Annotated in this window: 54 protein-coding genes, 1 other RNA gene and 2 pseudogenes (1 of these 57 running past the window's edge); 21 read left to right on the top strand and 36 right to left on the bottom strand. The window is 63.3% G+C overall.

Going from position 1 to position 55,183, the window contains the following annotated elements; all coding sequences use genetic code 11:
- Positions 1-528: 528 nt before the first annotated feature.
- Together tmpB and tmpA are read right to left on the bottom strand one after the other, a co-directional pair.
- Entirely contained in the window at positions 529-1,113 is a 585-nt protein-coding gene (gene tmpB / locus ACWTU9_RS17210; protein WP_455859312.1) for a (R)-1-hydroxy-2-trimethylaminoethylphosphonate oxygenase, read from the bottom strand.
- The gene (gene tmpA / locus ACWTU9_RS17205) at positions 1,110-2,261 is read right to left on the bottom strand and encodes a 2-trimethylaminoethylphosphonate dioxygenase (RefSeq protein ID WP_455859311.1); all 1,152 of its coding nucleotides are present in this window, start codon (positions 2,259-2,261) and stop codon (positions 1,110-1,112) included. The genes tmpB and tmpA overlap by 4 nt, the downstream gene beginning before the upstream one ends.
- 114 nt (positions 2,262-2,375) lie before the next feature.
- On the opposite strand from tmpA, the gene ACWTU9_RS17200 reads away from it, so the two are divergent.
- Both ACWTU9_RS17200 and ACWTU9_RS17195 read left to right on the top strand, forming a co-directional pair.
- Positions 2,376-3,272, top strand: a complete 897-nt coding sequence (locus ACWTU9_RS17200) for a LysR family transcriptional regulator (protein WP_455859310.1) — start codon at positions 2,376-2,378, stop codon at positions 3,270-3,272.
- 179 nt (positions 3,273-3,451) lie between these two features.
- Positions 3,452-5,254 carry an NAD(P)-binding domain-containing protein gene (locus ACWTU9_RS17195; RefSeq protein WP_455859309.1) on the top strand — a complete coding sequence of 601 codons (1,803 nt, stop codon included), beginning with the start codon at positions 3,452-3,454 and terminating at the stop codon, positions 5,252-5,254.
- Here ACWTU9_RS17195 and ACWTU9_RS17190 read toward each other — a convergent pair.
- From ACWTU9_RS17190 to ACWTU9_RS17180, 3 genes and pseudogenes are all read right to left on the bottom strand, one after another.
- Positions 5,251-5,789, bottom strand: a pseudogene (locus ACWTU9_RS17190) (GNAT family N-acetyltransferase). The gene ACWTU9_RS17195 and the pseudogene ACWTU9_RS17190 overlap by 4 nt on opposite strands.
- A 21-nt stretch (positions 5,790-5,810) precedes the next feature.
- Entirely contained in the window at positions 5,811-6,119 is a 309-nt protein-coding gene (locus tag ACWTU9_RS17185; protein WP_455859308.1) for a hypothetical protein, read from the bottom strand.
- Between the two features lie 4 nt (positions 6,120-6,123).
- Complete coding sequence (locus tag ACWTU9_RS17180; protein WP_455859307.1) at positions 6,124-6,690, bottom strand: helix-turn-helix domain-containing protein; 567 nt, start codon at positions 6,688-6,690, stop codon at positions 6,124-6,126.
- A 153-nt stretch (positions 6,691-6,843) separates the two neighbouring features.
- Between ACWTU9_RS17180 and ACWTU9_RS17175 the strand changes: the two genes are divergently transcribed.
- Complete coding sequence (locus ACWTU9_RS17175; protein ID WP_455859306.1) at positions 6,844-8,676, top strand: ATP-binding protein; 1,833 nt, start codon at positions 6,844-6,846, stop codon at positions 8,674-8,676.
- Positions 8,677-8,914: 238 nt separating this feature from the next.
- Here the strand turns inward: ACWTU9_RS17175 and ACWTU9_RS17170 are convergent, their stop codons facing one another.
- Positions 8,915-9,706 (bottom strand): GGDEF domain-containing protein, encoded by a 792-nt coding sequence (locus ACWTU9_RS17170; RefSeq protein ID WP_112560450.1) that lies wholly within the window; start codon positions 9,704-9,706, stop codon positions 8,915-8,917.
- Between the two features lie 131 nt (positions 9,707-9,837).
- Entirely contained in the window at positions 9,838-10,803 is a 966-nt protein-coding gene (gene miaA, locus ACWTU9_RS17165) for a tRNA (adenosine(37)-N6)-dimethylallyltransferase MiaA (protein ID WP_455859333.1), read from the bottom strand.
- Here miaA and serB point away from each other — a divergent pair.
- Both serB and ACWTU9_RS17155 read left to right on the top strand, forming a co-directional pair.
- Positions 10,793-11,680: a phosphoserine phosphatase SerB gene (gene serB, locus ACWTU9_RS17160; RefSeq protein WP_455859305.1), complete on the top strand. Its 888-nt coding sequence runs from the start codon at positions 10,793-10,795 to the stop codon at positions 11,678-11,680. The genes miaA and serB overlap by 11 nt on opposite strands.
- Positions 11,677-12,249 carry a GNAT family N-acetyltransferase gene (locus tag ACWTU9_RS17155; protein ID WP_454589650.1) on the top strand — a complete coding sequence of 191 codons (573 nt, stop codon included), beginning with the start codon at positions 11,677-11,679 and terminating at the stop codon, positions 12,247-12,249. Before serB ends, ACWTU9_RS17155 begins: the two co-directional genes overlap by 4 nt.
- A gap of 45 nt (positions 12,250-12,294) precedes the next feature.
- On the opposite strand, the gene ACWTU9_RS17150 is transcribed toward ACWTU9_RS17155, so the two are convergent.
- From ACWTU9_RS17150 to ACWTU9_RS17120, 7 genes are all read right to left on the bottom strand, one after another.
- Positions 12,295-13,812: a DegQ family serine endoprotease gene (locus tag ACWTU9_RS17150; RefSeq protein WP_455859304.1), complete on the bottom strand. Its 1,518-nt coding sequence runs from the start codon at positions 13,810-13,812 to the stop codon at positions 12,295-12,297.
- Between the two features lie 143 nt (positions 13,813-13,955).
- On the bottom strand, positions 13,956-14,141 hold the full coding sequence (locus ACWTU9_RS17145; RefSeq protein WP_454578076.1) for a DUF2065 domain-containing protein: 186 nt from the start codon (positions 14,139-14,141) through the stop codon (positions 13,956-13,958).
- A gap of 4 nt (positions 14,142-14,145) precedes the next feature.
- Positions 14,146-15,102, bottom strand: a complete 957-nt coding sequence (gene hflC, locus ACWTU9_RS17140) for a protease modulator HflC (protein ID WP_454578077.1) — start codon at positions 15,100-15,102, stop codon at positions 14,146-14,148.
- Positions 15,102-16,220, bottom strand: coding sequence for an FtsH protease activity modulator HflK (gene hflK, locus ACWTU9_RS17135; protein ID WP_455859303.1), 1,119 nt, complete (start codon positions 16,218-16,220; stop codon positions 15,102-15,104). Before hflK ends, hflC begins: the two co-directional genes overlap by 1 nt.
- Before the next feature lie 157 nt (positions 16,221-16,377).
- The gene (locus ACWTU9_RS17130; RefSeq protein ID WP_455859302.1) at positions 16,378-16,953 is read right to left on the bottom strand and encodes a dimethylsulfonioproprionate lyase family protein; all 576 of its coding nucleotides are present in this window, start codon (positions 16,951-16,953) and stop codon (positions 16,378-16,380) included.
- 32 nt (positions 16,954-16,985) lie between these two features.
- Entirely contained in the window at positions 16,986-17,516 is a 531-nt protein-coding gene (locus ACWTU9_RS17125) for a dihydrofolate reductase (RefSeq protein ID WP_455859301.1), read from the bottom strand.
- Positions 17,516-18,526: a DUF4424 domain-containing protein gene (locus ACWTU9_RS17120; protein ID WP_455859300.1), complete on the bottom strand. Its 1,011-nt coding sequence runs from the start codon at positions 18,524-18,526 to the stop codon at positions 17,516-17,518. Before ACWTU9_RS17120 ends, ACWTU9_RS17125 begins: the two co-directional genes overlap by 1 nt.
- Positions 18,527-18,697: 171 nt before the next feature.
- On the opposite strand from ACWTU9_RS17120, the gene cobF reads away from it, so the two are divergent.
- The gene (gene cobF, locus ACWTU9_RS17115) at positions 18,698-19,459 is read left to right on the top strand and encodes a precorrin-6A synthase (deacetylating) (protein ID WP_455859299.1); all 762 of its coding nucleotides are present in this window, start codon (positions 18,698-18,700) and stop codon (positions 19,457-19,459) included.
- A gap of 63 nt (positions 19,460-19,522) precedes the next feature.
- Here the strand turns inward: cobF and ACWTU9_RS17110 are convergent, their stop codons facing one another.
- The 4 genes from ACWTU9_RS17110 to modA form a co-directional block, all read right to left on the bottom strand.
- Positions 19,523-19,864, bottom strand: coding sequence for a winged helix-turn-helix domain-containing protein (locus ACWTU9_RS17110; RefSeq protein WP_454578083.1), 342 nt, complete (start codon positions 19,862-19,864; stop codon positions 19,523-19,525).
- Between the two features lie 69 nt (positions 19,865-19,933).
- Positions 19,934-21,046 carry a molybdenum ABC transporter ATP-binding protein gene (modC, locus tag ACWTU9_RS17105; RefSeq protein ID WP_455859298.1) on the bottom strand — a complete coding sequence of 371 codons (1,113 nt, stop codon included), beginning with the start codon at positions 21,044-21,046 and terminating at the stop codon, positions 19,934-19,936.
- Positions 21,043-21,747: a molybdate ABC transporter permease subunit gene (modB, locus tag ACWTU9_RS17100; RefSeq protein ID WP_455859297.1), complete on the bottom strand. Its 705-nt coding sequence runs from the start codon at positions 21,745-21,747 to the stop codon at positions 21,043-21,045. The genes modC and modB overlap by 4 nt, the downstream gene beginning before the upstream one ends.
- A 24-nt stretch (positions 21,748-21,771) precedes the next feature.
- Positions 21,772-22,566, bottom strand: coding sequence for a molybdate ABC transporter substrate-binding protein (gene modA, locus ACWTU9_RS17095; RefSeq protein WP_455859296.1), 795 nt, complete (start codon positions 22,564-22,566; stop codon positions 21,772-21,774).
- Positions 22,567-22,743: 177 nt separating this feature from the next.
- On the opposite strand from modA, the gene ACWTU9_RS17090 reads away from it, so the two are divergent.
- Positions 22,744-22,902 (top strand): TOBE domain-containing protein, encoded by a 159-nt coding sequence (locus ACWTU9_RS17090; RefSeq protein WP_455859332.1) that lies wholly within the window; start codon positions 22,744-22,746, stop codon positions 22,900-22,902.
- A 17-nt stretch (positions 22,903-22,919) separates the two neighbouring features.
- On the opposite strand, the gene ACWTU9_RS17085 is transcribed toward ACWTU9_RS17090, so the two are convergent.
- On the bottom strand, positions 22,920-23,714 hold the full coding sequence (locus ACWTU9_RS17085; protein ID WP_455859295.1) for a thymidylate synthase: 795 nt from the start codon (positions 23,712-23,714) through the stop codon (positions 22,920-22,922).
- A gap of 141 nt (positions 23,715-23,855) precedes the next feature.
- Positions 23,856-24,167 carry a DUF2853 family protein gene (locus ACWTU9_RS17080; RefSeq protein WP_455859294.1) on the bottom strand — a complete coding sequence of 104 codons (312 nt, stop codon included), beginning with the start codon at positions 24,165-24,167 and terminating at the stop codon, positions 23,856-23,858.
- A 166-nt stretch (positions 24,168-24,333) separates the two neighbouring features.
- Here ACWTU9_RS17080 and ssrA point away from each other — a divergent pair.
- Positions 24,334-24,693, top strand: a transfer-messenger RNA (tmRNA) gene (gene ssrA / locus ACWTU9_RS17075).
- A gap of 18 nt (positions 24,694-24,711) precedes the next feature.
- Positions 24,712-24,861, top strand: a complete 150-nt coding sequence (locus ACWTU9_RS17070; protein WP_455859293.1) for a hypothetical protein — start codon at positions 24,712-24,714, stop codon at positions 24,859-24,861.
- Positions 24,862-24,901: 40 nt separating this feature from the next.
- On the opposite strand, the gene ACWTU9_RS17065 is transcribed toward ACWTU9_RS17070, so the two are convergent.
- Positions 24,902-26,107, bottom strand: coding sequence for a multidrug effflux MFS transporter (locus ACWTU9_RS17065; protein ID WP_455859292.1), 1,206 nt, complete (start codon positions 26,105-26,107; stop codon positions 24,902-24,904).
- A 171-nt stretch (positions 26,108-26,278) separates the two neighbouring features.
- Between ACWTU9_RS17065 and ACWTU9_RS17060 the strand changes: the two genes are divergently transcribed.
- The 4 genes from ACWTU9_RS17060 (at position 26,279) to ACWTU9_RS17045 (ending at position 28,209) form a co-directional block, all read left to right on the top strand.
- Positions 26,279-26,956, top strand: coding sequence for a TetR/AcrR family transcriptional regulator (locus tag ACWTU9_RS17060; RefSeq protein WP_455859291.1), 678 nt, complete (start codon positions 26,279-26,281; stop codon positions 26,954-26,956).
- A 262-nt stretch (positions 26,957-27,218) separates the two neighbouring features.
- Positions 27,219-27,761 (top strand): SspB family protein, encoded by a 543-nt coding sequence (locus tag ACWTU9_RS17055; RefSeq protein WP_454589666.1) that lies wholly within the window; start codon positions 27,219-27,221, stop codon positions 27,759-27,761.
- 18 nt (positions 27,762-27,779) lie between these two features.
- Positions 27,780-27,974 carry a DUF4169 family protein gene (locus tag ACWTU9_RS17050; RefSeq protein ID WP_455859290.1) on the top strand — a complete coding sequence of 65 codons (195 nt, stop codon included), beginning with the start codon at positions 27,780-27,782 and terminating at the stop codon, positions 27,972-27,974.
- Positions 27,975-27,987: 13 nt separating this feature from the next.
- Entirely contained in the window at positions 27,988-28,209 is a 222-nt protein-coding gene (locus tag ACWTU9_RS17045) for a ribbon-helix-helix domain-containing protein (protein WP_455859289.1), read from the top strand.
- 7 nt (positions 28,210-28,216) lie between these two features.
- On the opposite strand, the gene ACWTU9_RS17040 is transcribed toward ACWTU9_RS17045, so the two are convergent.
- From ACWTU9_RS17040 to ACWTU9_RS17025, 4 genes are read right to left on the bottom strand one after another with little or no spacing between them, the layout of a single operon-like run.
- Positions 28,217-32,188 carry an AsmA family protein gene (locus ACWTU9_RS17040; RefSeq protein ID WP_455859288.1) on the bottom strand — a complete coding sequence of 1,324 codons (3,972 nt, stop codon included), beginning with the start codon at positions 32,186-32,188 and terminating at the stop codon, positions 28,217-28,219.
- A gap of 45 nt (positions 32,189-32,233) precedes the next feature.
- Complete coding sequence (locus tag ACWTU9_RS17035) at positions 32,234-32,368, bottom strand: hypothetical protein (protein ID WP_455859287.1); 135 nt, start codon at positions 32,366-32,368, stop codon at positions 32,234-32,236.
- A 48-nt stretch (positions 32,369-32,416) separates the two neighbouring features.
- On the bottom strand, positions 32,417-32,917 hold the full coding sequence (locus ACWTU9_RS17030) for a hypothetical protein (protein WP_455859286.1): 501 nt from the start codon (positions 32,915-32,917) through the stop codon (positions 32,417-32,419).
- Between the two features lie 20 nt (positions 32,918-32,937).
- Positions 32,938-34,347 carry an FAD-binding oxidoreductase gene (locus ACWTU9_RS17025; RefSeq protein WP_455859285.1) on the bottom strand — a complete coding sequence of 470 codons (1,410 nt, stop codon included), beginning with the start codon at positions 34,345-34,347 and terminating at the stop codon, positions 32,938-32,940.
- 225 nt (positions 34,348-34,572) lie between these two features.
- On the opposite strand from ACWTU9_RS17025, the gene ACWTU9_RS17020 reads away from it, so the two are divergent.
- From ACWTU9_RS17020 to ACWTU9_RS17005, 4 genes are all read left to right on the top strand, one after another.
- Complete coding sequence (locus ACWTU9_RS17020; RefSeq protein WP_455859284.1) at positions 34,573-35,058, top strand: thioesterase family protein; 486 nt, start codon at positions 34,573-34,575, stop codon at positions 35,056-35,058.
- A gap of 144 nt (positions 35,059-35,202) precedes the next feature.
- Positions 35,203-35,400, top strand: a complete 198-nt coding sequence (locus ACWTU9_RS17015) for a hypothetical protein (protein WP_056582983.1) — start codon at positions 35,203-35,205, stop codon at positions 35,398-35,400.
- 278 nt (positions 35,401-35,678) lie between these two features.
- Positions 35,679-36,845 carry a histidine kinase dimerization/phosphoacceptor domain -containing protein gene (locus ACWTU9_RS17010; protein ID WP_455859283.1) on the top strand — a complete coding sequence of 389 codons (1,167 nt, stop codon included), beginning with the start codon at positions 35,679-35,681 and terminating at the stop codon, positions 36,843-36,845.
- Positions 36,842-37,291, top strand: a complete 450-nt coding sequence (locus ACWTU9_RS17005; protein WP_455859282.1) for a response regulator — start codon at positions 36,842-36,844, stop codon at positions 37,289-37,291. The genes ACWTU9_RS17010 and ACWTU9_RS17005 overlap by 4 nt, the downstream gene beginning before the upstream one ends.
- 3 nt (positions 37,292-37,294) lie before the next feature.
- On the opposite strand, the gene ACWTU9_RS17000 is transcribed toward ACWTU9_RS17005, so the two are convergent.
- The 3 genes and pseudogenes from ACWTU9_RS17000 to ACWTU9_RS16990 all read right to left on the bottom strand — a co-directional run bounded on the left by ACWTU9_RS17000 (position 37,295) and on the right by ACWTU9_RS16990 (position 41,070).
- Positions 37,295-38,200 carry a dienelactone hydrolase family protein gene (locus ACWTU9_RS17000; protein WP_455859281.1) on the bottom strand — a complete coding sequence of 302 codons (906 nt, stop codon included), beginning with the start codon at positions 38,198-38,200 and terminating at the stop codon, positions 37,295-37,297.
- Between the two features lie 132 nt (positions 38,201-38,332).
- Complete coding sequence (locus tag ACWTU9_RS16995; RefSeq protein ID WP_455859334.1) at positions 38,333-38,542, bottom strand: hypothetical protein; 210 nt, start codon at positions 38,540-38,542, stop codon at positions 38,333-38,335.
- A 223-nt stretch (positions 38,543-38,765) separates the two neighbouring features.
- Positions 38,766-41,070 (bottom strand): annotated as a pseudogene (locus ACWTU9_RS16990) (glucose/quinate/shikimate family membrane-bound PQQ-dependent dehydrogenase).
- A 294-nt stretch (positions 41,071-41,364) separates the two neighbouring features.
- Between ACWTU9_RS16990 and ACWTU9_RS16985 the strand changes: the two are divergent.
- Positions 41,365-44,067, top strand: a complete 2,703-nt coding sequence (locus tag ACWTU9_RS16985) for an ATP-dependent helicase (protein ID WP_455859280.1) — start codon at positions 41,365-41,367, stop codon at positions 44,065-44,067.
- Between the two features lie 21 nt (positions 44,068-44,088).
- On the opposite strand, the gene ACWTU9_RS16980 is transcribed toward ACWTU9_RS16985, so the two are convergent.
- From ACWTU9_RS16980 to ACWTU9_RS16960, 5 genes are all read right to left on the bottom strand, one after another.
- Positions 44,089-45,138 carry an ABC transporter permease gene (locus tag ACWTU9_RS16980; protein WP_455859279.1) on the bottom strand — a complete coding sequence of 350 codons (1,050 nt, stop codon included), beginning with the start codon at positions 45,136-45,138 and terminating at the stop codon, positions 44,089-44,091.
- Positions 45,135-45,932, bottom strand: a complete 798-nt coding sequence (locus ACWTU9_RS16975; RefSeq protein ID WP_455859278.1) for an ATP-binding cassette domain-containing protein — start codon at positions 45,930-45,932, stop codon at positions 45,135-45,137. Before ACWTU9_RS16975 ends, ACWTU9_RS16980 begins: the two co-directional genes overlap by 4 nt.
- 85 nt (positions 45,933-46,017) lie before the next feature.
- The gene (locus ACWTU9_RS16970; RefSeq protein WP_455859277.1) at positions 46,018-47,025 is read right to left on the bottom strand and encodes a substrate-binding domain-containing protein; all 1,008 of its coding nucleotides are present in this window, start codon (positions 47,023-47,025) and stop codon (positions 46,018-46,020) included.
- A 100-nt stretch (positions 47,026-47,125) separates the two neighbouring features.
- A complete protein-coding gene (locus tag ACWTU9_RS16965) occupies positions 47,126-48,034 on the bottom strand; it encodes a sugar phosphate isomerase/epimerase family protein (RefSeq protein WP_455859276.1) in 909 nt (302 codons plus the stop codon).
- The gene (locus ACWTU9_RS16960) at positions 48,031-49,062 is read right to left on the bottom strand and encodes a Gfo/Idh/MocA family protein (RefSeq protein WP_455859275.1); all 1,032 of its coding nucleotides are present in this window, start codon (positions 49,060-49,062) and stop codon (positions 48,031-48,033) included. Before ACWTU9_RS16960 ends, ACWTU9_RS16965 begins: the two co-directional genes overlap by 4 nt.
- Before the next feature lie 195 nt (positions 49,063-49,257).
- Between ACWTU9_RS16960 and ACWTU9_RS16955 the strand changes: the two genes are divergently transcribed.
- Complete coding sequence (locus ACWTU9_RS16955) at positions 49,258-50,283, top strand: LacI family DNA-binding transcriptional regulator (RefSeq protein WP_455859274.1); 1,026 nt, start codon at positions 49,258-49,260, stop codon at positions 50,281-50,283.
- An 85-nt stretch (positions 50,284-50,368) separates the two neighbouring features.
- On the opposite strand, the gene ACWTU9_RS16950 is transcribed toward ACWTU9_RS16955, so the two are convergent.
- Together ACWTU9_RS16950 and ACWTU9_RS16945 are read right to left on the bottom strand one after the other, a co-directional pair.
- Positions 50,369-50,683, bottom strand: coding sequence for a ferritin family protein (locus ACWTU9_RS16950; protein ID WP_454589687.1), 315 nt, complete (start codon positions 50,681-50,683; stop codon positions 50,369-50,371).
- Positions 50,684-50,754: 71 nt separating this feature from the next.
- A complete protein-coding gene (locus tag ACWTU9_RS16945; RefSeq protein WP_455859331.1) occupies positions 50,755-51,510 on the bottom strand; it encodes a bestrophin-like domain in 756 nt (251 codons plus the stop codon).
- 171 nt (positions 51,511-51,681) lie between these two features.
- On the opposite strand from ACWTU9_RS16945, the gene ACWTU9_RS16940 reads away from it, so the two are divergent.
- Positions 51,682-53,157, top strand: a complete 1,476-nt coding sequence (locus ACWTU9_RS16940; protein WP_455859273.1) for an esterase-like activity of phytase family protein — start codon at positions 51,682-51,684, stop codon at positions 53,155-53,157.
- 76 nt (positions 53,158-53,233) lie between these two features.
- Here the strand turns inward: ACWTU9_RS16940 and ACWTU9_RS16935 are convergent, their stop codons facing one another.
- On the bottom strand, positions 53,234-54,028 hold the full coding sequence (locus tag ACWTU9_RS16935; protein ID WP_454589689.1) for a L,D-transpeptidase: 795 nt from the start codon (positions 54,026-54,028) through the stop codon (positions 53,234-53,236).
- Between the two features lie 188 nt (positions 54,029-54,216).
- Here ACWTU9_RS16935 and ACWTU9_RS16930 point away from each other — a divergent pair, with 188 nt between their 5' ends.
- Positions 54,217-55,183: the 5' portion of an MATE family efflux transporter gene (locus tag ACWTU9_RS16930; RefSeq protein ID WP_455859272.1), read on the top strand. Its footprint extends 494 nt past the window's final position; 967 of the gene's 1,461 nt are visible here — the first part of the coding sequence; it begins with the start codon at positions 54,217-54,219; its stop codon lies beyond the right edge, outside the window.

Here is a 55,183-nt window from a genome sequence, read left to right as displayed (position 1 = left end):
CGAGCCAGACCTCAGCCACACGTTGCAGCAACATGTCAATACAACGAAAGATTTTTTCCATACCTAAACTTGTACATCGGATGATCATGACATCCTGTTCACAAGCTTGGAATTACTCCTGTCGTCAAGACCAGGATGGCCACCCCGAAAACAGGCAAGAGCACCATCGTGCCTGATGGAGGCTGTTGTCCACGAACGCCTCACTAAGTGCCGGTAACGATGCCGATGGCCCCGTGTTCCATCCTGAGTGGTCTTTTGGACCTGCATAGGCTGCCATCAGACTTTGGTCCCCTGGCCTCTGCCGTCCATCAGCCCAACAACGGTGGGACCGAAGCCCCAGAGGGGAACGCAGCCGCAAGAGTTCGTTTGGCTTGTGGTGTCTGCATCGGCACACCGTTGGCGATAGCCAATGGAGTGCGAGTGCTTCGCTCACGCAGGCGCTTGCGGCAAGTCTCCGGCCGGCATGCGGTGACCGTATCCTCGCCATCGAAGCGGAAGCACATGGCCGTTGCCTCTCGAGTGTGGATTTCACGTGCGATTGGCGAAGTCTCGAACAACGCGCTGGAGCAGCGGCACGTAATCGCGAAACGTCCGCGTCTTCATGTCGGCGATCTTGCCGGCTTCATCCCAGATGCGCACGCGAACCGCTTCCTCGTGGAAGGGGTTCTTGCGGAACTCGGCCACCTCCTCGGCGTTCATCGGCCCGCCCTGCAGCGACAGCGTGTGGACCGAGGCCTGCGAGAGCTTGCCGAAATAGGTCGGGTCGGTCGCGCAGAGATAGCGCTTGGCGGCGACATGCAGCCGCACGCATTCGACGATGACCGGCGGGAAGAACGGCGCCAGCACCTCGCCGCCGGCCTCGTCATGATGCTTGTCCTCGACATCGTCGGGCGAATACGTACCGAACTCGCTGGTGTAGTGGCCGATGTCGTGCAGCAGCGCCGCCGCCACCAGCACGTCGGGCGCGCCGTCCTGTTCGGCAAACCAGGCGCCCTGCAGCATATGCTGCGACATGGTGACGGGTTCGCCGAGATAGGATTCGGCACCCCGCCGCTCGAAAATGTCGGCGATGAACTCGACGATGGTGTCCGCGTTCAAATCCTGGCCACTCATTCCGCAGCCTCCTTGAAGCCGTGTTCGATCGCCGCCAGCGTCGACAGCAGGCCATCCTTGTCGGCGTAGCATCCTTGCAGCCAGCGCTTGCCGGTGCCCGAAAACGCCTTGCGGGCATGCATGACCCGGGTGTTGTCGACGATGAAGGCCTGCCCTGCCTCCAGCTTGAAGGTCACTTCGAAGGACGGATCCTCGATCAGTTCGGCGAACCGGCGATAGGCGGCGTAATAGGCTTCCATGTCGGCGAACGGCACATCGACGGTCGGTGCCAGCGAGCGGTTGTTGAAGCGGATGCAGATGAGTTCGCCATCGGGCCCAAGCTCGATCATCGGCCGCTTGGCCTGCAGCCGCACACCGGAAGAGCCAGCATATTCGAAACGCGCGGGATAAGTGCTCAAGAGACGGAAGCCCTCGGGATTCTCAGCCTGCAAGACGGCTGCCACCGCAAAGCCGTCGACGACGCTGGATTCGCCACCCTCCACCGTGTTTTCGATGCAGGACAGGATCTGCAGCGTCGGCACCGGATCGCGATAGGGATTGTCGGTGTGCGCCTGCAGGCCGAGATTGGTGTAGGCGAGATTGTTGGGGTTGACCTCGGCGCGCACCTCGAACCAGCGGCCGTAATTGGTCTCCCTGATATAGCCGAACAGATCGGAGACCTTGCACAGCGCCCCGGATTCGGCCGGCAGATCGTCCATCACCGCGAAGCCATAGGTCTTCACCGCCGACAGCCATTGCCGCAGGACGGCGCGATCGCGGCTGGCGGCGATGTAGCCGGCGCGCGGCACCGAATTCTGCATCGAGGCCTTGGTCCAGCGCACCGTGGCCTCGCCGGTCCAGCCGGGCTGGCGAGCGGCATCGCGATCATAGGCATTGGCGCTCAGCCACGCCGCGGGAAAGCTGACGGTTTTCTGTTCAGGCACGAAGGTGATTTCGAGGGCATCGCCCCTGATCGCGGCAGCGCCGATCCGCGTTTGCACTGGAATATCGAGAATGGTGATCAGCCGCTGGCCGTTGCCGGCGCTGCGCGTCTTGTCGTCCAGTGCATTGTCACGCAGCCACATGGCGTGGAAGCGGGTGCGCGTCCCGTCCTTCCAGCCAAGCTCGATTGTTCTGCCTTCGTCGCCGATCAGCGCGTGGGTGAGCATGAAGATCCGTTCCTATCCGCTGTACCCCAGTTCCGTGGGGCTTCGGTTGCATGTTGGCGGGATAAGAGGCATAACTCAAATTATCGTTTTTCGGCCTATGGGCATAAATTTCTAATGCCTCAAACAACCCTGCCCTTGCCCCCGCTCGACTGGCTGCGCAGCTTCGAGGCCGCCGCGCGGCTGTCGAATTTCACCGCCGCGGCGGCCGAACTCGGATTGACCCAGGCGGCCGTCAGCCAGCACATACGCTCGCTCGAAGAGCGGCTGAAGCAGAAGCTGTTCATCCGCCTGGCGCGCGGCGTCGAATTGACGCCGGAGGGTGCTGCCTATCTGCCGCATTTGCAATCGGCCTTTGCGACGATCGCCAACAGCACGCGGGAACTGTTCGAGCCCAGGACCGTCCAGAGTGTGACGATCCGCTCGCCGATCTCGTTTGCCGTATTGATGATCGCGCCGAAGCTGCCGCAAATGGCCAGCGACCTGCCCTTCGTCCAGCTGCAGATCGAGACCATCCATACCCCGGCCGATTATGGCGAGCGCTCCGCTGGGCTCGACATCCGCTTCGGCAGCGGCTCCGGTTCCTTCACTGGGCGGCAGGCCGACCGCCTCACCCGCGAAACCTTGACGCCGATGGCGGCTCCCGAGCTTGCCAAAGTCTCGGATTGGACCGGATTGCCAAGGCTTACGGTCGTCGGCGCGAGGGAAATGTGGGGCGAATGGTTCGCCGTCGCACGGATGAAACCGACGATCGGGCCGGTGCACAAATTCGACAGTTTCGTCACCGCGCTGGAGGCGGCAAAGCACGGCGCCGGAATGGTGCTCGGCTCGCGCCCGCTGGCCGATGCGGCGCTGCGCGACGGATCGCTCGTCACCCTTTCCGGCTTCGCGCTGTCGAGCGGCGCCGGCCACTACCTGACGGCCCCTTCCGGCGCCCATCTCAGCCGGGCCGAGGAAGCCGTCCGCCACTGGTTCGCAACCGTGTTCGGCCAGCGCACGGCTGAGCGCCCGTAGCATTTGAGCAGGGCGCGGTCCGCACGGCGATTTCCCGATAAGCCGCTGAAAACGCGCCAAACTATTGGACGACGTGACGCGGTGCATGATTTGCCGCGATACTGCGCAAGGCCGGACGTCAAGCTTCGGCAGGGTTCCGCTCGCTACAGGCGGCCAGGAAAAATCGCGGAGGAAATTCAATGCTCGACAAGGCCCCGAACAAGAAGCTTTCCGACCTGCTCGACAAATTTGGCGCAGCCCTGACCGCAGGCGATATCGACAAGGCCGTCGCCTGCTTCCAGGAGGACTGTTTTTGGCGCGACCTCGTCAGCTTCACCTGGAACGTCAAGACGATGGAAGGGCGCGACCAGGTTCGCGATATGCTGGTGAGCCAGCTGGCCAAGACCAAACCGTCGAACTGGGCGATCGCCAAGGGCGAGGACGCCACGGAAAACGACGGCGTGCTCGACGGCTGGATCAGCTTCGAGACGGCGGTGGCCCGCGGTTTCGGTCACATCAGGCTGAAGGACGGCAAGATCTGGACGCTGCTCACCACCATGGTCGAGTTGAAGGGCCATGAGGAGCCGGCCGGCTTCGACCGCCCGCTCGGCGCCAAGCACGGCCACGGCAAAAATCGCCCGACCTGGAAGGAAGAGCGCGAGCAGGAAGCCGCCGAGCTCGGCTTCAAGACGCAGCCCTATACGCTCATCATCGGCGGCGGCCAGGGCGGCATCGCGCTCGGCGCGCGGCTGCGGCAACTCGGCGTACCGACCATCATCGTCGAGAAGAATGAGCGCGCCGGCGACAGCTGGCGCAAACGCTACAAGTCGCTCTGCCTGCACGACCCGGTCTGGTACGACCATCTGCCCTATATCGACTTCCCCAGGAACTGGCCGGTCTTCGCGCCCAAGGACAAGATCGGCGATTGGCTGGAAATGTACGCCAAGGTGATGGAGCTGAATTACTGGTCCTCGACCGAGGCCAAAAGCGCCGTCTATGACGACAAGAACAAGGAATGGACCGTTGTCGTGCGCCGCGATGGCAAGGACATCACGCTGAAACCGAAGCAGCTGGTGCTGGCCACGGGCCAGTCCGGCAAAGCCAACCTGCCAAATTTCAAGGGCATGGAAAGCTTCAAGGGCGACCAGCATCACTCCTCGAAACATCCCGGCCCCGACGCCTATGTCGGCAAGAAGGCTGTTATCATCGGCTCGAACAACTCAGCCCACGACATCGCCGCCGCCCTTTGGGAAGCGGGCGCCGACGTCACCATGGTGCAGCGCTCGACTACGCATATCGTCAAGTCGGACACGCTGATGGAGATCGGGCTGGGCTCCCTCTATTCGGAAAAGGCGGTCGAGAACGGCATGACCACCGCCAAGGCCGACCTCGTCTTCGCCTCCCTGCCCTACAAGATCCTGCACGAATTCCAGATCCCGGCCTATGCCGAGATGAAGAAGCGCGACGCCAATTTCTACAAGGGTCTGGAGAAGGCCGGCTTCATGCTGGACTGGGGCGATGATGGCTCCGGCCTGTTCATGAAGTATCTGAGGCGCGGCTCAGGCTACTATATCGATGTCGGCGCCTCCGACCTGATCATCGACGGCTCGATCAAATTGAAGAGCGGCGTCGAGGTGAAGGAGATCAAGGCGCATTCCGTTCTGCTCTCCGACGGATCCGAACTTCCGGCCGATCTCATCGTCTATGCCACCGGCTACGGCTCGATGAACGGCTGGGCGGCCGATTTGATCTCAAGAGAGGTCGCGGACAAGGTCGGCAAGTGCTGGGGCCTCGGCTCGAACACCACCAAGGATCCCGGGCCATGGGAAGGCGAGCTGCGCAATATGTGGAAGCCGACGCAGCAGGAGGCGCTGTGGTTCCATGGCGGCAATTTGCACCAGTCGCGCCATTATTCGCAGTTCCTCTCGCTGCAGCTGAAGGCGCGCATGGAGGGCATCGCAGCGCCGGTCTATGGGCTGCAGCAGGTTCATCACAAGGGTTAGGCGGGACCACTGGCGGACTGGCCGATGCGCTTCCAGTAGATGAGCGTGCCGGTCAGCCCACCATGCGGCTTCAAGGCAAAGTCCAGTATTTCGCCGGTGAGCGTGAAGCCGAGCTTTTCGTAGAGGCCGGAAGCGCCCTCCTCCGCCGCGGTATCCAGCACCAGCAGCGTGCGGTCTTTCTCGATGGCGAGGGCTTCCGCAGCGCGCATCAGCCGGCTCGCTATCCCCTTGCCACGTTGCTCGAGCCGGGTCATCAGCTTGGCGATCTCGGCCCGGTGCGGCTGGTTATCAGGGAAATCGAGCAGCAACGTCACGGTGCCTACGAGAACATCGCCGTGCCACGCGCCCAGCACCGCTCTTTCGCCTCTCTCCGCAGCCATCAGCGACTTGTCCCAGAAGGCTGCCGCCGCTTGCCTGGACAACGGATGCATGAAGCTGACGGATCCGCCGGCCGCGACCGTCTCGATCAATATGTCAGCCAACGCGCCAGCGTTGCGGCGTCACGGGTCAGAATTTTGATTTCAATGGAACTCATGCGTGCTTGTCTCTCGTGGCGTCAATCCAGACGAACTACGCGACGCCGCTTTCTCGCGGCCTTGATCGCGGCGATGCGATCGCTGTCTTTCGGCTGCAGATGGAGCCCACGCTCGAGGATTTCGAGCGTGTATTCCTCATAGGTCAGGCCGAGCTGCTCGGCCTTGTCCATGCGCATCAGCATCACGTCGCGGCTCGGCGCCTTCCAAGCCTTGGCGTGCGCTGCCTGCCAGGCCAGGAAGATGTAGGGGTCGCCCTTGCCCCATGGCGGCCCTTTGTAATCATCGAGCGGCGGTCCGCCATTGTCGGAGCGCTTGGGACGTCTTGCCACGGCTTCAGCCCCTGACCAGCGCAACCAGATAGTCGGCGGGCTGCGACCCCACGGCGTGGAACGTGCAGTCCGACGGCGCGCCGAGCGCCAGGCAGTCGCCGGGCTCGAGACTGTGCACGACATCGCCCTCGATAAACTCAAGCCGCCCGGAGATCAGCCACATCTGCTGCTTGATGAAGGCATATGAGGCCGCCGGGAAGCTCACCCTGGCGCCGGCCGGCAGTTGCACCCGGATCAGTTCGAGCGGCATGTCGGAGGCCGGCGACAGATGCCGCCGGACATAGCCCGTGCCGGGGTCGCGCCATACGGGCTGCTCGATTTCGCGCAGCAGGCCACCGCCTTGCTGCTCGGCGCGGGCAATCAGCGTCGACAATGTCATGCCGAAGGCGGCGGCGATGCGTACCAGAAGAGCCGCCGTCGGGCTGGTCATGCCCCGCTCGATGGTGCTGAGCATGGCTTTGGAGACGCCTGAGCGATCGGCGAGATCGGCCAGCGACCAGTCCCGCAAGGTTCTTTCGGAGTGGATTCGTCGGCCGATGGTGGCGGAAATATCATTCGCTATATCAGTCATTCGTCCGATATATCGAAAATCCGTAGTTGGGGAAAGAGGCTGGTCGGTTGAATTTTCGCTGATGGGTTAACGCCTGCTACACCATCCCGCCACACGCCACCTTAACCCCATTTGCGTAGGGTCGACACTCCACGGAAATGGGGATCGGACCGTATGTTTGTCGAGCGCGAAGCCTCCGTTGGAGAACCGACCTCGCAGGAGCGTCGCCGCGCCGAGCAGAACGACAAGCGCATCCTGGGCAATGTCGTGCAGTGCGACGGCGCGCGCGCCACCATCAGCGCCTACGCAGACGATCTCGAAGGCGCGGTCACCGGCCTGTGGACGGTCGGCAAGATGATCTCCATCAACCTCGGGACATCGCGCACCGTTGGCCTCGTCTATGAGATCGGCAAATCGGATCGCGCCTGGAGCAATGAGGGACAGAACCCGATCGAGGTCAGCGTCGAACTGATCGGCGAGGTGCGTGACGGCGCCGAGCCCGGCGACAAACCGGTTTTCGACCGCGGCATCACCACCTATCCGCATATCGGCGCCATTGCCCACCGCATCCGCAGCCGCGACCTGCAGGCGGTCTACGACCTTGCCGGGCGTCATTCGATCACCATCGGCACGCTGTCGCAGGACGAGGCGATCGACGCCAACATCGCCATCGACGACACGCTGGCGCGCCACTTCGCCATTGTCGGCACAACCGGCGTCGGCAAATCCACCGCCGTCTCGCTGCTGTTGCGCAAGTCGATCGCAGCCCGACCCGACCTGCGTATCCTCATCCTCGATCCGCACAATGAATTCGCGGCCTCGCTCCCCGAATTCTGCGTCCGGGTCGATTCCAAGACGCTCGATCTGCCGTTCTGGATGTTCAGGCTCGAGGAATTCGCCGAAGTGCTGTTTCGCGGCCGCGAGACGGTGCCGGAAGAAGTCGATGTGCTGCGCGATCTGATCCCAGCCGCCAAGAACCTCTACCGCAATCCGAATTCCGGCGCCTATATCAAGCGTGGCAGCGATGCACTGACCGCCGACACGCCGGTACCCTACCGCATGGTCGATCTCATCAAGCAGATCGACGAGCGCATGGGCCTCTTGGAAAGCAAGAACGACCGTCCGACACTGAAATCGCTGAAGACGCGCATCGAATCGGCCGCATCGGACCCGCGCTATCGCTTCATGTTCAATTCGCGGCTGATCGAGGACACGATTCACGAGACGATCGGCAACATTTTCCGCGTGCCGCATCACGGCCGCCCGGTGACCTGCTTCGAGATGGCCGGCATGCCGTCCGAGGTGGTCAACTCCGTCTGTTCGGTGCTGGCCCGCCTGGCCTTCGACCTTGCCCTGTGGAGCGAGGGCAGGCTGAAACTGCTTTTCCTGTGCGAAGAAGCGCATCGCTACATGCCGGCCGATGCGCGGCTCGGCTTTGCACCGACAAGGCATGCCTTGTCGCGCATCGCCAAGGAAGGCCGCAAATATGGCTGCTATCTCGGTGTCGTCACCCAGCGTCCGGGCGAGCTCGATCCGACCATCCTGTCGCAGTGCTCGACCTTCTTCGCCATGCGGTTGGCCAGCGAGCAGGACCAGGCAATCATCCGCTCGGCGATCGCCGATTCTTCGGCCTCGACGCTGGCCTTCCTGTCCTCCATGGGCCAGCGCGAAGCCATTGCCTTCGGTGAAGGCGTGGCGACGACCATGCGACTGAAATTCGAAAAACTGTCGGAGAACCTGATTCCCGGCACCGCCAAGCGAGAGCAGGACGAGTTCGCGCAGGACGGCAACGACGTCGATCTCGCGGCTATCGTCGAGCGGCTGCGCAACGTGCCGAAGCCGCAGCAGCAGATGGCCTTCGCCGAGGTGGTGGATACCGGCCGCCAGGCCGGCGATCCCGATTACCGCAAGCCGGCCACCGCCCAGCGCCTCCAGCCGGACGACGATTTCGACCTGCGCTACGGCCTCAAGCCCACAACCTTCGGCATGCGCCCGCAGAACGAATAGTCTGCTCCATCAGGTCCAGCTGAAAGCTCGTTGGCAAAGCAACAACGAGCCGCGCCGACCTTTTCGAGATTTCGGCCTCGTAGGCCCCCTTGGGTAAATCCCGAAAGGGAATTCATCAGGCCGGATTGAATGGCGTGGCTATCGAGAAGCCGGAGCGGAGCGGACATTCAGTCCGTGAGCACCGGAAGTCGAGAAAGCCGCGTCAGGCAACCGGCCTCATGAATTCTTCTTCGGGATTTTAGGCGCAGACGCGATTGCGGCCTTGCCTCTTCGCCTCATAGAGCTGGCGGTCGGCGCGGCGGTAAAATTCCTCAGCCGTTTCCTTGCGGTCCCATACTGCAAGTCCGACGCTGGTGGTGATCTTGAGGCGGACATTGCCCGACAGCACCGACATGTTGGCAATCGCCTTGCGGATGCGTTCGGCGAATTTCCCCAGCAACTCTGCATCCATGTTTGGCGTGACCACGGCGAACTCCTCGCCGCCGAGCCGCGCCACCACGTCGTGATAGCGCGTCATGCCTTTGAGGCAATTGGCGACCGCCCGAAGCACCTCGTCGCCGACATCGTGGCCATGCGTGTCGTTGACCTGCTTGAAGTGATCGAGGTCGAGGATCATCAGCCCGACAGGCTTTTCGATGCGGCGGAATTCCTCGAGATATTCCTTCAGCGCATCGTCGAAATAGCGCCGGTTCTGCATGCCAGTGAGACCGTCGGTCAGCGCCGCATGCTGCAATGTTTCCGAACGGGCGCTGAGTGAAACCGTCATCGCCCGCAGCTTGCCCTCTTCCGTCGCCTGTCTGCGGATCAGCGGGTAGATGAAGAACACGCCGAAGAACAGCGCCGTCGCCAGAAGCACCCCGGTGATGAACAGCAGCCTGTTGAGGTACACGATCCTCTCGATGCGGGAAGCGGTATCCATGTCGGCGGCGATGCCCTGCAAAAGACCATAGGCATGAAGCGTCACCAGGCCTGCAGCGAGGATCACGAAAATAAAAACGAAAAATGCGGATTCCGCCTTGTGGAAACGCATCTGCTCCCCGTTGGAAAAGTGCCCGTCGGCTTTATGGCACGCGGGCGCCTTACGGAGGGTTAACCCAGACAACCGGAGCGGGAATGTTCATTCCGGATTCTGTTTCTTTGATTGTATTAGCAGCAGGAAAATCAAATCACGGTTTTCAGGTCGTCACCAGGCTGCAATCTCAGCCATTCTGGGCCAAGCTGATGGCGAAACCACGTCGTTTGCCGTTTGGAATATTGCCGCGTCGCTGCCTTGCAGCGCTCGATGGCCTGGGGAAAGCTGATGTCATCAGCCATCGCGGCCGAGAGTTCGCGGACGCCGATCGCCTTCATCGCGGGCAAATCAGGATCGAGGCCAAGCGCCACAAGCCGTTTGACCTCATCAAGAGCGCCAAGATCGAGCATCCGGTCGAACCGGCTCTCAATCCGCTCGACAAGCGCCGCGCGGTCCGGCTCGATAACGAAGAAACGCGCGCTGTCGCGGTCGATCAGCGGCCGGCCGCGCGCCGCTTGCCATTCGAGAATGGAGCGGCCGGATGCGTCAAGCACCTCCAGCGCCCGCACGATGCGTTGGCCGTCGGTCGGCTTCAGCTGCATGGCGACCGCGGAATCCTCGTGCATCAGGAGGCGATGCAGCTTGGCCGCGCCTTGCTCCTTCAACTCGTAGCGCCAGCGGTCGCGCACCTGCTGCGGAATGTCGGGCATTTCCGAAATGCCCTCGGCAAGCGCGCGAAAATAGAGCCCGGTGCCGCCGACGAAAATCACGGGATGTTCGAAGGGAGGTCCATCGGGCCGCCGGGCTAGCGTACCGTCATCGATCAGCTTGATCACGTCGCGCAGCCAGGCGCCGGTGGAATAGGCTGTGGAGGGATGCACGTGACCGTAGAGAAAATGCGGCGCGCGGGCGAGTTCGGCGGCAGCCGGCCGCGCCGTCAGCACATCCAGCACCGAATAGCCCTGCATGGAATCGGTGTTGACGATGATGCCGCCCTCGCGCTCGGCGAGATCGAGCGCCAGCGCCGACTTGCCGCTGGCGGTTGGCCCGGCTATCAGGATCGCGTTCTTCACGCGGCCTTCGCCCGCCTGCCTGGAATTTTCGATGCCGCTGATTGCCACGCTTGTGTCACACCCCGTCAGCCGCTCCGTGTCGGCCTCGCTTGCGAATATGGCCTCACGGTCGGTCGGCGCAAGCGCTGTTCGCTGGCTGGGCGACGGCGTCGCCTGCGATCTGGTGCTGGCCGAAGGGGCTGAAGCCGCTGAGATGATTGCCGCCTTACGCTCCGTGCTTGGCTCCGAACCCGTCGACGTGATCGTCCAGCAGGCTGGAACACGCCGCAAGACAATCCTGCTTGCCGACATGGATTCGACCATGATCGACCAGGAATGCATCGACGAACTGGCCGACGAGATCGGCGTCAAGGATCGCGTTGCCGCCATCACGGCGCGCTCGATGAATGGCGAGATCGCCTTCGAGCCGGCCTTACGGGAACGCGTGGCGCTGCTGAAAGGCCTCGAGACCGCCGTTGTCGACCGCATCATCGCAAACCGCCTGACACTGGCATCGGGCGGTCGCGCTCTGGTGCAGACGATGCGGGCCAATGGCGCCTGGACGGCACTCGTCTCCGGCGGCTTCGACGTCTTCACCAGCCGCATCGCGGACATGCTCGGTTTCCAGGAAAACCGCGCCAACCGATTGATCGAGGAGAATGAGCGCTTTGCCGGCCTGGTCGCCGAGCCGATCCTCGGCCGCGCCGCCAAGGCTGATACCCTGAACGAGATCTCGGCCCGTCTCGGCCTGACTCCAGCCGACGCCATTGCCGTCGGTGACGGCGCCAATGATCTCGACATGATCCGGCTTGCCGGCACCGGTGTCGCGCTCCACGCCAAGCCCACCGTCGCCGCGCAAGCCAAGGTCCGGATCGACCATGGTGACCTCACGGCCCTGCTTTATCTCCAAGGTTATCGCCAGGAAGAGTTTGCCGGATGAAACCGATGCACACCGAACGCCTGATCCTGCGCAACTGGGAGGACCGCGACCGCGAGCTTTTTCACCGCATCAATTCGGACGAGCGCGTGATGGAGTTTTTTCCGTTCCGTCGCGACCGAGCGGAGACGGATGCCAAGATGGATGAGTTCCGCGGCTGGATTGCCGAGGACGGCTTTGGCTTTGCCGCCGCGGAAATCGCCGCGACGGGCGAATGCATAGGATTTGTCGGCCTCCTCGAAACCGATCACGTGCCGTCCATGCCTAGCGACACAGTGGAGATCGGTTGGCGTCTGGCGCCCGAATTCTGGGGCAAGGGCTATGTCACCGAGGCGGCCGAGGCATGGCTCGCCTTTGGCTTCGAAACGCTCGACCGCGACGAAATCGTCTCCTTCGCCGTCGCCGGCAACCGCCGCTCGACGGCCGTCATGGAGCGCCTCGGCATGAGCCCGGACCCGGCCCGCGATTTCGACCACCCTTCGATCCCCGGCAGCCATCCGCACCTGAAGCGACATGTCCTCTACGCCCTGTCGCGCAAGGACTGGCAGGCAAGAAAAAGGGCGGCTCGCTAGCCGCCCTTTTTCTTGAAACACAATCGCTTAGGGTGTTTTCCGGACTCAATCCATCCGGATCGTGACGAACCGCAATTCGCCGGTCTTGGACGCCAGCATCAGAAGCGCGTTCTTGCGGCCCTGCTCCTTCAGCGCGCCGATCCGGTCCATCACGTCCTTCGGGGTCGCGACCGATTCCTGGGCGATCTCGGTGATGACCTCGCCGGCCTGAATGCCGCGCTCGGCCGCAGCCGACTCCTTGGTGACGTCGGTGATGACGACGCCCGAGACATCGGCAGCGATGCCGAACTTGGTCCGCGTTTCGTCATTGAGCTCGCCGACAGTCATGCCGAGCACCGAAGCCGTCGAAACCGCGGGCGCCTTGTCGCCGCCCTTGTCCTCGTCGGTAGTGCCGTCTTCGCCGCTGGCGAGCTTCTCGCCGTCTTCGAGCCGGCCAAGCGTCACCTTCACCGTCTGCTCGACGCCCTTGCGCACGATGATCACGTCGACCGCCTTGCCGACCGGGCTTTCCGCCACGACACGCGGCAGGTCGCGCATTTCATGAATGTCCTTGCCGTCGAACTTGATGATGACATCGCCGGCGAGAATTGTGCCGTTGTCGACCGGTCCGCCCTTGATGACGCCGGCCACCAGCGCACCCTTGGCGGTCGCCATGCCGAGGCTCTCGGCGATGTCGTCGGTCACCGGCTGGATGCGCACGCCGAGCCAGCCGCGGCGGGTTTCGCCGAACTGGCGCAGCTGGTCGACGACGCCCGAAGCGATCTGCGAGGGAATGGAGAAACCGATGCCGATCGAGCCACCGGACGGCGAGATGATCGCGGTGTTGATGCCGATGACCTCGCCCAGGCTGTTGAACAGCGGACCGCCGGAATTGCCCCGGTTGATCGCGGCGTCGGTCTGGATGAAGTCGTCATAGGGGCCGGAATTGATGTCGCGGTTGCGGGCCGAGACGATGCCGACCGTGACCGTGCCGCCGAGGCCGAACGGATTGCCGATCGCCATCACCCAGTCGCCGACGCGCATCTTGTTGGAATCGCCGAACTTCACCGCCGTCAGCTTGTGGCCCTTCGGGTCGACCTTGAGCACCGCGACGTCGGTCTTGGTGTCGGTGCCGACCAATGTCGCCTTGAGCGTCACGCCGTCGGAGAAATTCACCTCGATGTCGTCGGCATCGGCAATCACGTGGTTGTTGGTGACGACAATGCCTTGCTCGGCATCGACCACGAAGCCGGAGCCCAGCGACTGCACCTTTTGCGCGCCGCCATCCTTGTCGCCGCCGCGGTTCTTGAAGAAATCGTCGAAGAAATCCTGGAACGGCGACCCCTCGGGCAGTTGCGGCATCGGCACCGCGCCCGGACCTTCCGTGCCCTTCACGGTCTGCGAGGTCGAGATGTTGACCACCGCGCCCAAAAGGCCCTCGGCGAGGTCGGCGACCGAAGCCGGTCCGTCGGCGGCAACCGTCGGCGTCACGAAAGCCGGTACGGCAAGCGCACCGACCAGAAGTGCCGCAGCACCTGCGATGAACGTCCGTCGCGCCGCGCGCAGAAGGGTGTTGGATGTCATCGAGAGCCTCCCGGAATTGCTGAAAAGAAAAAGCGCTTCGGCAAAACGCCGCGTCGCGTCATGTTGGCAAGAAATACGGCACGTTTGCGGCTATGGCCACATCAGGAGGATAAATCCTCCGTTACACCTGATATCAGCGGTCCTCAGCCACGCACCAGCCAGACAATGCCGACGCCGATGGCAATCGCCGCCAGCCCGACGATGCGCAGCGCATTTTCCGGCGTCGACAGCACTTCGCCGGCAAGGCGCTTGGCGAGGCCGGGAAAGCCGCCATAGACCAGGCCCTCGACAACGAGGACCAGGCCTATGGCCGCAAGGAAATCCTGCACCGCCCTACTGGGCGGGTGCAGGTTGTGCCGCCGGCGCGGCAGGTGCCGTCGCTGGAGCCGCAGGGGTCGCCGGCTTTGCGTCCGTGCCGTCGGGGTTGCGGAAGAAGCGGAAGAACTCCGAGTTCGGCGACAGCACCATCGTCGTCCCGGAGTTGTCCAGCGCCGTGCCATAGGCATTCATCGATCGGTAGAAGTCGAAGAAGGCCGGATCGCGTTTGTAGGCATCGGCGAAGGTGGCGCTGCGCTGGGCCTCGCCCTCACCGCGCAGGATTTCCGATTCCTTGCGCGCTTCGGCGACGATTTCCACCACTTCGCGGTCGGCGCGTGCGGTGATGCGCTGCGCGGCCTCTTTGCCGCGCGCTCTCAGCCGTTCGGCCTCGGCCAGGCGTTCGGCCTTCATGCGGTCGAAGGTCTGCTGCGAAACCTCAGCCGTCAGGTCGGTCCGGCGGATGCGCACATCCTCGATCTGCAGACCGAGCGACGTCGCGTCCGGCCGAAGCTGATCGCGCACTTCCCGCATCATCACGGCCCGCTCTTCCGAGAGCGCCGCTTCGAAGTCGCGCAGACCGTAGACACGGCGCAGCGCTGCATCCAGACGCGTCCTCAGTCGGGCTTCTGCCAGTGTGATCTGACCGGACACGGCGGAGCGGAACACGCGCGGATCCGAGATACGGTAAGCGATGAAGGCGTCGACCTCATAGAACTTGCCGCCCGAAACCTGGACGCGGATGTTGTCGAGATCGAAACGCAGCACCCTGTTTTCGATCAATTGCACGCTGTCGGCGTCGAAGAAGGCGAAAGGCGCCTTGAAATAGATTCCGGGTTCATTCTTGACATCGACGATCTCACCGAACCGCAGCACGAGCGCCTGCTGGCGCGCGTTGACCACGAAGACCGAGGAGTAGAGCAGGAACAGAAGCACGACCGCGATGACGGCGAGGATGGGAAGACGATTGGCCATCACTGTGCTCCTCCGGTCGTGGCGCCAAGGGGCGCCGGCGCCTTCGGCTGCAGTGCCGGCAGCGGCAAATAGGGCACGACCCCTTGCCCATTGCCCTGTTCGACGATGACCTTGCTGGAGTCTTTCAGGACCTTCTCCATCGTTTCCAGATAGAGGCGCTTGCGCGTCACATCGGGGGCCTTGGCATATTCGTCATAGACCGAGATGAAGCGCTGCGCCTCGCCTTCGGCCTCCTGCACGACGCGGTTCTTGTAGGCCGCCGCGTCTTCACGGACCTGTGCGGCCTCGCCGCGCGCCTGGCCGAGTTTCTGGTTGGAATACTGGTTGGCTTGCTCGACGAACTTGTCCTCGTCCTGTTCGGCGCGCTGCACTTCGTCGAACGCGTCCGCCACTTCGCGCGGCGGCGCCGCGTCCTCGATCGAAACCGCGTTGACGTTCAGGCCGGCCTTGTAGCCGTCCAGCGTCGTCTGGATGATTTCACGCACCGACGCGGCGATACCTTGGCGATCGTCGCGGAAAATGTCCTGGGCCGGTCGCCGGCCGACAGCTTCACGCATGGCGCTTTCAGCGACCTGCTGCAGCATGCCTTCGGGATCGGAGACATCGAACAGATAGGCCTTCGGATCGGAGACCTGGTAGGCCACCGAGAACTGGACGTTGACGATATTCTGGTCGCCGGTAAGCATCAGCCCGGAAGTGTTGCCACTCGTCGCGCCGCCACCACCGATATCGACGAGCTGCTCGGCGATGTTGGCCGTCTCGACGGTTTCGACCGGCCACCAGTGGAAATGCAGACCCGGCTGCGACAGCTCCGCCTTCGGCCTGCCGAAGCGCAACTCGACCGCAACTTCGTCCGGTTGCACGGTGTAGACCGCCTTGAACGCCCACAGCACGATCAGCGCCGCAGCGATCAGCGCAAAGACGGCCGGGCTGGCGCCGCTGCCACCGGGCAGCGCGCGCCGCAGCCGGTCCTGGCCGCGGCGGATGATGTCTTCGAGATCGGGAGGTGACCCTTGCGGGCCGCTAGGTCCCTTTGGTCCCTGCCCCCAGGGCCCCTGATTGCCGCCGCCGCCGCCCCATGGGCCGCCGCCGCCACCGCTCTTGTCGTTCCAGGGCATGAATGTCCTTTCGCTTGGAATTCCCTCAGCGCCGGCCTTGCGGCGCAAAATCCAGTTGTTCTTCTATAGGGACGCCGCGATGCGCTTTCAACGCGATCCGACGCTGCACCGTCCGATTTGGACCGCTGCAAGCGGCAAATTCCAATAAGTCGCCCTATCAATGCGGCGTATTGTCGAGGGGAAGGCACCAAATGGCGAAAAGCGGCTTGGCATCCGCGCGCATGGCATGAACGATGTCAGGTGGATTGTAGACGACCCCGCCGACCCCGGGTTCATGCCACGCCTCGGCATTCTGCCGCCATTTGCCCTGCGACAGGACAAGGTAAAGCTCTTCCGGCGGATGCCGATGATCTGGATAGGTCGTGTGCGGCGCCATGACCGAGACTCCGATCTCGATTGCACCGCTCGGGACGAAACCGCCCGGACCGACAATGAAGGAATCGGCATAATTCTCGGCCAGGACCGCGGACTTGCGGCGCTCGCTTTGATTGTTCCAGCTGAGATGCGGCTCAATCTCGCGCAGCGCGGCGGCGAGCTTGCCAAGATTGCCGCCGATCTTTTCAAGCTCGGCAAAGCATTCCGCAAGGTGACGACAAGCCGGCTGACGCTGGGGCCGCTCACCGCCCCTCTGCGGCGCATCAACCGCCGTGTTACCGAAAATCCGCCCATGGGCGGCTTCACGCGCAGGGTCATTTCCCATGCGCAAGCGCATTTCTGTGCCGAGCAAATCCATGAAAGTGCCGAGCGGCTGATGCTTGTTGGCCGTCACGGGGATACCTGTGTCATTGGCCGGCGGCGCTCGTAAACCGTATAGCGCGTTGCGTGGCTGTCCTTTTCACCAGCCGGAAAATCCTGCGAATGCACAATTCGCCAGCTGGCTGGATCGATCGGCGGGAAATGCGCATCGCCGTCGACCTTGGCCAGCACATGGGTGACATGCAGGCGGTCGGCGAGCGGCAGCGCCTGGGCATAGATCTCGCCGCCGCCGATGACGCAGATTTCGTCGACCCCGCTCATGCAACGCCCGCGCACCGTGGCCAGCAGGATCGCGGCTTCCAGCGAATTTGCTGTTTCAACGCTATCGGCGCGCCAGGCCTTGTCGCGCGTCACCACGATGTTCAGCCTGCCCGGCAGCGGCCTGCCGATGCCTTCATAGGTCTTGCGACCCATGATGACGGGCTTGCCCATCGTATCGGCCTTGAAGCGCTTGAGATCGGTGGATAGCCGCCACGGCAGGCCGCCTTCGCGCCCGATGACGCCGTTCTCGGCGATAGCGACATAGATCGCGAGGTCCATCAGTTGGCATCTCCGCTATCCGACGGCTCCAAAAGCAATATGTCGATGTCGCGCTCGGGATAGAAATCCTTCGCCGTCGTCTCGAAGGTCGTCGGCCCGACCTTTTTGACATTGTCGCCGCAGAACGAAATCAGCGCTTTCGGATTGCCCTTGTCGACAGTCAGCTTGAACTTGCCGATGCTGCCGTTCGCCCAGTTGCCGCCGGTGGTCAGGATATATTGAATGCGGTTCTCGTAAAAATGCGGATAGCCGTCGGCCTTGGCGGCCTGGCGAACCGCATTCTCGAACGCGTCGTCCATGCAGAACCGGGTCTTGTAGCTTGCATATTGGCTACCCTCGGAGAACTTGCCGTCATAGAAGAAGCTGACCGACGACGTGCCGCCGACGCTGGGCTTGTAGCGGTGCGAGACATGGACATCCTTGTTGGCCGGAAAGGTCGAGCGCCACCAGTAGGTCGAGCGCAACTGCCACCACGGCGTATAGACCTTGTTCGCCTCGGTACCGTCGCTGCCGGTATCCTCGATGATGATGCCGCGGTTCTCCCAATCCTCGGCGACCGCTTTCGGCAGCTTGGCCAGGGCCGCCTTGGCCGCATCGCCGAATGGATTGAACGGCACGTTCTGCGCCTTCAAATCGGCGCCGATATCGATGCCGACAGCGAACACTTTCTGCTCGAGCTGCGGCTTTGCCGGCACGCCATCGATCGTTACCTCGAAGCCGAGGAAATTGTCGCTCTGGTTTTCCGGGATGGCCGGCATTTCCTCCGGGTCACCTTCGATGTCGGGCAGCGGGAAGGCAACGATGGCATCGACATCCTTGTCGGTGTTGTTGTGGAAGACGTAGTCGACCGTCACCTTTTCCGGCGAGATGAAGAGATCCTCGCTTTGCATCGACACTGCATCGCTGCGCGACAGGATCAGGCCGCCCGTACCAAGCTCGGCGGTCGAATCATTGGCCAGTGCAGGCGCGGCTGAAAGCGCCAGCATGGTCGTAAGAACATAGCGCAGCATGAAAGCCCCCTCGGCGACAAAGCGGCGCGACCCTAGCGGTTTCAATGTGGCGTTTCAAAGCCATTCCGCTTCCGGAAGTTCACCATCGCGCTCTGGACACGCCAATCGGCGGTCTGGACCGCCAATGGGCGGTCTGGACTAACAGGTTCCGATGAGGCAGGAGTTCGCCACATGCGCAAGCTTCTTGTCATCGGCATCGGCGCCGGCAATCCCGACCATATGACCGTGCAGGCCATCGAAGGCCTGAACCGGGCGGACGTCCTGTTTATTCCAGACAAGGGCGCAAGGAAGAACGACCTTGCCGAACTGCGCCGCCAGATTTGCGATCGTTTCGTCACCAAGCCGAACTCGCGCCGCGTCGAGTTCGACGTGCCGGTGCGCGCCGAGCCGGCGCCGTCCTACCGCTCGACCGTCGACGACTGGCACGAGGCCATCGCAGAAATCTACGAAAGCCTGATCCGCGACGAGCTTGCCGAAGATGGCTGCGGCGCCTTCCTGATCTGGGGCGACCCTTCTCTTTACGATAGCGCGCTGCGCATTCTCGAGCGTGTGCGCCTACGGGGCAATGTCGGGTTCGAGCTGGAGGTCATCCCCGGCATCACCGCCGTCCAGGCGCTCGCCGCCAGCCACAAAATGGCGCTGAACCGCATCGGCGAACCCGTGCTGATCACCACCGGCCGCCGCCTGACCGAAGAAGGCATGCCGCAAAATGCCGGTAGCGCCGTGGTCATGCTCGACGGCAAATGCGCCTTCAACACGCTGGCTGACAAGGGTCTGATCATCCACTGGGGCGCCTATCTCGGCACGCCGGATGAGATCATCATTTCGGGCCGCCTCGGCGATGTCGGTGCGGAGATCGAGAAGGTGCGCGAAGAAGCCCGCCGGAAGAAGGGCTGGATCATGGATACGTATTTGCTGAGAAAGGCCGAGTGAATGGTGAATGGAAAAGGCAATACCCAGTTGCTTCTAACCACTCACTATTCACTATTCACCGCCTCACCCCGCATCAATCTCCGCCTGCAATGCCGCCATATGCGTCGCCGCGGCTGAAGCCGCCGCCCGTTCGATGGCCCGAAAACGGCTGACCACCGCCAGTCCGACGGAGGTCAGCTGCGCGCCGCCGCCCTTGCGGCCGCCAGTCTGCGCCGCGACCAGCGGCTTGCCGAATACGCGGTTCATGTCCTCGACCAAATCCCAGGCGTGCTTGTAGGACATCTCCATGCCGCGCGCGGCGGCCGAGATCGAGCCGAAGGTGGCGATCTGCTCCAGCAATTCGATCTTGCCCGGACCTATGCGCCCGTCCGGATCGAGATTTATCCGCAGGCTCAGCGACGGCATCTCTTGTCCTCCACGGTCATAGTAGCGCCTCCCGATCCGTAGCGCTATTCCAAAACGATATAGCGGCTATCAGCCATCCGCTTCGGCCGGCAACCCAGCGCCGGTATTGGCGCGGTCGAAACTGACCGTCTTGATCACCGCGAACACCTTGCCGCCAAGATGAAGTTTCAGCGCCTGCCGCGACTGCTCGGTGATGCGGGCAAGCACCGTTGCGCCATTGCAGTCGATGCCGATCTCGACCGTTGGCCCCTCGCCCGGGCTGATCGCGACGATGGTGCCCGGCAGGATGTTGAGCGCGCTGAGGGCCGTCGGCCGCTCGGTGGCGATCATCACATCGCGGGCGCGGATGCGGATGCGCACCGGCGCGCCGGTCGCCCCAGCCAGCCGCGGCACCCGGATTTCGCCTGCCGCCGAGCCCAGCACGCTCATGCCGAAGGACTCGTCATGGCGCAGCACATGCGCGTCCAGAACCGCACCACCCTCGCCGCGTTCTTCCGCCGGCAACAAATCGAGCCGTTGCATGATCGCGCCGGTCGGGCCGGAAGCCGCGACCTTGCCTTGCGCCATCACCACCACGTCACTCGCCAGCCGCGCCACCTCGGCGACGGAGTGGCTGACATAAACCATCGGGATCTTCGTCTCGTCCCGCAGCCGCTCGATATAGGGCAGGATCTCGGCCTTGCGCGCATCGTCGAGCGAGGCCAGCGGCTCGTCCATCAACAGGAGTTTGGGGCTAGCCAGCAGCGCCCGCCCGATCGCCACGCGCTGCTTCTCGCCGCCGGATAGTTTTGCCGGTCGCCTGTCGAGCAGAGGACCGATGCCGAGCAGTTCGACGACCGCGTCCATCTCCGCGTAGCGCTCCGCCGGTGGCGTGAACCAGCGGCCATAGTGCAGATTGCCGGCCACACTCATATGCGGAAACAGCCGCGCATCCTGGAACACCATGCCGATCCGGCGCTTGTGCTTCGGCACGAAAATGCCGGCATCGGTGTCGACAAGCACGCGGCCGTCGACCGCGATGCGACCCTTGTCCGGCCGGATCAGGCCGGCGATCATGTTGATCAGCGTCGTCTTGCCCGAACCAGACGGCCCGAACAGCGCCGTCAGCCGCCCGGCGTTTTCGAAACGCGCGTCGATGGCGAAATCGCCCAGCCGATGGCTGATGTCGACAAGGACGCTCATTCTATCTCCATCCGCCGGCCGACGCGCCGCGCCATCACCTCCGAGGCGACCAGGGCCGCCATCGAAATGATGATCGAAATCAGCGTCAGCCGCAGCGCGCCGTCATCGCCGCCCGGCACCTGGGTAAAGGTGTAGATCGCCGACGGCAGAGTCTGCGTCTCGTTGGGAATGTTGGAGACGAAGGTGATGGTGGCGCCGAATTCGCCCATCGCCTTGGCGAAGGACAGAATAGAGCCGGCGATCAGCCCTGGCAGTGCCAGCGGCAGCGTAATGGTGGCGAACACAAACAGCGGATTGGCGCCGAGCGTTCCTGCCGCCGCCTCCATCTTGCGGTCGACCGCCTCGATCGACAACCGGATCGCCCGCACCATCAGGGGAAAGCCCATGATGCCGCAGGCCAGAGCCGCGCCTGTCCAGCGAAACGAGAAAACGATGCCGAAATGCTCGGCGAGAAAAGCACCGGCCGGCCCGCGCCGGCCGAAGGTGAGCAGCAAGAGATAGCCGGTCACCACCGGTGGCAGGATCAGCGGCAGGTGAACCACGCCGTTGAGCAGCGTCTTGCCCCAGAATTTCCCCCGGGCAAGCAAGAGCGCAATCAGGATGCCCGGCGGCAGGCTGAACAGCATCGCAACCGTCGCCACCTTGATCGACAGCCGGACCGCATTCCATTCGTCGGGAGTGAGGTCCAGCAGCCAGCTCATATCGTGAGGTGAAGTCCTTCGAGCTCAGTTGCTTGGCGCCAACACCGTGAAACCCTGATCCCTGAACAGCTCCGCCGCCTTGGCGGATTGCAGGCACTTCAGGAAGGTCGGCGTATCCTTGTCCTTCGAATCCGAAGTCTGGGCAACCGGGTAGATGATCGGCGGATGCGAATCCTCCGGGAAGGTGCCGACCACCTTGACGTCCTTGTCGGCATGCGCGTCGGTGGCATAGACGATACCGAGCGGCGCTTCGCCGGTCGAAACCAGCTTGAGTGCCGCGCGCACATTCTCGGCCTGCGCCACCTTGCCTTCAACCGACAACCAGACGCCAAGCGATTCCAGTGCCGCCTTGCCGTATTTGCCGGCCGGCACCGCCTTGAAGTCGCCCATGGCGAGCTTGCCGTCGCCAACCAGCTTGGCAAGGTCGAAGCCTTTCTCGATCTTGGTCTCGACCTTCGAATCCTTCGGCGCCACCAGGACGATCTGGTTGCCAAGCAGTTTCACCTCGGTTTCGGGCTTGGTCAGCTTCTTGTCGGAGAGGTATTTCATCCAGTCGAGGTCGGCGGAGATGAAGACGTCGGCGGGCGCCCCGCCCTCGATCTGCTTGGCCAGTGCCGAGCTCGCGGCGTAGGAAACGGTTGCGGCCTCGCCGACATCGGCCTCACAGGCCTTGTTGACCGCGTCGAGCCCGTCCTTGAGGCTGGCCGCGGCAAACACGATCACTTTGTCGTCTGCGTGGGCCGCGGGCACCGCAGCCATCAACGTTGCAGCAAAGCCGCCAATTGCGATCGCCCTCAATCCAAAACCTTTGCCCGTCATGAATTCTCTCCCTGGGTTTGAATCCGCTCAGTTCGACGCCTGCCGACCGATATATCCGGATGAATATAACAAGGGAAGCCATCATGCGTCGAAAGCGTCTGTTCGGCAGCGATTGTTCTGGCTAGGAACTTCACCGCGAACTCTGCAAAGGAGGTCCGATGAAAATCAGCGCGCGACATCCGCAAGGGAACGATCGTCGAGATCGTCAAAGGCGCCACCACCTCGCATGTTCGCATCGATGTCGGCGGCTCCGTCGTCGCCGCCTCGATCACCAACGAGGCCGTCGCCGATCTCAAGCTCGAAAAGGGCAAGCACGTCATGGTGGGCGTCGACTGATGGCAGGCTTGTGAGGATCAGACCGCGATCGGCGCCTTGATCGTCGCGTCGGCAAAATAGTTTTCCAGCCGGAAATCCTCGAAGCGGAAGGCGAACAGGTCCTTCACGTCCGGGTTGATCCACAGCGTCGGCAGCGCCTTTGGGGTGCGCCGCAATTGCTCGCGCGCCTGCTCGAAATGGTTGGAGTAAAGATGCGCGTCGCCCAGCGTGTGAACAAAATCGCCGGGCTTCAGCCCGGTGACCTGGGCCACCATCAGGGTCAGCAGCGCGTAGGAGGCGATGTTGAAGGGGACGCCGAGAAAAATGTCGGCCGAACGCTGATAGAGCTGGCAGGACAGCTTGCCTTCCGAGACGTAGAACTGGAACAGGCAGTGGCAGGGCGGAAGCGCCATGGCCTCGACCTCGGCCGGGTTCCACGCCGAAACGATCAGCCGGCGCGAATTCGGATTCTTGCGTATCTCTTTGAGAAGATTGGCTATCTGGTCGATCGACCCGCCATGGCCGTCCGGCCAGGAACGCCACTGCTTGCCATAGACCGGGCCGAGGTCGCCATTCTCGTCGGCCCATTCATCCCAGATCGAAACGCCATGGTCGGTGAGGTATTTGATGTTGGTGTCGCCGGCCAGGAACCAAAGGAGTTCATGGATGATCGACTTCAAATGCAGCTTCTTGGTCGTGGTGACCGGGAAGCCGCGGCTGAGATCGAAGCGCATCTGGTAGCCGAACACCCCACGCGTGCCGGTGCCGGTGCGATCGCCGCGATCGGCGCCGTTGTCCAGCACATGCTGCAGAAGGTCGAGATATTGGCGCATCGGCTTCGCCTCGATTCGGGATGGCGGTATCATAGCCGACTGGCCGCCGGCCGAACACTGCAAAGCGCAAATGCCTCGGGGATATTGCCTGGCAACCGGCGCGCACCGCGCCGGCATCCATTTTTCAGGCGGTGTGGCCGATCAGAGCGAGCCGAGCCTGCCCAGATCCTTGGCGACCAGGTAATAAAAGGTCACGCGGCTCTTGGTGTTGTCGGCAGCCATCGCCTTGCAGGTCTTGTCGATGGATGCATCCGCCTTGGCGCCGTCGGCGACGCCGAGCTTCTTGGCGACCCAGTTGGCCTTGACGCGATCGAGTTCCTTGGGGTCAGTGCACGATACCAGCGAAGAATCGCGGTTCCTCAGTGCAATACCGAGATGCTTGACGATCTTTTCGACCGCGTCGGCGCTGGCGCCTGCGTCGTATTTCTTCACATCCGCAAGATAGTCGGCCATCAGACTTTCCCTCGTCGGCGCCACGGATCCGGTCGATGAGGGCTGTGGCGCGCTACGCAACCTGTGCGCTAGGTCGATACTCCTCACCGCGCCAAAGCTTCGGTTGAGACCGTGCCCAAGTCAACCCTCGGCGTTCCGATTTGGCCCGGGGACAAAGCACCATTGCGGCCTTTCATTTTCCGCAATGGCCCCCTATATTCGGTTTGTCGGCTTGACCGACTATGGCGATAAACAGGCGATGAAATAAGCCGTTCGGACCCGGGGGCGGTACCCGGCGCCTCCACCAAAAGCCGCTTTGACGACAAAGCGGTTTTTGCTGGGGGCGAAATAGGATCGACGAAGGTGTAAAGATCGTACTTTTGCCCGGCATTGTACCACCGTCATCGGGCTAAACTTATAGTTGCCAACGACAACTATGCGGAAGCTCGTCTCGCTGCTTAATGCAGTGCGAACGCTTCAAATCAAGCCCTAGAGGTTCGCACTTCTAGGCGGGGTTCGGAGGTACCTGGCAACAGAAACCTCCACTCTCCCCCTCTGCCTGGACATGCGCCCAAGCGCAGCCGCCGAACGCACCTACCATTCGCTGGTCGGCGTCTACGACGAATTGGGATATGAGTTGGTCGAACTGCCGCGGCCGCCGGTCGAAACAGGGCTCGAGTTCGTGCTGGCCGAGGTCGGATTATCCCAGACATGAAAAGGCCGGAAGACCCGGCCTTTTCACTGAGTGTGGCGGCTTACTCCGCCGGAGCCTCAACAGCCTCGCGCGAACGGCCGAGCGTCAGCTTGGCCAGCGTGAACGAGATGACGGCGCACAGCGTAATGCCGGCCACCATAGGCAGCGGCGTGCCGTCGAAGAAGATGCCGGCGACACCCATGGCCAAGGCGCCGATGGCAAAGTGCAGCGTGCCCATCAGCGCCGAGGCGGTACCGGCGATCTCGCCATGCTCTTCCATCGCCAGCACCGACGTCGTCGGGATGACCAGGCCGAGGAAGCCGTAGCCGACAAACAGCAGCGCCGCCATCACGTCGAGCCGGTCGACGCCGGTCGCCATGATTGCAAACAGCACCACCATCGTCGTGGCATAGCCGGTCACCGCAACCCAGACCACGCGCTTCAGGCCGAAGCGTTCCGCCAGCACTCCGGTCAGCTGCGACATGCCGATAAAGGCCACCGCGTTGATCGAGAAGAACACGCTGTAGACCGACGGCGACAGCCCATAATGGTCGATCAGGATGAAGGACGAGCTCGAGAGGTAGACGAAGAAGGAGGCAATGCCGAAGCCGGCGATCGCCACCAGGCCGAGATAGTTGCGGTCGCCCATCAGGAAGCGGTAACCGGCGAGTGCGGTTCCGAAGGATGAACCTACACGTTCTTCGGCCGGCCGCGTTTCCTTGAGAGAGGTCGCCAAAAGAATCGTCGCCAGCAGGGCCGCGCCCGTCACCGTCCAGAACACGGCACGCCAGCCGAAATTCTCGATGATCTGGCTGCCGGTGAGCGGCGCCAGGATCGGCGACACCGAAAACACCAACATCAGCAAGGACATCAGCTTGGCCGCTTCAGTGCCCGTGTGCAGGTCGCGCACGATGGCGCGAGGCACAGCCATGCCCGCGCTGGCGCCGAGACCCTGCAGGAAGCGGAAGGCGATCAGCCATTCGATGGTCGGGCTCATGGCCGAACCGATGCCGCCGACCATGAACAGCGCGAGCCCGCCATAGAGCGGCAGCTTGCGGCCGACCATGTCGGAGATCGGCCCGACGACGATCTGGCCGAAGCCCATCGACAGGAAGAAGATCAGCAAGCTCATTTGTACAGCGGCGGTGCCCGCATGCAGATCCTCGCCGATGGAAGGCAGCGCCGGCAGGTACATGTCGATGGCGAATGGCCCGATTGCGGACAACAGGCCGAGCACGACCGCGATGCGGAGGAATTTGGGACTCATGATAGTGGCTTCTTTCGAAATCTGGTTGCCGCCGTCAGGTGGCGTCTAACCCTAGGACGTTCCATCCCGCGAAATTCCGACTCCTCTCCGGGAGCGTGAAATCTCTTTGTTTTATGTCCACAAATTTAGACAGTCTTGTCTAATTCGTCAATCACCTCTATATAGATTTTCATGAAGGCTGCCGTTTCTCCTGACATTTTCCCGCCACGCGGCCACGAGGCCAAGCGTATGTCGATCATCGATGCGGCGGCCTCGGTGTTTTGCCGGGAGGGCTTTGCCGGCGCCAATATCGACCTGATCGCGGGAGAAGCCGGCGTCTCGCGCCAGACTGTCTACAACCACCACCGCGACAAGGAAAAGCTCTTCATTGCGGTGGTGCGCGATCTGACCGAGCGCTGCAATGCCGGTATCTTTGCAACCATTGCCACTTTTCCCGATCAGCCGGGCAATCTCGAAGCCGATCTCATCGACTTCGCCGTGCGCATGAACCACAATTGCATCTGCAGCCGCGATGGCCGCTTCCTGCGCAAGCTGATCCAGACCGAAGGCGGGCGTTATCCTGAACTCTTCGAGGTATGGCGCGAACAGGGGCCAGGCCGCACTTGGTCGGCCCTTGCCGCGCGGTTTGCCCGCCTCGCCCATGCCGGGCATCTGAGCGTCGACGATCCCGATATTGCTGCGCGCCAGTTTCTTGCGCTGGTCAATGCCGAGTTGCAGATCACCTTCATGCTTGGCGGCGTACCGACAAGGGAGGAGGTCCTGCAGTCCGCCACCAACGGCGTACGCACCTTTCTGGCCGCCTTCGGCAAGCGCAAACCTGCGGTGGCTAAACAGACCGCCCTCGCCTGAGAGACCGTTTCGAAATTCGCTGTGGCGAGTCATATGGTGGTGGTTTCGAGAACCGGAGCGCAGCGGACGTTCGGGTCCGTGAGCACCGGAAGCGGAGAAAACGCCATCAGATGGCCGCCAGAGTAGAATTTCCAAACGGTCTCTGAGCGATCAAATCGCCGGCACACCCCTTGGCCTGATCAGTTCGCGCCTATATCCGGTTTACGCCGCCCTCAAGCTTGATTACAGCTATGCGGACGATTCAACGGAACCCGACCAGAACATGGCCGACGACCACATCCGCTACGACATTCTGGCCCAGGAGGCGTTGCGCGGCGTCATGCGCAAGGTCCTGGCCGAAGTGGCGCGCACCGGCCTTCCCGGCAATCATCATTTCTTCATCACCTTCCTGACCGGCGCGCCGGGCGTGCGCGTGTCGTCCAGGCTGCGCGAGCGCTATCCCGAACAGATGACCATCGTCATCCAGTTCCAGTATTGGGACCTCAAGGTGACCGACACCGGCTTCGAGGTCGGGCTGTCCTTCTCCGACGTGCCGGAGAAGCTGGAAATCCCGTTCTCGGCCGTGCGCGGCTTCTACGATCCGTCGGTCAACTTCGAACTCGAATTCGACGTCAAGACAGATGTCCCCGCGGAAGACGAGGCACCCGCCCAGCCAGCGCTTGAGCCCTTGGCCATCGTCTCCGAGAAAAAGCCGAAGGCCGAGAAGAAGGCGGCTGCGGCCGAAGCCGAGAAAAAGCCGGCCGCGGCCGATGCCGCCGGCAAGGGTGCAGACGTCGTGTCGCTCGACGCCTTCCGCAAGAAGTAGCGGGACGGACGGCGCGACATGGGCGACGTCGTCAACCTTCGACAGCTCCGCAAGCAGAAGGCGCGCGCCGAAAAGGAAAAGCTGGCCAGCGAGAACCGCGCTCTGCACGGCCGCTCCAAAGCCGAAAAGGAACGCGATCGGCTAACGTCGGATAAAGCTGAAAAATTCATCGCCGGCCACCGCCGCGAACGCCCTGAAGAACAGGGCGACTGATGGGCAGCCTGCGGTGAGCCCGGTCGAAAAACGCTCCGTGACGATCCGCGGCCACCGCACCAGCTATTCGCTCGAAAAACCGTTCTACGACGATCTCGTCGCCATCGCCGCGACACGAAAGCTGACGCTCGCGGCTCTGGTCGCCGAAATCGATGAGACAAGGCCGCGCGACGCCAATTTGTCATCGGCACTCAGGCTCCACGTGCTGGACTGGGCCAAGCGCGGCGCGGTCTGAACAGGCTTCAATTGCCCAGCGACTTCAGCAGATTGTCGACCGAAAACGGATTTGTCTTGGGCTTCGGCGGCGCGGGGGCCGAACCGTCATTGACGCCGGGCAGTGAGTGGTCGACCTTCGGCGCCTGCTCCTGAGCCTTGCGTTCGGCCTCCAGTCTGGCCTTTTCCTGCGATGCAATGCGCATCGCCTGTTCGGCCTTCTTCCGTTCGTCTTCGGCCTTGGCGGCGTCTTCGGCTGCCTGCTGCTCGGCCTGCGCCTTCGCGTCGGCATCTGCCTTGGCCTTGGCATCGGCTTCCGCCTGCGCTTTTGCCTCGGCATCTGCTTTTGCCTGGGCGTCCGCCTTGGCCTTCGCATCTGCTTCGGCCTGGGCCTTGGCGTCGGCTTCCGCTTTCGCCTTGGCGTCGGCCTCGGCTTTCAGCCGCGCCGCTTCCTCCTGTTTGCGCAATTCCTCTGCGGCGTTGTCGCGTTCGGTCTGCAGGGCGGCGTAGTAGCGCACCTCGCGCCGCAGCCGCTGCTTCTCGAGCAGTGCTGCCTGCATCGCTTCGACCCGCTGCTGCTCTTTTTCCAGCGCGCGCTGCGTCAAAAACTGCGCCAGCGGCTCGCTGTCGAACTGTTTCTTCATCGCGCCGAACGGCCCGTCGACGCTGAAATTGACCGAGGGATCCGACCCGACCAGCGCCTCGTCGCCGGGCTTGTAGGTGATCGCACCCCTGGCGGCAACGGTGCTGGTGTTCAGGTCCGCCGTGATGTCGGCGGACAGCGCCGCGCCGGCGTTTTCCAGCTTGATCGGCGGCGCCCTCAGCGTGCCGCCGGCAACCGTGAAGGCGATATCGGTATCGCCGGCGGGGAAATTGCCATCGCCGGCAATGCCAGATGCAAAGCCCGCGGTTTTGGCCGCATCGATGTCGCGCCCTATCGCATCGGCCTTGGCGATCAAAGCGCCGAAGGCATCGGGATTGACGCCGGCAATGGTCAGGCCGTTCAGCGCCGCCGTGCCGGACCCGGAGAGTGCAGCGATCATCGCATCGACCGATTTGCCGCTGGTCGACAGGCCTGTCGAGAAATCGCCGCTTCCGCTCAGGCCCGCATCCGGCAGCACGGTCGCCAGATCGGCGCCGGCAAGCTTCATCTGGCCGGAAAACAGCCCGGTGCCGTCCGTGTTCTTCAACTCGAACAGCCCGGTGAGCGCGCCGCCGAGGAGTTTCGCCTTCAGGTCCGAAACGCGGATGCCTTCCTGATCGAGTTTCAGCGATAGCGACGCGTCATAGGCCGTTGCCATGGGTCCGGCGGCAAGGGTGGCCGTGGTCAAGTCGAGGTCGGCGCTGAATGGCAGGCTGGATTTCTGGCTGAATGGCGCCGTCGGCCAGTTCGCGTTGCTGGCAAGGAACGCCTGGTCGCCGAACAGCGCAACGGCGATCGGGTCGAGGTCCAATTCGTCGAGCGCCAGCGCACCTGAGAGATGCGGCAGCCCCTGCTTTGCATCGACGTTGACGTCGCCCGAAATCTCCGCCTCGTTGATGGACCCGCTGAGGCCGCTCAGCACTAGCAGGCCATTCCCGAAATCGGCATCCGCGCTGAGCGAGCTCGAGGTGCCCGTCCCCATGCCCGGCAGTCCGACGCCGGTCGTCATCAGCCAGGGTTCGATATCGGAGGCGTCGACGCCGATCTTGCCCTTGACGGTGGCCCCTTGCGGGCTTTCGGCAACGGTGCCGTCAAAGGTGGCTTTGAAATCATCGGCGGCCAGGTTGAAGCTGGTCGCCAGGCCGCCGCCAAGCGTGCCTTTGGCCGAGATATCTGTGCTTGCCTGGCCGAGCATGCCGAGCGGCAGCGCCGGCAAGCCATAGAGCGCTAGCAGCGCGGTGGCGTCGGGGTTTTTGGCGTTGAAGGTCAGCGTCACCGGTGCGTCGAGCAATTGGCCGACGGCACCCTTGCCCGACAGCGACGCCGAAAAGGCGGAACCACCCGCCTTGCCTTGCCCGCTCACCGCCAGCCCCGTTGTGCCGTCACCATTGTCGGCGGCACTTGCCACCAGATCGACGCGCGCGTCCTGGAACAGCTCGGGATAGGCAGTCGTGCGGCTTGCCAGTCCCTTCAGCACATCGTTGTCGGGATAGCGTTGCGCGGCGATGTCGATCAGCGGTTTCAGATCGACTGATACCACCGAGGCGTCGAGCTTGCCGGTAGGGCTCGCCGGGAAATCCTTGATCCGGCCGGTGGCGCTGATCGACGCGCCGGCAAGGCCGCCAATCGACAGCCGGTCGATTTCGAGCAGCCCGTCGCGCAGCCGGAGCGCGGTATCGACCGTGTCGGCGGTCAGCCCGCCGGCGCTGACAGGCCCGGCCTTGATCTGGAAATCGAGGTCGCGGTCGGAAAAGCGGTTGGCGCCCTTGTCGCTGACGAAAATCGAGGCGAACGCCGTCAGCCCGTCGACGTCCAGTTCGCCGCCCGTGAGCCGCATCAGCACCGACGGCTTGGCGTCGTCGGGCTGGCTGGAGTCGATGCGGCCGGAAAACTTTGCCTTGCCGAGGATCAGTTCGAGATCGCTGAACGCCTGGCGCTTCTCTGACAGATCGACCTTGGCCTTGAAGCCGGCGGCCGGCAGGCGGCGGACCGCCTCGTCAACATCCTTCGACAGCCAGGCGGCAAAGCCGGAAGGTTGCGCCACCGCCAGAAGCAGCGAGCCGCTGAAGCCGAAATGGTCCTCCACGCTGAGCATGCCGCTGGCTTCCAGCGTGGTGCGCCCGGGCAAGGTCGCAGCCATCGACTTCACCGACCATCCGCCCGCGACCGGCTCGGCGGAGAGATGCACGTCGCGCACCGTGGTGTCACCGGCCACCACCGCCGGCAGCTTGACCTCGACGGTGCCGGGTATGGTCGGTTTCGGCAGGTCGAGCAGCGCCTGCTCGATCCCGGCAATGCGCTGGTCCAGTGTCAGGCCGGCGCCCTTCTCAGCGCCCACCGCCTCGTCCAGTTGCACCTGCGCGCCATTGGCCTCGATGGCGAAGTTCGGCTTCAGCCCGAGATCGATCGAAGCCCTGCCGTCGGCGGTGTAGGGATTGTCGAGCGGCCCGGTCTCGAAACGGAATTCATCGACGCCGAGCTTCTGGTGGTCGAGCGAGAACTTGCCGTTCAGCCTGAACCCCGGATCGGGCTTGCCGGCGCTGACCTTGCCCGTATTGATCTCAACAACCTCGCCATCGGTGCCGCGCAGCGCTGCCCCGCTTTTGTCGGGACTATTCTTGTCGGCGCCGGAAATCTTGAACTGGCCGGAATAGACGGCAGCCCCATTGACGATTCCGGCATTGCCGTCGGTCTCGACGACCAGCGGATAGGCATCGGGATCGACCTTGAGCCTGAGCCGCATCTGGCCATTGCCCTCGGCCTTCCCGGTCGAGGCGGCAACGATCGAACGTAGGCCGTCGAGCCGCAACGTACCGTCCATGCGCCACGGACCGGCCAGCGACTTGGCCGAGATGGTCGAATTGATTTCAGAAACCAGATGGCTGCGCCCGCCGGCGGCATGACGCAGCGCAATCTCTCCCTCCGTTACCGTCAGTTTCTCGATCGAGATCTGGTTGAGGTCAAAGGGCGAGGACGGCCGCATCGCCCAATCGACCGTGCCGTTGTCCGCAATGTCGATCGTCGCCTTCGGATGCACCAGCCGCATGTCGAAGATCAGCACTTCGCCGCGCAGGAACGGCGCCAGCTCCGCATCCATCGAAAAGGTCTCGACGGTCATTGCCGGCTGGCCGCCGGGGCCGCCGGCGACGGTGACGTTGGAGAAGGTCACCGAGGGGAACGGCAGCAGCCGCGCGGTGGCATCGCCCTGCACCGTCACCTTGCGGCCGAGAATGGCGCTCGCCTCGCGCTCGAACTGGGCGCGGTAGCCCGTCCAGTCGATAAAATACGGCACCACGAGTGCTGCAAGCAGCACCAGCACAAACAAGCCACCGAAGATCACGAACAGGCGTGCGAGCATCAGCTCCGAACGGGTTGATTGAAAGTCAGCCGCACTCTACCCGCATCAGCGTGTCGATAAAGAGGCAATTTCCTTGGCAGATAGGAGCAGCCTGCCCTCATCGGCAAAGACATGCGGCAAGGGCGCACCGGCGGACGATAGCGGCACGTCGACCGGCAGCAATGTCTCTGATGTCGGCATCTGCTGGCCCTTCCCACGGCAACGAAGCAGCTCTCGCGCTCCGCGGTCCTATCCCGCCATAGCCCTTCGGCGATATTCGTTCAGCAGCGCCACCATCTCCTCGGGCGACAATGTCCAGCCCTGGGGTAATGCGGCTTCGGCGCCCAGGCTTTTGGTGACGCTGCGCATGACGGAGCTTTTCTTGACCCCCGGTGCGAAATTGTACCCGATCATGTCGCCGACTCTGCGCCGACGATGGACGACGAAGAAGCCTTCGATATCCTTCCAGAGGACCAGCTTGGGCGATCGAACAAGACCTCCGCCGAGACTGAAACCTTGTCCGTTCAGCACCAGGATCTGCGGGCGCGCAAGCTGCCAGGCAAACACCAACACGCCCAGCCCGAAAAACGCCACGCACCACCAAAGGCCGGCGGTGTCGCCGTCCTCGGAGACATGGATCAGGAAAGCGCAGGCCAGGACAAAGAAGAGGCTGACGGACAACAACAACAGTGTCTTGCCGCGCGATGCGCTTATAACCAGGGGCTCAATAGTCTCGGTCCCGTACCGCATTGTCGCCCCTCACATTTCGCCTATGCAGGTAGTATCTTGCCCGGGTTCATGATGTCTTGCGGATCGAGCGCTTTTTTGATGGAACGCATGATGTCGACGCCGTGGCCGAGTTCGTGGCGCAGGAATCCTATCTTGCCCTGGCCGATGCCGTGTTCGCCGGTGCAGGTGCCGTCCATGGCGATCGCCCGCATGTTGAGCCGGGCGACGAATTTTTCCGCCAGCGCAATCTCCTTGGGGTCGTTCACATCCATCAGCACCAGCACGTGGAAATTGCCGTCGCCAGCATGGCCGACGATCGGCGCCACCAGGCCCATCTCGGCAATATCCGCCTCGGTTTCGGCAACGCATTCGGCCAGCCGCGAGATCGGCACACAGACATCGGTCGACAGGCCTTTGGTGCCGGGACGCAGCGTCAGCGATGCCCAATAGGCATCGTGTCTGGCCTTCCACAATTTCGTCCGCTCCTCAGCGACGCTGGTCCACAGGAACGGTCCGCCGCCATTATCCTCGGCGATCACGCCGAAGGTTTCCGCCTGTTCGGCAACGCCGGCATCGCTGCCGTGGAATTCCACGAACAGGCACGGGCTCTCCGGATAATCGAGCTTCGAATAATTCTTCATCGCCCGCATCTGCAGCGCATTGACCAGTTCGATGCGCGCCACCGGGATGCCCATCTGGATCGTGGCGATCACCGCATTGCAGGTTGCCTCGAGGCTCGGAAACGGGCAGACGCCGCCGGAGATCGCCTGCGGAATGCCTTGGAGCTTCAAAGTCAGCGACGTGATGATGCCGAGCGTGCCTTCGGAGCCGACCAGCAGCCGCGTCAGGTCGTAGCCGGCCGAACTCTTTTTCGCACGCTTGCCGGTCGTCACCGTCTCGCCATCTGCCATGACTGCCGTCAGCGACAGCACGTTCTCGCGCATCGTGCCGTAGCGCACCGCATTGGTGCCGGAGGCCCGCGTCGCCGCCATGCCGCCCAGCGAAGCATTGGCGCCGGGATCGATCGGAAAGAACAGGCCGGTGTCACGCAAATGACGGTTGAGATCCTCGCGCGTCACGCCGGGCTCGACGGTGCAGTCGAGATCCTCAGGGTTGACCGCCAGGATGCGGTTCATGCGCGATGTGTCGACCGAGATGCCGCCGCCGGGCGCGTTGGTGTGGCCCTCCAGTGACGAGCCGACCCCGAAGGCGATGACCGGCACGCGATGCGCCGCGCAGGCGCGCACGATCTCCTGCACTTCCACTGTCGTCTCCGGGAACGCGACGCCATCGGGCGCCTGCGACGGGATATAAGTGGTGGTGTGGGCATGCTGCGAGCGGATCGCCGCGCCGGTCTGGAAGCGTTCGCCGAACTGCTGCTTGAGGATGCCGAGCACGGCAGCGATGCCTTCCTCGTTGCGTTCGACCGGGTTGAGGTCGCTCAGAGCCATGAATTCCTCCGCGAATGGACCAGCGTCCACGCTTGTTATGCGATTATGGATGCACAAGAAGCAATTCCAGGAAAAGTGTGAAGCGGTTTTCCGTCCGGAATTGCGTCAAAACAAAAAACGAGAGCGGTTCACCGTTTCCGCGAAACGGTGAACCGCTCTAGTCTCACCGGCCGCGTCCTGTCCAGCGCCAGAACTCGGTCCAGCACCAAAACAAGGATGCTCACGATGCCCATCTCCGCCCCCTTCGTTTCCAAACCGATGGACATCGAGAAGGACTGGATCGACTATAACGGCCACCTCAACATGGCCTATTACAACGTGCTGTTCGACCGCTGCTCGGACGAGGCGTTCGAGGCGATGGGCATGGGGCTGGACTATGTCAAGGAGCGGCGCCTGACCATCTACACGGCCGAGGTTCATGTCTGTTACGTCCAGGAGCTGCACCTCGAACACAAGGTAGTCGTCTCTTTCCAGCTGATCGACCATGACGACAAGCGGCTGCGGGCCTACCAGGAAATCCGCCACGTCGACGGCTGGCTCGCCGCCACCTCCGAAACCCTGTCGCTGCATGTCGACATGTCCGGGCCGAAGGTTGCGCCCTTCCCCGCCGACGTGCAGGCCAAGGTGGAAGCGATGCGCGCCGCCCATTCAGGCCTGCCGATGCCCGAACGCGCCGGCCGCTCGATCGGCATTCGCCGCAAGACCGCTTGAAGCCCTCCGGCGCCCGCGTTAACCTTACCAAGGTTTTAACGTTAACAAACCATTTGAGCCATTGAACGACTCAGCAGACCGTTTGAGAACGGGCTGATCCGAGTTGCGATGCGGGCGGCGGGCACAGGCGGTTCGAGGAACGTCATGAAAACCGATATCAAGGTCGAAGTGGACAGGTTGGCTGCCGATCCGCGTATCACCGACTATGATTTCTGGCGCTCGTTGAAGAACGTCAACAACGAGATCTTCCACATCGCCAACAGCAACGAGCCGATCCCCTTCGACATGATTCGCTGGCGTGCCATCCTGAAGCAGGCGCGCATGAAACGCGGCCACGCCTGACGTTTCCCCTACCCCTGAAACCGCCGCCAGCGGCGAGCGCGACATCCCCGTTGACGATTGCAAGACCACCGCGTTGACCATGCTAGAGCGTCGGCGCCAGCGCTGCTTTCAGCGAATCGGCCGACTCGGATCAACAACAAAAACCTTTCGTTTTTCAATCGATTGTGGAACCGGCGATTTGGTTCCGCGAACGGCTGCGTGCGACAAGAAAGCTTAGGATTGAACAATTCCACGTCTGAGCCGTTGTGCCCCCTGAAAAACGGCTTGGGAGTGAAAGCATGGACTGGAAAAGGACCAGGGAACCGGCCGACGCATGGCACATGACGGACAATCTGCACGCCGAGCACGGCAAGGGCGATCCGTTCGCGGCAGCCATTCGTGCCACCCGCATGTCGATGATCATCACCGATCCCAGGCAGCCGGACAATCCGATCGTCTTTGCCAATGACGCCTTCCTGCGCCTCACGGGCTATGAGCGCGAGGAGGTCATGGGCAAGAACTGCCGTTTCCTGCAAGGCCCCAAAACCGACAAGGCAGCCATTGCCAGCGTGCGCGAAGCGATTGCCGAGCGGACGGATATCAGCGTGGATATGCTGAACTACCGAAAGGACGGCTCGACGTTCTGGAATGCGCTCTACATCAGCCCGGTTTCCAACGATAAAGGTGAGTTGCAGTTCTTCTTCGCCTCGCAACTCGATGTGTCCGATCGCAAGCTTTCCGAGCATCGCATCACCGCCGACAAGGACCGCTTCGAACAGGCCGTGAAAGAACGTACCAGCGAGCTTGAAGCAGCGCTCGAGGCTCAGACCACCCTGCTGCACGAGGTCGACCACCGCGTGAAGAACAACCTGCAGATGATCTCATCGCTGATCATCATGCAAAGCCGGACGATCAAGGACGAAGCGACGAAGCAGTCGCTGACCACGATGCTGGAGCGCATAGAGGCGCTGAGCACCGTGCACCGCCGGCTCTATCAGTCGAAGGATGTCAGCCGCTTCGACGTCTCGGATTTCGCCAGGGATCTCGTCACCGACCTGCTGACAGCGTCCGGACGCGGGGAAATCAAGTCGACGCTGGACCTCGAACCGATCGTCATTCCGGCCGAAAAGGCCACGCCTGTCGCCTTGATGGTCAACGAACTTGTCACCAATGCGCTGAAGCACGCTTTCAAGGAAAAGCCCGACGGCACCACCACGGGCCGCATCTGCATCAAGATGAGCCAGCCAGACGGCCACTTCAACATCGAGGTATCCGATGACGGTGTCGGCATGGCCGATGCCAGTGGCGACGCCTCTTTCGGCATGCGGCTGATCAAGTCGCTTGCCCGCCAGTTGCATGCCGACATCGAATGGCGCGACGCCGGCCCGGGCACCAGGGTCGTCATCTCGATGCCAAATGAATCGCAGCCGAAGGGCGAACCGCAGCAGAAAGGGAATGTGTCATGATTGAACCGCTCAAGGTCCTGATTGTCGAGGACGAGGCGCTGCTGGCGATGGAACTGGAAAGCCTTGTCGAGGAGGCCGGCCATCACGTCGTCGGCTGGGCGACATCCCTACCCGAAGCAAGAGATATCGTGGATGCCGCGGATGCCGACATCGCCTTTGTCGATATTCACTTGGCCGATGGGCCGACCGGGGTCGAAATTGCCGAACATATCCGCGATAGCAAACGCTCCATGGTGGTCTTCATGACCGCCAATCCAAAACGCATTCCCGACCACTTCGCCGGCGCGATCGGAGTGATCGCCAAGCCCTATACGATGAACGGACTGTTTTCAGCATTGCGCTATCTCCAGGAGGGCGTGCGCCGCCCGCCTCCTGTCTCGGTGCTGCCGGCCGGTTTTACGCTGTCGCCGGCATACCAGAACGTGTGGGCGTCGCCGGCCACGTGAAGACTATCCGAGTTTCTCCTTCAGGAAAGCGATAGTCCTCCCCCAGGCCAGATCGGCGGCCTTCTTGTCGTAACGCGCGGCTGAGGTGTCGTTGTTGAAGGCATGGTTGACGCCGTCATAGACATAGACCGTGTATTCGACATGCGCCGCGTCGAGCGCCTTCTTGTAGGCATCGATGCCGGCGTCGATGCGCTCGTCGAGCCCCGCATAGTGCAGCAAAAGGGCCGCCTTGATCTTCGCCGCATCCTCGGCCTCCGGTTGCATGCCGTAGTAGGCGACGCCGGCCGCGAGATCGGGCGCATTGACGGCCAGCGTGTTGACCGTGCCGCCGCCCCAACAGAAGCCGACCGCGCCGACCTTGCCATTGCCGTCCTTCTCGCCCTTGAGATAGGCGATGGTCGCCAGGCCATCGGCGGTGACCTGCTTGGCGTCGAGCTGGGTGAACATGTCGCGCGCCTTGTCTTCGTCAGCGGGAGTGCCGCCGAGCGGCGACAGGAAATCCGGCGCCAGCGCCACGAAACCCTCAAGCGCCACCCGCCGCGCGATATCCCTGATATGCGGATTGAGGCCACGATTTTCGTGAATGACGATGACCGTGCCGAGCTTGCCGGACTGGTCCGCCGGTTTGACCAGATAGCCCTTCATCTCGCCGCTGCTGCCGGGATAGGTGATATCATGCTCTTTCACGCGCGGATCGTTGTCGGCGACTACAGCCGCCTGCGCGGAGTTGGCGGCCAAGAGAGGCGCGATCGTGGCTGCCGCGGCGCCCGACCCGGCAAGCCTGGTCAGCTGCTCCATGAAGCGGCGGCGATCGAGCGTCAGATGGGTGTATTCGTCATAGGCGTCGATCATCGCCTGGGTGATGGCGGGGTTACCGGGCCTGGCTGCTTCGGCGGTGGGTTTCGTCATGGCGGTGCTCCTCGCTCAGACATGAGCTCGCGGGTCAAGATAGGGTGCAAGCTCGCACGGTCCAGTCACGGGTCGGTGACGGTTCCGCCGTGAGGCCGTGCAGTTGGCGCAGCTGCAACAACCGCGCCGCCATCACATTTTGGTCATTTCGGAGAATGTTGATGGTGCTGCCACAATATCAGGAGAGGTTGATTGCGGCTTCGCCCGTTGCCGCAGCCAGACGAGAAGGAACAACGCCATGACCTTGTCCACTCCGATCCTTGTAAGCGCACTCGTCCTTGCCGGCGCGGCCTTGCTTGCCCTGCGCTCCACCGCGTCGGAAGCCGCCAGGCGGATGGTCAAGGTCAGGGTCGACCGGCGCCGTTCGAAAACCCGATAACCGACCGCAAGACCGAGGGGGAAGAGCATGGACGCCCAGAGCATCGTGAATACCGTTGCCGAGAAAGCCGGGCTCGACATAGCGTAGATCTAGAAGGCCGGCGCCACGCTGATCCAGCAGGCTGAAGCCGCCACTGGGCCGAAGCTGACCAGCGAAGTACTGGGCCCGGTGCCCAGCCTGAAGGGGCTATTTCGGCAGCGTATACGCCATCACATAATCGCCCGGCTTGGTGCCGACCGAGCCATGGCCGCCGGCGACGATGACCACGAACTGGCGGCCGTCGGCGACAGTGTAGGTCATCGGCGTCGATTGCCGGCAGCCTGGCCCGCCAGAGCTGCTTGCCCGATGTCACATCATAGGCGCGCAGATAATCATCGACCGCCGCACCCAGGAACGCGACGCCGCCGGCGGTGATCATCGGCCCGCCAATGCCGGGCACGCCCACCTTCAGCGGCAATGGCAGCGGCGTCATGTCGTAGACGGTGCCGTTGCGGTGCTTGTAGGCGATCTTGCCGGTTCTGAGATCGGCGCCGGCGACATAGCCCCATGGCGGCGCCTGGCACGGCACGCCGAGCGGCGACAGGAACGGCCCCATCACAACCGCGTAAGGCGCACCCTCATTGCGGTTCAGCCCCTGTTCGCTGCCACGGCCTTCATCCGGCGGTGGCACCTCATCGCGCGGAATGAGCTGCGATTTGAAGGCCAGATAGGTCGGCATGCCGAACATCACCTGCCGCACCGGATCGACGGCGACGCCGCCCCAATTGAAGGTGCCGAAATTGCCGGGATAGATCAGCGATCCCTGCACGGAAGGCGGGGTATAGCGGCCCTCATAGCGCAGGCCCTGGAATTCGATTCGGCAGGCCAGCTGATCGAACATGGTGATGCCCCACATGTCGGCGCCGGTCAGCGGTTTCGGATTGAAGGAGAGATCCGAGGTCGGCTGCGTTGGGGACGTGTGGTCGCCCTCGATGGCGCCGCCCGGCGCCGGCACTTCCTTGACCGGAATGATCGGCTCGCCGCTGCGCCGGTCGAGCACATAGAGGTCGCCCTGCTTGGTTGGGCCTACCAGCGCCGGCACCACACCGGCGGCGGTGGTGATGTCGACCAGCGTCGGCTGCGCCGGCACGTCCATATCCCAGAGGTCATGGTGCACGGTCTGCCGCACCCAGCGCAATTGTCCGGTGGCGAGATCGAGCGCGGTGATCGAGGAGGAGAACTTCTCGACATTGGCGCTGCGGCCGGCGCCGAGCTGGTCAGGCGTCTGGTTGCCGAGCGGCACATAGAGCAAGCCGAGCTTCTCGTCGGCGCTCGCCGTCGACCACATGTTGGGCGAGTTGTGGGTGTAGGTCTGGCCTGCCGCCAGCGGTGTCGTCTGGTCCGGATTGCCGGAATCCCAGTTCCACACCAGGGCGCCGGTGTCGACATCGAAGGCGCGGATGACACCGGACGGCTCCTCGGTCGAATAATTGTCGTTGACGGCCCCGCCGACGATGATCTTGCCGCCGGCAATCAGCGGCGCCGAGGTCGAGTAATAATAGCCCGACTTCGGATAGGGCATGTTGATCATGAGGTTCAGCGTGCCGGCTTCGGCGAAGGACGCGCAGACCTGGCCGTTGGCGGCGTCGAGCGCGATCAGCCGCGCGTCCGAGGTCGGCAAATAGACGCGTGTCGCACAGGGCTGGCCAGCCGCGATCTTGGCATCGGTGAAGTAGGACACGCCGCGGCAGGTCTGGTGCTGGCGGTTCCTGTCGAGCTTGACCTTGGGATCGAAGCGCCACTTCTCCTTGCCGGTCGCGGCATCGATGGCGATGGCGAAATTGTGCGGCGTGCAGATGTAGAGCGCGTCGCCCACCTTCAGCGGCGTCACCTGATAGGTGGTTTCGCCGATATCGTCCGGACCCTTCACGTCACCGGTCTGGTAGGTCCAGGCCGGCTGCAATTTGGCGACGTTGTCCGGCGTGATCTGGTCGAGCGGCGAATAGCGCTGGCCGAACGGCGTGCGGCCATAGAAGTGCCATTCGCCGGGAGGCACATTGCCGCCGAGATCGGCGGTCGGCGTCACCTTGTCGGCATTGAGTTCGCCGGCAATGTCCTTGGGATCGGCGGTCATCGAATAGCCGGCCACCGCGAGTGAGGCGAGCACCGCCAGGATGAGCGGTGCGCGTGCGTCGGGACCGGTGAGGCCCCGCCTTGCCCACGGCGTCAGCAGCCACAGCGCCAGAAGCACGATGATGCCGCCGCGCGGGCCGAGTTCCCACCAGTCGAAGCCGATTTCCCACACTGCCCAGGCCAGCGTGCAGAGCACGATTGCCGCATAGAGCCAAAGCGAAGTCGACTTGCGTCGAAACAGCAGCCAGGCGGCGATCAGGAAGGCCAGACCGGTGATGACATAATACCAGCTGCCGCCCAGCATCGCGAGCCGGATGCCGCCGCCGCCAAGCGCCAGGCCGATGAGGAACAGGATGAGGGAGGTGATGACGACAGCCAAGACGATACTCCTTCGACTGATGCGCGTCCCGCGCCGCGGCCAGGGCATCCCGTTCCCGCCCCGAGCGCAACTTTCTCCCGCCCGCCGCGTGTGTCAAGCAAAGCCTGCCAGCATAGGCTGAGAGCCCAGCATGCTCTCACCTTTCGCGCCGGCGCCTCCCAACCAACGTGTTTTGGCCCGGGTGGGTGGATTCAGGCCAACAATTCAACACGGCGCCCGGGAATCTGGCTTCCAACCAGAACAAAACGTAGACACTTCTGGTCTTTCGCTGCCGAATCACTACATTCGGGGGCGATGTCCGGCTTTTCGGAAGACATGCCCTTTTTTGACGAACCCAATGCGCGGCCCGCGGCCCCGTCGGGCATAGCCGCGCGCGCCATGGCGGCCCGCAGCGGTAGCAACAGCGCGCCTGATTATCTCAAGGGATTGAACCCTGAGCAGCGGCTCGCCGTCGAAACCACAGAAGGCCCGGTCCTGGTGCTGGCCGGCGCCGGCACCGGCAAGACGCGGGTGCTGACCACCCGCATCGCCCATATCCTCGCGACCGGAAAGGCCTTCCCCTCGCAAATCCTGGCGGTGACCTTTACCAACAAGGCCGCCCGCGAGATGAAGCAGCGCATCGGCCTTTTGGTCGGTGAAGCCGTCGAAGGCATGCCGTGGCTCGGCACCTTCCACTCGATCGGCGTGAAACTGCTTCGCAGACACGCCGAGTTGGCCGGGCTGAAATCCGACTTCACCATTCTCGACACCGACGACGTCGTGCGGCTGATCAAGCAGCTGATCCAGGCCGAGGGCCTGGACGACAAGCGCTGGCCGGCCAAGCAGTTCGCGCAGATGATTGACGGCTGGAAGAACAAGGGCCAAGGCCCTGCCGACATCGCCGAAGGCGACGCCCGCAGCTTCGCCAACGGCAAGGGCCGCGAGCTGTACAAGGCCTATCAGGAGCGGCTGCAGACGCTGAACGCTTGCGACTTCGGCGATCTGCTCTGCCACCCGATCCGCATCTTCCGCGCCAATCCGGATGTGCTCAAGGACTACCACAAGCGCTTCAAATACATTCTCGTCGACGAGTACCAGGATACGAATACCGCGCAGTATATGTGGCTGCGGCTTTTGGCGCAGCGGCCGCAATCCTCCCCCCTTGAGGGGGAGGTGCCCGCGAAGCGGGCGGAGGGGGTCGCCGCAGAAGGCACCGCCAGAACGTCGAGCACTGCCGCGAGGACCCCACCCGACCGGGCTGCGCCCGGCCACCCTCCCCTCAAGGGGGAGGGATATCAGCGCTCGTCCACCGTGAACATCTGCTGCGTCGGCGACGACGACCAGTCCATCTATGGCTGGCGAGGCGCCGAGGTCGACAACATACTGCGCTTCGACAAGGACTTTCCCGGCGCCACCATCATCCGGCTGGAGCGCAACTATCGGTCGACCGCCCACATTCTCGGCACCGCCTCGCACCTCATCGCCCACAATGAAGGCCGCTTCGGCAAGACGCTGTTCACAGAGAAGGTCGCCGAGGACGACGAGAAAGTGCATGTCCACGCCGCCTGGGATTCCGAAGAGGAGGCCCGCGCCGTCGGCGAAACCATCGAGACCTACCAGCGCGCCAAGCACAACCTCAACGACATGGCCATTCTTGTCCGCGCTTCCTTCCAGATGCGCGAGTTCGAGGATCGTTTCGTCACGCTCGGCCTGAACTACCGCGTCATCGGCGGCCCGCGTTTCTATGAGCGCATGGAAATCCGCGACGCGCTGGCCTTCTTCCGCGTCGTCGCGCAAGGCGCCGACGACCTCGCCTTCGAGCGCATCGTCAATGTGCCGAAGCGTGGCTTGGGCGAAGCCACCATCCGCCAGATCCACGACACTGCGCGTGCGCTGCGCATCCCGATGCTGGAGGCCGCCGCCAAGCTCGCCGAAAGCGACGATCTGAAGCCCAAGCCGCGCGCCGCCTTGCGCGAAGTGGCCGCCAATTTCGAGCGCTGGCAGAAGGCGCTGGAAACCACGCCGCACACCGAACTCGCCGAGACCATTCTGGAGGAGAGCGGCTACACCGACATGTGGAAGAACGACCGCTCGGCCGAAGCGCCGGGCCGGCTGGAAAATTTGAAGGAACTGATCCGCTCGATGGAAGAGTATGAGTCACTGCGCTCCTTCCTTGAACATGTCGCCCTGGTCATGGACGCCGAACAGAATGCAGAGCTCGATGCCGTCAACATCATGACGCTGCATTCGGCCAAGGGCCTCGAATTCGAGACCGTGTTCCTCCCCGGCTGGGAGGAGGGCCTGTTCCCGCACCAGCGCGCGCTGGACGAAGGCGGCCGCTCCGGCTTGGAGGAAGAGCGCCGGCTGGCCTATGTCGGCCTGACCCGCGCCAAGAAGAACCTGCATCTCTGGTTCGTCTCCAACCGCCGCATCCACGGCCTGTGGCAATCGACCATCCCGTCGCGTTTCCTCGAAGAGTTGCCGAACGCCCATGTCGAGGTCGCCGAAGGCGGCAACAGCTACGGCGGCTACGGCAATTCCTATGGCGGCGGCTCGTTTGCTTCGGGCCGTGGCGGCCAGGGAGCAGGACGACAGAACCCCTATGGCGCCTCACGTTTCGACAATGTCGGCGCCAACACCGGCAGCGCGGAAAAATCCGGCGCCTTTTCCAACACCTACGCGACGCCCGGCTGGCAGCGCGCGCAGGCCAACCGCACCGAAGCGACCGACCGCAACTGGGGCACCCGCTCCGGCCACCAGGTCGAGCGCATCGGCTATGGCGAAACGGACTCCGGCTACGGCGCCGGCCGCACCTCGGTCAAAGGCCGCACCATCGACGGCGAGCTGATCGCCAAATCCGTCGCCGACACGCCGTCGCCCTTCAGCGTCGGCGACCGCGTCTTCCACCAGAAATTCGGCAACGGCAACATCTCCGCCATCGAAGGCAACAAGCTCACCATCGACTTCGACAAGGCCGGCCAGAAACGCGTGCTGGATGGGTTTGTGGCGGCGGTGTGAGCAGCCTGAATTACCGACCCCTCACCGATATCTCGCCTGGTTCCACTTGTGCCCCAGCAGCGACAGGATGATGATCAGGCCGTTGAAGAATTGCACGTAGAAGCCGCTCAGCCCCGCCGCCACGACGCCGGTCTGGATGAAGGACACGGTAACCGCGCCGATTGCGCCGCCGACCACGGTGCCGATGCCGCCCCAGGTCGGCGTGCCGCCGACGAACACCGAGGCCAGCACCGGCAGCAAATAGCCGTCGCCGGCCGTCGGCCACCAGGTGAAGTTGATCATCACCGAGAAGCAGCCGGCGATCGCGGCACCTATGCCGACGAAGACGAACACTTTCACCCGCACGCGTTTGACGTCGATGCCCATCTGCTGGGCGCTGTCGGGATTGTCGCCGACCACCCTCACCTGAGCGCCGAAGCGATGTCTGTTGTAGAGCAGCGCCGAGAGCACGACGAAGGCAATGGCCCAGAAGATCTGCACCGGGATACCGTGGATCTGGCTGGAGAAGATCGTGTAGACCCAGCTGCCGCTGAGGCTGGTCAGCGAGATCGACTTGCCCTCGTTGATGATCTGGATCAGGCCGCGCAGCAGGAAATTCATGCCGAGCGTGGCGATCAGCGACGACAGCCCGCCATAGACCACCAACGACCCGACCAGGAAACCGAGCAGCATGCCGGTGACGAGTGCCGCGGCGATGCCGAGGAACGGATCATAGCCGGCCTGCACGACCAGCGCGAAGACCCATGAAGCAAGGCCCATCGTCGCCGGAAACGACAGGTCGATTTCGTTGCAGGTGACGACAAAGACCAGCGGCACCACCACGAACAGCGCCACCGGCAGCGTGGTCAGCACCGAGCTGTAGAGATACCAGGTGGTGAAGACGGTCGGGTTGGCGATGATGAACACCGCCATCATGATGATGAACACGCCGAGCGTGCCGAGCGAGGCGCGGTTGTCGAGGATGAAACCGCGCATCCAGTGATCGGATGGGTGCTTCCACTCCTTCTGGGAATTGGGGCGGGGAATGCTGGCCGCCGGCTCGTGCAGATCGGGTTCCATGGTCTTGCTCATCGTGCTCTCTGCTCCGCGTCGCCGGCGTCGTGCAGCCCGGCCAACCCGCCCGGATGCGCGACCTCTTCCATGAAGTTGATGAGATCCTCGGCCGACTTGACCTGGCTGCGGTCGGTGGTCAGCGCGACCCTGCCGCGATCGAGCACGACGAAGCGATCGGCGATGTCGAAGACATGATGGATGTTGTGGCCGATGAACAGGATCGAGCGGCCGCTCGCCCGCACCTGGCGCACGAAATGGAATACCTTGGCGGTCTCGGTCAGCGACAGCGCCGTCGTCGGCTCGTCGAGGACGATCAGCTCTGCCTGCTTGTAGATGGCGCGCGCGATCGCCACGCCCTGGCGTTCGCCGCCCGACAGCTGGCCGACGATCGAATGCGGCGTGAACACCTTTGAGGTGAAGCCGATCTCGCGCATCAGCCGGCTCGCCTCCTCGATCTCCTTGTTGACCTTCAGAAAGCCCATGAAGCCGGTGAGTTCGCGGCCCATGAAGATGTTGCGCACGATGGTCTGCTGCACGGCGAGCGCCCTATCCTGGAACACCGTCTCTATGCCGGCGTCGCGCGAGCGGGCCGCGCTCCATCCGGTCACCGGCTCGCCGCGCACCAGAATCTCGCCGCTGGTCGGCTTGACCACGCCCGACAGGATCTTGATCAGCGTCGACTTGCCGGCGCCATTGTCACCGATGAGGCCGACCACCTCGCCGCGATCGACGCTGAGATTGACTCCGCCCAGTGCATAGACCTGGCCATAGGACTTGCTGATGTCGCGCAGTTCGATAAGGCGTTCGGCCATCGGATCCTCGCTTGATTGTCGCATGCCGACCTTTTCGCCGGCGGCCCCGCCGGCCGGGCCCAAACCCGGCCGACGGCTTGGGAGGTCAGCGCAGCGCCTGCTTGGCGAGCTCGGCGACGATCTCGTAATTGTCGGGCGTGACGAAACCGGCGCCGGTGTCGACATTCATCGGCGCCAGCCCCAGCACCACTTGTTGGCAGAGGCTGAGGATCGGCAGATAGCCCTGCAGGAACGGTTGCTGGTCGGCCGTCAGTTGCACCCAGCCGCCTTTGAAGGCATCGACGATCTGCGGACTGGTGTCGAAGCCGAAATTGAAGATGTCGCCGGGCTTGCGCCCTGCTGCCTGCATGTATGTCGGCACATTGCCGAGCATCTGGCCGCCGGGGTAACCGACCACCTTCACGTCGGGATTGTTCAAAAGAGCTGCCGTGATCACCGGTATCGCGAGATTGGGATCCGCCGCCCATTCGGTCTGCGAACTGATTTGAACCACCTCGACGCCTGCCTCCTTCAGCGCCGCGACCGTTCCGCGCTCGCGCGCGCCGCGGCTCTCATTGTCGAACGGCCCGATCATGATCGCCTTGTCGCCGGCCTTCAGCTTGGCGAGCTTGAACGCCTCGACGCCGAGCGCACGGCCCTGCTGCTCTTGCTGGGCGCCGACATAGCCGCCGCCGAACGCCGCGACGACCGTCGGCAGGGGCACGTTCTGGTACATCATCTTGATGCCGTCCTTGTGCGCCTGTTCGGCCAGCGGCATGATGGCGGCGTCGCCCGGATGGCCCATCATGGCGATGCCGTTGGGCTTGACGGCGACCGCCTCGCGCAGCTGCTGCACCATCATTTCAATGTTCCAGGCGGAGAAGATGTAGTCGACCTTCGGTCCGAGATCCGCCGCCGCTTGCTTGGCGCCATTATAGACGATGGTGCCGAAAGCGTCGCCCTCGGCGCCGCCGACGAAGAAGCGGATATGGACATCCTTGCACCATTGGGCGTCGAGCGCCTGCGCCGGCAGAGTGGAGATGGCGGCGCACAGCGCCGTGGCGACGGCCACGACAGTCGAGCGCAGAAGTGTCGTTCTCATTGCGATGCTCATGCACGTTCCTCCCTTTTGTCCTCGGAAGCCGAGGGTTTTCGACATTCGCTTCGGCAGTGCGCCGCAATCTGTTCAGGCCGGCTCCTCCCGCCGGCCGCCGTCACGCCGGGTTCGGCAAATAGGTCGCTCCTCCGCGGCATTGCTTGAGGTACTCCAGCGCACGCACCTGACCGGTGATTTCGAGATCGCCGCGATAGACCGGGTCGTGCCAGCCTTCGATGTCGATGGCGCCCTGGTAGCCCGCCAGCCGCAACTCGCTGATCACCCGCGTCCAGTCGCTGTCGCCGAAGCCGGGCGTACGCATCTGCACGAAGGGCAGCCGGCCGAACACGCCATGCTCGCGGATGACGTCCCAGCGCACCGTCGCGTCCTTGCCGTGAACATGGAAGATTTTCGGCGCCCATTTGCGGATCTGCGGGACCGGATCGATGAGATAGACGAGCTGATGGCAGGGCTCCCATTCGAGCCCCAGATTCTCGTCTGGCAATTCGTTGAACATCAGCTCCCAGGCGTCGGGATTGTGGGCGATGTTCCAGTCGCCGGTTGCCCAGTTGCCATCCATGGCGCAATTCTCGAAGGCGATGCGCACGCCCTTGTCGGCGGCGCGCTTGGCCAGCTTCCCCCACACTTCGCGAAAGCGCGGCAGGCTGTCGGTCAGCTTCCTGCCGCGCAGGCGGCCGGTGAAGCCAGTGACCATCGAAGCTCCGAACAGATGCGCATTGTCGATGACAGTTTCCCAGGCGGCGAGCACGCCGCGATCGACCTCGCCATCCTCCAGCGGATTGCCGAACACGCCGATCGAGGACACGGCGACATCGGCATCGCCGATCGCCTCGCGAATCTCGCCGGCCAGCCGCGGCAGATCCTTGCCGCCCAGCGTCTGCCAGAAGAACGGCTGGATGCTCTCAAACCCAAGCGGCAGGATCTGTTTGATGTAAGCCGCCGGATCGTCGAGATTGGCCCGCACCATGGTGCCGATCCGGATGTCGAGAAGCGGGTTTGGCGTCATGATGCGTCCTGTGCGATTGTCACGCGGCGTCCGGTCTCGGCGCTTTCGATGGCGCCGAAAACCATGGCCAGGCTTTTGATGTTGTCGGCGCCACGCGTTTCCGGCTCGGTCCCGGTTTCGATTGCCTGCATGAAATCCCGGATGATGCCGAGATGGCCGCCAACGCGGTCGGCGGGATCGAGCGGCAGCACGTCGATAGGCTGGGTTTTGGCGAACAGGCCGTCTCGGCCCAGCACTATCATTTCCGCCTCCAGCGTATCGTTGCCATCCCAAAGGAGGCTGCCGCGCTCGGCGACGATGCGCCAGCTGCCTTCCCAGCTGGTGCGGAAACCGTCGGCGCACCAAGAGCCGGCATAGGTGAACACCTTGCCGCCGCCGAGGTCGAAGACGGCACTGGCCGACGAGCCCTGCCGGTACCAGGAATTGGCCGGCTCCCACTCCTGGCAATAGACGCCGGCCGGCTCTCCGCCGACCATGTAGCGGGCTGCGTCGAAAGTATGGATCGCCATGTCGAGCAACAGCACATGCGCCATCTCCTCGCGAAAGCCGCCGAAATGCGGCGCGACGAAGAAATCGGCATGGATGCTGGTCGGCTTGCCGATGGCGCCCGAGTCCAGAAACCGTCTTATGCGCCGGACATTGGCGACATAGCGCCGGTTCTGCACCACGGCATGAACGCGCCCGGCACGGCGCGCCGCTTCGACAATGGCGCGGGCATTTTCCGGCGTGTCGGCCAGCGGCTTTTCGGTGAGCAAATGACAGTTGTGGGCCAAGGCAGCGAAGGCGACGTCACGGCGGGCGGCGGGAACCACGACATCGAACACCGCGTCCGGCTTTGTCTGGCCGAGCACCTGCTCGAGGCTGGTGCCGATCACGACGCCATCCAGCCCGTATTCACGCGCCCTCGCCTTTGCCCGCTCGGCGTCGAGATCGGCCAGGCCGACAATTGCAAGCCCGTCGATTTGCCTCGCGGCATCGAGCCAGGCCTTGCTCATCGCACCACAGCCGACGAGGACGGCATTCATCATTCGGCATTCCTCCCGTCCGGTCCCTCCAGACCGAATGTCACGGCATCCACAGCATCACCGTAAACGTTTTTCCGTAAACGTTTACGAGAACACACCCGATGGCGTAGAATGTCAATCGGCTGCCAGCAAAAATCATCCCGAAGCCTTGGCCTGAGCGGCAGCCGGTGCTAGCCAAGGCAAGGGGGAGAACAGTCCTTGGCGTCCAGCATCCACGACCTTGCGCGTCACCTGAACATTTCGATCGGCACCGTGTCGCGGGCGCTGAACGGCCGCGCCGACGTCAATGCCGACACCCGCCAGCGCGTGCTCGCCGCCGCCAAGCAGCTGAACTATTCACCGAACCAGTCCGGCCGCAGTCTGCGGCAAGGCGCCACCCATTCGATCGCCTTCATGCTGCAGCCGCATCCGGGCGACCAGCAATATGGCGAACCGTTCTTCATCCCGTTCCTGATCGGGCTGCAGGGCCGGCTTGCCGAAAGCGGGCTCGACCTCACCGTGGTCATGGGCGCGCCAGGCGACTATCAGCAGGAGCGCCTGCGCCGCGTCGTCGAGACGCGTCGGGCCGATGCCGTGGTGCTGGCCTGGACGCGGCGTGAGGATGAACGCATCGACTATCTGCTCGAGGCCGGCTTCCCCTTCGCCACGCTCGGCCGCAGCCGCACCGGCGGCAAGGCCTATCCCTCGCTCGACCTCGATTTCGAAAAGGCCGGCAGCGACGCCGTCGACCGGCTGGTGGCGCGCGGCCACAGCCGCATCGCCGCCATCCGCCCGTCGCTCAATCTGAATTTCGGCTATCTGTTCGTCGACGGCTACCGCAAGGCGCTGAAGCGGCACGGCATCGAGGTTGATCCGGCGCTGATCGCCGACGGCTTCATCAACGAGGCCGGCGGCTACCAGGTGACGCCGCGCGTGATGCTGGCAAAGGACCGGCCGACGGCCATCATCTTCAACAATGACGCCATGGCGCTCGGCGGCTGCAAGGCACTGGCCGAGATGGGCATCCGACCCGGCCACGACATTGCGGTGACGGTCATCGTCGACACGCCGCTCTGCCGCTATTTCTCGCCGGCGCTGACCGCCTTCCGCCCGGCGCTGGAGCCGATGGGAAGGCGGCTGGCCGAAATGCTGCTGGCCTCGATCCCGGCCTTTGCCGGTCTCGAAGGTCCGCGCATCATCCGCGAAGTCTGGCCGCTGGAGCTGATCGCGCGCGACAGCGACTGATCCGTCGCTCTATCCTTGTTTTTACGCAATTCCGGACGGAAAACCGTTTCACACTTTTCCTGGAATTGCTCTGGGCGGACCGTCCTCAGTCCACCTTCTTCTCGCCCCGCTCGCCGGCCTTGACGATGTCGCCGGTCGTGAACAGGATTTCCTTCAGCTCCGCCCGCCATTCCTTCTTCTGGCGCAGCAGGAATTCGAGATCCATGCCGAAATGCTTGAATTCCTCGCCTTGCGCATTCTTCATGATCGCCTTGGCCTGCGGGTCCTTCTCGACCGACATGCGCTGTTCGTACCAGCCGATCGCTTCCGCCTCCTCGATCAGCGAGGTGATCATGCGGGCGAAGGTCCGCACCTTCTGCGTCAGCTCTTCCGGCGGCTCGTGATACTGGTCGAAGCCCATGTCGCCCTCCCTCAAACGGACCGGCAAATCTGGCCGTACCCATGAATGCACTGGAGCGCCGCAAGTTCCGCTTACTGCTGCAATTCAATCAAAGTCCTCTGCAGAGGCGCAGAAGAGATCTGGATCGGACCGGAGAACGGTATATCCATGTCGAGGATGAGGTAGAGAGCGCTGGCAATCAGCGCTGCCGACACCACGAACGTCTCTATGGTGATGGCATTCCGCGGCGCCCTGAAGCCGAAACTGGCGAAGATCAGCACCAGCCAGGCAACGAGCATAACGATCAGCGGCCGCGGGATGGTACCCTCCGATTGCTCAATCAAAGCCCAGCGCAGTTCCACCACCTTCTGCAGATGCTGGTGGGAGTCCTCCTGCACGGAAACATGCGCTGCGTCAGCAGGCTGCAGAGCGGTCAATCGTGTGCTGATCTCGGTCAACAGACGTTCAGACAGCCGGTTGGCGACGAGGGGTGTTTCGTTGGCTTCTGTCCAGTTGTTGGTCTGTCTTTGCACATAAGCGACCAGTGGCTGACGGACCTCGGCAGTCTCAGGCCCATATTGTCGAAGCGACCGGTCGAGAAGGATCAACTCCGTCGCATATGTGTGCACGTTGCGGTCGATCGACTCGAAAGTGTTCTTTGCCGAGTTGATCATCAGACCAAGCACCAGCGAGGTCATGACGACGAACAGGTTGGCGGCCAGCCGTACCACATTGTTGGTGTCGTCCTCGCGGTGATGCGCGGGCAATTTGCCATAGACAGCCATGCTGACCAGCGGCGCCGCCGTCAGGCAGAGGAAAACAGCCACCGAGATGAGTGTTTCGTGCATGCAGCCATTTCTGCACGGCAAGCAACGAATGCCAATGGCCGGCAGAACGCACTTGTCACGCAAGTATCATGTTCACGTCCTAGACCGCTTGCGGGAGGGCGAGATCGTCGATGCGACGCGGAGCCCTTTGCAGTCTCGGCCGCTTGAAGGCCTGTCACAAAGAGGATCTCCATGAAAATCTCGCACCGAACCCTGTCGCTCGGCGCCGCATTGGCGCTGTTTACCGCGTTGACCCCTGCCCTTGCCGACAGCACCGCCACCGTCGGCGGCTTCGTCAACAAGGGCCTGGTCGGCGTCGGCCGCCTCCCCGCCGACCTCAAGGACAAGTTCGGCGAGACCTTCGGCTCCGGTTCCGGCATGTCGATCGACACCGCCGGCTGGAAGCATGGCGCCGACGGCTACAAGGGTTCGCTGTGGCTGCTGCCGGATCGTGGCTACAATGTCGTCGGCACCACCGACTACCGGCCGCGCATCAACACCATCGACATCGAGTTCACGCCGACCGCACTGGGCGCGACACCCGCCGCCGGCCAGGAACAGACCGGCGTCAAGGCGACGCTCTCCGATTCCCTGCTTCTGACCGACGACAAGGGAGCCGACGCCACCGGCCTAGACCCGCTCAATGGCGTGCGCGCCGCCAGCGGCGACATGCCGATGCTGCCCGAGGCCAACGGCAAGCTGGCGCTCGACAATGAGGCGATCGCGCGGCTGCCCGACGGCACAATGTTCATCTCCGACGAATATGGTCCCAACATCTATCGCTTCTCGGCCGACGGCCACCTGATGTCGGCGACGCAGCCGCCGGCGGCCCTGGTGCCGATGCGCAAGGGCACGCCGAACTTCGCCTCCGACAATCCGGGTCCCGGTGCCGCAGAGCCCGATCCGAAGGATCCCGAGACCGGCCGCCAGAACAACCAGGGCCTCGAGGGCATGGCGCTGACCCCGGACGGCAAGTCGCTGATTGCGGTGCTGCAGTCCGCACCCCGCCAGGACGGCGGCGATTCCGGCGCCACGCGCCAGAACACCCGCGCTTTGGTCTATGACGCGACAGACCCGGCCCATCTCAAGCTGGCGCATGAATATGTCGTGCCGCTGCCGGTGTTCAAGGACGACAAGGGCAAGACCAAGATCGCCGCGCAGAGCGAGATCGTGGCGCTGTCCGACAAGACCTTCCTGATGCTGACGCGCGATAGCGGCAACGGCCAGGGCGTGAAGGGCGACACTTCGCTTGTCCGCCAGATCTTCGTTGTCGACGTGTCGGCCGCGACCGACATTGCCGGTGGCGCCTTCGATGCCGCCGACAAGCCGCTGGCGCCGAAGGGCGTGCTCGACCCCTCGGTGACCCCGGCCAAGCTGACGCCGTTCATCGACATCAACGACAACAAGGAACTCAGCCGCTTCGGCCTGCATGACGGCAAGCCGAACGACAAGAACAACCTCTCGGAGAAGTGGGAGGCGATGTCGGTGGTCAGCGTGCTCGATCCGGCGCTGCCCGACGACTATTTCCTGTTCGTCGGCAATGACAACGACTTCCTCGCCCAGGACGGCTTCCAGGTCGGCGCGCCCTACAAGGCCGAAGACGGCGCCGATGTCGACACCATGTTCCTGGTCTATCAGGTCACGCTTCCCGGCCTCGCCAAGAAGTAGTCGCATACAACAGAAAAAAGCGGACGCGCCCGGCGCGTCCGCCTTTTTGTCGGCGATCAGCGATACCGCTGGCGCCCTATTTCAAAATCTCGGCATCCCTCGGCACGCCGGCATCGATCGGCTCGGCGGTCCGGCTCGACACGGCCATGATCTTGCCGGCCGGCGACAGGTTCGGGCGCACATAAACCTGGGTTACACCGTTGACCCGGCTGTAGAGGTCGATGATGTCCTGGTTCATGAAGCGCACGCAGCCCGACGACGCGTTCTTGCCGATGGAATCCCATTCCGGCGTGCCGTGCAGCCGGTACATCGTGTCCTTGCCGTCGCGGAACAGATAGAGCGCACGGGCGCCGAGCGGGCTCTGCGGTCCCGGCGGCATGCCGTCCTTGTATTTCGCCAGTTCCGGCCGGCGCTGAATCATTTCCGGCGGCGGCGTCCACACCGGCCACTTCTTGCGCGCCTGGACCACGGCGCTGCCGGTCCAGCCGAAACCGGCCTTGCCGAGGCTGACGCCGTAGCGGATCGCCTTGCCGCCATCGCGCACCAGATAGAGGAAATGTTCCGACGTATCGACGATGATGGTGCCCGGCTTTTCGCCGGTCGGGTCGGTCACGATCTGGCGCACGAACTTGGGATCGAGCTTGGATATCGGGATCGCCGGCAGTTGATAGCCCTCGTCGACGCGTGCCGCGTACATGCTTTCGGCAGCGCCGAAAGCCGATTCGCTCGGCGGCGGCGGCGCTGCCACCGGCGGCGGCGCCACGTCCGTGGTTGTGCAGGCCGAAAGCGCCACGGAAGCGGCACCCAAGGCGGATGCCCCGAGAAACGCGCGCCGGTTCAGGCGCTCGGAAAAAAGCGGATTGTCGGACATGATCCCCCCGATTTGCGACCCCTCGCGGCGACGATCCATATCCCATTCCGGATGCTTTGAGAACCTGATTGGCGCGAGGCAGCCAGGCGGACTGTTCCGATGGCGCATCGACCTTATCCGTTAAATCGGCAATCATTGCCGGGCGGACTTTGAGATGAACCTTCGCCGAGCAGCCCGTGGACGAAAGAATGCCCGCGCGCCGGCGCACCGTCGACCTGACCAGCGGCCCCATCCCGCGCACCCTGCTTTTGTTCGCGCTGCCGGTGCTCGGCTCCAACGTACTGCAATCGCTCAACGGTTCGATCAACGCCGTCTGGGTCGGCCGCTTTCTCGGCGAATCCGCGCTGACCGCGACGTCCAACGCCAATCTGGTGCTGTTCCTGATCCTCGGCACGGTGTTCGGCATCGGCATGGCGGCGACCATCCTGGTGGCGCAATCGGTCGGCGCCCGCGACCTGCCCGAGGCGCGGCGCATCGTCGGCACCAGCGCCACCTTCTTCTTCCTCGTCTCGGTGGTCTTCGCCGTCTGCGGCTGGATCTGGGTCGACGCCATCCTCAACACCCTTGGCACGCCACCCGACGCGCTGCCGCTGGCGCGCTCCTATCTGCGCATCATCTTCGTCGCTGTGCCGATGATGAACCTCCTGTCCTTCGTCATGACGGTGCTGCGCGGTGCGGGCGATTCACGCACGCCGTTCTTTTTCATGGCGCTGGCGGTCGTGCTCGACATCGTGCTGAACCCGCTGCTGATCCGCGGCATCGGCCCCTTCCCCGAACTCGGCATAGCCGGCTCCGCCACCTCGACGCTGGTCGGCCAGACGGTGAGCGTGATCGCCATCCTCGTCGTGCTGTATGCGCGAAAGCATCCGCTCAGAATCGCCGGCGCCGACCTCGCTCTACTGCGCCCGGACCCGACCCTGCTCAGGATCGTCGTCTTCAAGGGCGTGCCGATGGGCTTGCAGATGATCGTGATTTCCGCGGCGGCGCTCACGGTGATGGGCATCGTGAATACCTACGGCTCGCAGGTCGCCGCCGCCTACGGCATCGCCGCGCAGATGTGGACCTATATCCAGATGCCGGCGCTGGCGATCGGCGCCGCGGTCTCCTCCATGGCGGCGCAGAATGTCGGCGCCGGGCGCTGGGACAGGATCGGCC

Source organism: Mesorhizobium sp. 128a, from assembly GCF_053848025.1.
Note: the sequence above shows the minus strand (reverse complement) of the source record. Positions and strands in the feature narration are given on the sequence as shown.

What these genes read in the sequence shown, in the direction of transcription:
- tmpB (WP_455859312.1), bottom strand. Translation starts at nt 1,113, where the DNA reads ATGAGTGGCCAGGATTTGAACGCGGACACCATCGTCGAGTTCATCGCC.
- tmpA (WP_455859311.1), bottom strand. Translation starts at nt 2,261, where the DNA reads ATGCTCACCCACGCGCTGATCGGCGACGAAGGCAGAACAATCGAGCTT.
- ACWTU9_RS17200 (WP_455859310.1), top strand. Translation starts at nt 2,376, where the DNA reads ATGCCTCAAACAACCCTGCCCTTGCCCCCGCTCGACTGGCTGCGCAGC.
- ACWTU9_RS17195 (WP_455859309.1), top strand. Translation starts at nt 3,452, where the DNA reads ATGCTCGACAAGGCCCCGAACAAGAAGCTTTCCGACCTGCTCGACAAA.
- ACWTU9_RS17180 (WP_455859307.1), bottom strand. Translation starts at nt 6,690, where the DNA reads ATGACTGATATAGCGAATGATATTTCCGCCACCATCGGCCGACGAATC.
- ACWTU9_RS17175 (WP_455859306.1), top strand. Translation starts at nt 6,844, where the DNA reads ATGTTTGTCGAGCGCGAAGCCTCCGTTGGAGAACCGACCTCGCAGGAG.
- ACWTU9_RS17170 (WP_112560450.1), bottom strand. Translation starts at nt 9,706, where the DNA reads ATGCGTTTCCACAAGGCGGAATCCGCATTTTTCGTTTTTATTTTCGTG.
- serB (WP_455859305.1), top strand. Translation starts at nt 10,793, where the DNA reads ATGCCGCTGATTGCCACGCTTGTGTCACACCCCGTCAGCCGCTCCGTG.
- ACWTU9_RS17155 (WP_454589650.1), top strand. Translation starts at nt 11,677, where the DNA reads ATGAAACCGATGCACACCGAACGCCTGATCCTGCGCAACTGGGAGGAC.
- ACWTU9_RS17150 (WP_455859304.1), bottom strand. Translation starts at nt 13,812, where the DNA reads ATGACATCCAACACCCTTCTGCGCGCGGCGCGACGGACGTTCATCGCA.
- hflC (WP_454578077.1), bottom strand. Translation starts at nt 15,102, where the DNA reads ATGGCCAATCGTCTTCCCATCCTCGCCGTCATCGCGGTCGTGCTTCTG.
- hflK (WP_455859303.1), bottom strand. Translation starts at nt 16,220, where the DNA reads ATGCCCTGGAACGACAAGAGCGGTGGCGGCGGCGGCCCATGGGGCGGC.
- ACWTU9_RS17130 (WP_455859302.1), bottom strand. Translation starts at nt 16,953, where the DNA reads ATGGATTTGCTCGGCACAGAAATGCGCTTGCGCATGGGAAATGACCCT.
- ACWTU9_RS17125 (WP_455859301.1), bottom strand. Translation starts at nt 17,516, where the DNA reads ATGGACCTCGCGATCTATGTCGCTATCGCCGAGAACGGCGTCATCGGG.
- ACWTU9_RS17120 (WP_455859300.1), bottom strand. Translation starts at nt 18,526, where the DNA reads ATGCTGCGCTATGTTCTTACGACCATGCTGGCGCTTTCAGCCGCGCCT.
- cobF (WP_455859299.1), top strand. Translation starts at nt 18,698, where the DNA reads ATGCGCAAGCTTCTTGTCATCGGCATCGGCGCCGGCAATCCCGACCAT.
- ACWTU9_RS17110 (WP_454578083.1), bottom strand. Translation starts at nt 19,864, where the DNA reads ATGCCGTCGCTGAGCCTGCGGATAAATCTCGATCCGGACGGGCGCATA.
- modC (WP_455859298.1), bottom strand. Translation starts at nt 21,046, where the DNA reads ATGAGCGTCCTTGTCGACATCAGCCATCGGCTGGGCGATTTCGCCATC.
- modB (WP_455859297.1), bottom strand. Translation starts at nt 21,747, where the DNA reads ATGAGCTGGCTGCTGGACCTCACTCCCGACGAATGGAATGCGGTCCGG.
- modA (WP_455859296.1), bottom strand. Translation starts at nt 22,566, where the DNA reads ATGACGGGCAAAGGTTTTGGATTGAGGGCGATCGCAATTGGCGGCTTT.
- ACWTU9_RS17085 (WP_455859295.1), bottom strand. Translation starts at nt 23,714, where the DNA reads ATGCGCCAATATCTCGACCTTCTGCAGCATGTGCTGGACAACGGCGCC.
- ACWTU9_RS17080 (WP_455859294.1), bottom strand. Translation starts at nt 24,167, where the DNA reads ATGGCCGACTATCTTGCGGATGTGAAGAAATACGACGCAGGCGCCAGC.
- ACWTU9_RS17070 (WP_455859293.1), top strand. Translation starts at nt 24,712, where the DNA reads ATGCGCCCAAGCGCAGCCGCCGAACGCACCTACCATTCGCTGGTCGGC.
- ACWTU9_RS17065 (WP_455859292.1), bottom strand. Translation starts at nt 26,107, where the DNA reads ATGAGTCCCAAATTCCTCCGCATCGCGGTCGTGCTCGGCCTGTTGTCC.
- ACWTU9_RS17060 (WP_455859291.1), top strand. Translation starts at nt 26,279, where the DNA reads ATGAAGGCTGCCGTTTCTCCTGACATTTTCCCGCCACGCGGCCACGAG.
- ACWTU9_RS17055 (WP_454589666.1), top strand. Translation starts at nt 27,219, where the DNA reads ATGGCCGACGACCACATCCGCTACGACATTCTGGCCCAGGAGGCGTTG.
- ACWTU9_RS17050 (WP_455859290.1), top strand. Translation starts at nt 27,780, where the DNA reads ATGGGCGACGTCGTCAACCTTCGACAGCTCCGCAAGCAGAAGGCGCGC.
- ACWTU9_RS17040 (WP_455859288.1), bottom strand. Translation starts at nt 32,188, where the DNA reads ATGCTCGCACGCCTGTTCGTGATCTTCGGTGGCTTGTTTGTGCTGGTG.
- ACWTU9_RS17035 (WP_455859287.1), bottom strand. Translation starts at nt 32,368, where the DNA reads ATGCCGACATCAGAGACATTGCTGCCGGTCGACGTGCCGCTATCGTCC.
- ACWTU9_RS17030 (WP_455859286.1), bottom strand. Translation starts at nt 32,917, where the DNA reads ATGCGGTACGGGACCGAGACTATTGAGCCCCTGGTTATAAGCGCATCG.
- ACWTU9_RS17025 (WP_455859285.1), bottom strand. Translation starts at nt 34,347, where the DNA reads ATGGCTCTGAGCGACCTCAACCCGGTCGAACGCAACGAGGAAGGCATC.
- ACWTU9_RS17020 (WP_455859284.1), top strand. Translation starts at nt 34,573, where the DNA reads ATGCCCATCTCCGCCCCCTTCGTTTCCAAACCGATGGACATCGAGAAG.
- ACWTU9_RS17015 (WP_056582983.1), top strand. Translation starts at nt 35,203, where the DNA reads ATGAAAACCGATATCAAGGTCGAAGTGGACAGGTTGGCTGCCGATCCG.
- ACWTU9_RS17010 (WP_455859283.1), top strand. Translation starts at nt 35,679, where the DNA reads ATGGACTGGAAAAGGACCAGGGAACCGGCCGACGCATGGCACATGACG.
- ACWTU9_RS17005 (WP_455859282.1), top strand. Translation starts at nt 36,842, where the DNA reads ATGATTGAACCGCTCAAGGTCCTGATTGTCGAGGACGAGGCGCTGCTG.
- ACWTU9_RS17000 (WP_455859281.1), bottom strand. Translation starts at nt 38,200, where the DNA reads ATGACGAAACCCACCGCCGAAGCAGCCAGGCCCGGTAACCCCGCCATC.
- ACWTU9_RS16985 (WP_455859280.1), top strand. Translation starts at nt 41,365, where the DNA reads ATGTCCGGCTTTTCGGAAGACATGCCCTTTTTTGACGAACCCAATGCG.
- ACWTU9_RS16980 (WP_455859279.1), bottom strand. Translation starts at nt 45,138, where the DNA reads ATGAGCAAGACCATGGAACCCGATCTGCACGAGCCGGCGGCCAGCATT.
- ACWTU9_RS16975 (WP_455859278.1), bottom strand. Translation starts at nt 45,932, where the DNA reads ATGGCCGAACGCCTTATCGAACTGCGCGACATCAGCAAGTCCTATGGC.
- ACWTU9_RS16970 (WP_455859277.1), bottom strand. Translation starts at nt 47,025, where the DNA reads ATGAGCATCGCAATGAGAACGACACTTCTGCGCTCGACTGTCGTGGCC.
- ACWTU9_RS16965 (WP_455859276.1), bottom strand. Translation starts at nt 48,034, where the DNA reads ATGACGCCAAACCCGCTTCTCGACATCCGGATCGGCACCATGGTGCGG.
- ACWTU9_RS16960 (WP_455859275.1), bottom strand. Translation starts at nt 49,062, where the DNA reads ATGATGAATGCCGTCCTCGTCGGCTGTGGTGCGATGAGCAAGGCCTGG.
- ACWTU9_RS16950 (WP_454589687.1), bottom strand. Translation starts at nt 50,683, where the DNA reads ATGGGCTTCGACCAGTATCACGAGCCGCCGGAAGAGCTGACGCAGAAG.
- ACWTU9_RS16945 (WP_455859331.1), bottom strand. Translation starts at nt 51,510, where the DNA reads ATGCACGAAACACTCATCTCGGTGGCTGTTTTCCTCTGCCTGACGGCG.
- ACWTU9_RS16940 (WP_455859273.1), top strand. Translation starts at nt 51,682, where the DNA reads ATGAAAATCTCGCACCGAACCCTGTCGCTCGGCGCCGCATTGGCGCTG.
- ACWTU9_RS16935 (WP_454589689.1), bottom strand. Translation starts at nt 54,028, where the DNA reads ATGTCCGACAATCCGCTTTTTTCCGAGCGCCTGAACCGGCGCGCGTTT.